51 protein-coding genes (2 of these 51 only partly in view) are annotated in these 56,447 nt (G+C 72.4%); 16 read left to right on the top strand and 35 right to left on the bottom strand.

Going from position 1 to position 56,447, the window contains the following annotated elements:
* The 3 genes from AB0411_RS03500 to AB0411_RS03510 all read left to right on the top strand — a co-directional run.
* A protein-coding gene (locus AB0411_RS03500) for a peptidase inhibitor family I36 protein (RefSeq protein ID WP_366415500.1) crosses the window boundary here: on the top strand, positions 1-161 show its end. The gene continues 217 nt to the left of window position 1, outside the view; 161 of the gene's 378 nt are visible here — the last part of the coding sequence; its start codon lies off the left edge, out of view; its stop codon occupies positions 159-161.
* Positions 162-276: 115 nt separating this feature from the next.
* A complete protein-coding gene (locus tag AB0411_RS03505; RefSeq protein WP_366415501.1) occupies positions 277-1,146 on the top strand; it encodes a hypothetical protein in 870 nt (289 codons plus the stop codon).
* Between the two features lie 14 nt (positions 1,147-1,160).
* Positions 1,161-1,526, top strand: a complete 366-nt coding sequence (locus AB0411_RS03510; protein WP_366415502.1) for a beta/gamma crystallin-related protein — start codon at positions 1,161-1,163, stop codon at positions 1,524-1,526.
* 132 nt (positions 1,527-1,658) lie between these two features.
* Here the strand turns inward: AB0411_RS03510 and AB0411_RS03515 are convergent, their stop codons facing one another.
* Both AB0411_RS03515 and AB0411_RS03520 read right to left on the bottom strand, forming a co-directional pair.
* Positions 1,659-2,459: a VOC family protein gene (locus AB0411_RS03515; RefSeq protein ID WP_366415503.1), complete on the bottom strand. Its 801-nt coding sequence runs from the start codon at positions 2,457-2,459 to the stop codon at positions 1,659-1,661.
* A gap of 373 nt (positions 2,460-2,832) precedes the next feature.
* Positions 2,833-3,966, bottom strand: coding sequence for an acyl-CoA dehydrogenase family protein (locus tag AB0411_RS03520; protein ID WP_366415504.1), 1,134 nt, complete (start codon positions 3,964-3,966; stop codon positions 2,833-2,835).
* A gap of 227 nt (positions 3,967-4,193) precedes the next feature.
* On the opposite strand from AB0411_RS03520, the gene AB0411_RS03525 reads away from it, so the two are divergent.
* Together AB0411_RS03525 and AB0411_RS03530 are read left to right on the top strand one after the other, a co-directional pair.
* Complete coding sequence (locus AB0411_RS03525) at positions 4,194-5,801, top strand: AMP-binding protein (protein WP_366415505.1); 1,608 nt, start codon at positions 4,194-4,196, stop codon at positions 5,799-5,801.
* Between the two features lie 4 nt (positions 5,802-5,805).
* Complete coding sequence (locus AB0411_RS03530) at positions 5,806-6,657, top strand: PaaX family transcriptional regulator (RefSeq protein WP_366415506.1); 852 nt, start codon at positions 5,806-5,808, stop codon at positions 6,655-6,657.
* A 12-nt stretch (positions 6,658-6,669) separates the two neighbouring features.
* On the opposite strand, the gene AB0411_RS03535 is transcribed toward AB0411_RS03530, so the two are convergent.
* Entirely contained in the window at positions 6,670-7,404 is a 735-nt protein-coding gene (locus tag AB0411_RS03535; RefSeq protein WP_366415507.1) for an HAD family hydrolase, read from the bottom strand.
* A 477-nt stretch (positions 7,405-7,881) separates the two neighbouring features.
* On the opposite strand from AB0411_RS03535, the gene AB0411_RS03540 reads away from it, so the two are divergent.
* A complete protein-coding gene (locus AB0411_RS03540) occupies positions 7,882-8,517 on the top strand; it encodes a TetR/AcrR family transcriptional regulator (RefSeq protein WP_366415508.1) in 636 nt (211 codons plus the stop codon).
* A gap of 47 nt (positions 8,518-8,564) precedes the next feature.
* Here the strand turns inward: AB0411_RS03540 and AB0411_RS03545 are convergent, their stop codons facing one another.
* Positions 8,565-9,596: an MDR family NADP-dependent oxidoreductase gene (locus tag AB0411_RS03545; protein WP_366415509.1), complete on the bottom strand. Its 1,032-nt coding sequence runs from the start codon at positions 9,594-9,596 to the stop codon at positions 8,565-8,567.
* Between the two features lie 226 nt (positions 9,597-9,822).
* Here AB0411_RS03545 and AB0411_RS03550 point away from each other — a divergent pair, with 226 nt between their 5' ends.
* Positions 9,823-10,419, top strand: a complete 597-nt coding sequence (locus AB0411_RS03550; protein WP_366415510.1) for a ScbR family autoregulator-binding transcription factor — start codon at positions 9,823-9,825, stop codon at positions 10,417-10,419.
* Positions 10,420-10,568: 149 nt separating this feature from the next.
* Positions 10,569-11,543, top strand: coding sequence for a ScbA/BarX family gamma-butyrolactone biosynthesis protein (locus AB0411_RS03555; protein WP_366415511.1), 975 nt, complete (start codon positions 10,569-10,571; stop codon positions 11,541-11,543).
* Between the two features lie 201 nt (positions 11,544-11,744).
* Here AB0411_RS03555 and AB0411_RS03560 read toward each other — a convergent pair whose 3' ends face one another.
* Both AB0411_RS03560 and AB0411_RS03565 read right to left on the bottom strand, forming a co-directional pair.
* Positions 11,745-14,105 carry an oxidoreductase gene (locus tag AB0411_RS03560; protein ID WP_366415641.1) on the bottom strand — a complete coding sequence of 787 codons (2,361 nt, stop codon included), beginning with the start codon at positions 14,103-14,105 and terminating at the stop codon, positions 11,745-11,747.
* A 2-nt stretch (positions 14,106-14,107) separates the two neighbouring features.
* Positions 14,108-14,935 carry an enoyl-CoA hydratase family protein gene (locus AB0411_RS03565; protein WP_366415512.1) on the bottom strand — a complete coding sequence of 276 codons (828 nt, stop codon included), beginning with the start codon at positions 14,933-14,935 and terminating at the stop codon, positions 14,108-14,110.
* 432 nt (positions 14,936-15,367) lie between these two features.
* Here AB0411_RS03565 and AB0411_RS38055 point away from each other — a divergent pair, with 432 nt between their 5' ends.
* On the top strand, positions 15,368-16,261 hold the full coding sequence (locus AB0411_RS38055; protein ID WP_437041227.1) for a hypothetical protein: 894 nt from the start codon (positions 15,368-15,370) through the stop codon (positions 16,259-16,261).
* 16 nt (positions 16,262-16,277) lie between these two features.
* Here the strand turns inward: AB0411_RS38055 and argF are convergent, their stop codons facing one another.
* From argF to AB0411_RS03620, 9 genes are all read right to left on the bottom strand, one after another.
* Positions 16,278-17,282 (bottom strand): ornithine carbamoyltransferase, encoded by a 1,005-nt coding sequence (gene argF, locus AB0411_RS03580; protein ID WP_366415513.1) that lies wholly within the window; start codon positions 17,280-17,282, stop codon positions 16,278-16,280.
* Between the two features lie 253 nt (positions 17,283-17,535).
* Positions 17,536-18,771 (bottom strand): arginine deiminase, encoded by a 1,236-nt coding sequence (locus AB0411_RS03585; protein ID WP_366415514.1) that lies wholly within the window; start codon positions 18,769-18,771, stop codon positions 17,536-17,538.
* Between the two features lie 124 nt (positions 18,772-18,895).
* The gene (locus tag AB0411_RS03590; protein ID WP_366415515.1) at positions 18,896-22,111 is read right to left on the bottom strand and encodes a polynucleotide kinase-phosphatase; all 3,216 of its coding nucleotides are present in this window, start codon (positions 22,109-22,111) and stop codon (positions 18,896-18,898) included.
* Positions 22,108-23,679 (bottom strand): 3' terminal RNA ribose 2'-O-methyltransferase Hen1, encoded by a 1,572-nt coding sequence (locus AB0411_RS03595; RefSeq protein WP_366415516.1) that lies wholly within the window; start codon positions 23,677-23,679, stop codon positions 22,108-22,110. Before AB0411_RS03595 ends, AB0411_RS03590 begins: the two co-directional genes overlap by 4 nt.
* Before the next feature lie 190 nt (positions 23,680-23,869).
* Positions 23,870-24,793, bottom strand: coding sequence for an LLM class F420-dependent oxidoreductase (locus AB0411_RS03600; protein WP_366415517.1), 924 nt, complete (start codon positions 24,791-24,793; stop codon positions 23,870-23,872).
* 400 nt (positions 24,794-25,193) lie between these two features.
* A complete protein-coding gene (locus tag AB0411_RS03605) occupies positions 25,194-25,649 on the bottom strand; it encodes a DUF6099 family protein (protein ID WP_366415518.1) in 456 nt (151 codons plus the stop codon).
* A gap of 543 nt (positions 25,650-26,192) precedes the next feature.
* Positions 26,193-26,552: a nucleotide pyrophosphohydrolase gene (locus AB0411_RS03610; protein WP_366415519.1), complete on the bottom strand. Its 360-nt coding sequence runs from the start codon at positions 26,550-26,552 to the stop codon at positions 26,193-26,195.
* Positions 26,549-28,018: a biotin transporter BioY gene (locus AB0411_RS03615; protein WP_366415520.1), complete on the bottom strand. Its 1,470-nt coding sequence runs from the start codon at positions 28,016-28,018 to the stop codon at positions 26,549-26,551. Before AB0411_RS03615 ends, AB0411_RS03610 begins: the two co-directional genes overlap by 4 nt.
* A gap of 58 nt (positions 28,019-28,076) precedes the next feature.
* Positions 28,077-28,463 (bottom strand): cell division protein SepF, encoded by a 387-nt coding sequence (locus tag AB0411_RS03620; protein WP_366415521.1) that lies wholly within the window; start codon positions 28,461-28,463, stop codon positions 28,077-28,079.
* 218 nt (positions 28,464-28,681) lie between these two features.
* On the opposite strand from AB0411_RS03620, the gene AB0411_RS03625 reads away from it, so the two are divergent.
* Positions 28,682-29,839 carry a magnesium and cobalt transport protein CorA gene (locus tag AB0411_RS03625; RefSeq protein ID WP_366415522.1) on the top strand — a complete coding sequence of 386 codons (1,158 nt, stop codon included), beginning with the start codon at positions 28,682-28,684 and terminating at the stop codon, positions 29,837-29,839.
* Positions 29,840-30,319: 480 nt separating this feature from the next.
* Here the strand turns inward: AB0411_RS03625 and AB0411_RS03630 are convergent, their stop codons facing one another.
* On the bottom strand, positions 30,320-30,625 hold the full coding sequence (locus AB0411_RS03630; protein ID WP_366415523.1) for a hypothetical protein: 306 nt from the start codon (positions 30,623-30,625) through the stop codon (positions 30,320-30,322).
* A 508-nt stretch (positions 30,626-31,133) separates the two neighbouring features.
* Between AB0411_RS03630 and AB0411_RS03635 the strand changes: the two genes are divergently transcribed.
* The gene (locus AB0411_RS03635; RefSeq protein WP_366415524.1) at positions 31,134-31,523 is read left to right on the top strand and encodes a VOC family protein; all 390 of its coding nucleotides are present in this window, start codon (positions 31,134-31,136) and stop codon (positions 31,521-31,523) included.
* A gap of 183 nt (positions 31,524-31,706) precedes the next feature.
* On the opposite strand, the gene AB0411_RS03640 is transcribed toward AB0411_RS03635, so the two are convergent.
* The 5 genes from AB0411_RS03640 to AB0411_RS03660 form a co-directional block, all read right to left on the bottom strand.
* A complete protein-coding gene (locus AB0411_RS03640; RefSeq protein WP_366415525.1) occupies positions 31,707-33,104 on the bottom strand; it encodes a DUF2079 domain-containing protein in 1,398 nt (465 codons plus the stop codon).
* A gap of 378 nt (positions 33,105-33,482) precedes the next feature.
* Positions 33,483-34,346, bottom strand: coding sequence for an ABC transporter permease (locus AB0411_RS03645; protein WP_366415526.1), 864 nt, complete (start codon positions 34,344-34,346; stop codon positions 33,483-33,485).
* Positions 34,306-35,253 carry an ATP-binding cassette domain-containing protein gene (locus AB0411_RS03650; RefSeq protein ID WP_366415642.1) on the bottom strand — a complete coding sequence of 316 codons (948 nt, stop codon included), beginning with the start codon at positions 35,251-35,253 and terminating at the stop codon, positions 34,306-34,308. Before AB0411_RS03650 ends, AB0411_RS03645 begins: the two co-directional genes overlap by 41 nt.
* A 695-nt stretch (positions 35,254-35,948) precedes the next feature.
* Entirely contained in the window at positions 35,949-37,511 is a 1,563-nt protein-coding gene (locus AB0411_RS03655) for a PTS ascorbate transporter subunit IIC (protein WP_366415527.1), read from the bottom strand.
* Between the two features lie 101 nt (positions 37,512-37,612).
* A complete protein-coding gene (locus tag AB0411_RS03660) occupies positions 37,613-38,494 on the bottom strand; it encodes a PTS sugar transporter subunit IIA (protein WP_366415528.1) in 882 nt (293 codons plus the stop codon).
* Positions 38,495-38,674: 180 nt separating this feature from the next.
* On the opposite strand from AB0411_RS03660, the gene AB0411_RS03665 reads away from it, so the two are divergent.
* On the top strand, positions 38,675-39,835 hold the full coding sequence (locus tag AB0411_RS03665) for a hypothetical protein (RefSeq protein WP_366415529.1): 1,161 nt from the start codon (positions 38,675-38,677) through the stop codon (positions 39,833-39,835).
* 49 nt (positions 39,836-39,884) lie between these two features.
* The gene (locus tag AB0411_RS03670) at positions 39,885-40,418 is read left to right on the top strand and encodes a hypothetical protein (protein ID WP_366415530.1); all 534 of its coding nucleotides are present in this window, start codon (positions 39,885-39,887) and stop codon (positions 40,416-40,418) included.
* Positions 40,419-40,491: 73 nt separating this feature from the next.
* Here the strand turns inward: AB0411_RS03670 and AB0411_RS03675 are convergent, their stop codons facing one another.
* The 4 genes from AB0411_RS03675 to AB0411_RS03690 all read right to left on the bottom strand — a co-directional run bounded on the left by AB0411_RS03675 (position 40,492) and on the right by AB0411_RS03690 (position 44,377).
* The gene (locus AB0411_RS03675) at positions 40,492-41,715 is read right to left on the bottom strand and encodes a PP2C family protein-serine/threonine phosphatase (protein ID WP_366415531.1); all 1,224 of its coding nucleotides are present in this window, start codon (positions 41,713-41,715) and stop codon (positions 40,492-40,494) included.
* Positions 41,716-41,850: 135 nt separating this feature from the next.
* Entirely contained in the window at positions 41,851-42,621 is a 771-nt protein-coding gene (gene gntA, locus AB0411_RS03680; protein WP_366415532.1) for a guanitoxin biosynthesis heme-dependent pre-guanitoxin N-hydroxylase GntA, read from the bottom strand.
* A 327-nt stretch (positions 42,622-42,948) separates the two neighbouring features.
* Positions 42,949-43,623, bottom strand: a complete 675-nt coding sequence (locus AB0411_RS03685; protein WP_366415533.1) for an HAD family hydrolase — start codon at positions 43,621-43,623, stop codon at positions 42,949-42,951.
* Between the two features lie 52 nt (positions 43,624-43,675).
* Positions 43,676-44,377 (bottom strand): class I SAM-dependent methyltransferase, encoded by a 702-nt coding sequence (locus AB0411_RS03690; protein WP_366415534.1) that lies wholly within the window; start codon positions 44,375-44,377, stop codon positions 43,676-43,678.
* A 343-nt stretch (positions 44,378-44,720) separates the two neighbouring features.
* Between AB0411_RS03690 and AB0411_RS03695 the strand changes: the two genes are divergently transcribed.
* Entirely contained in the window at positions 44,721-46,040 is a 1,320-nt protein-coding gene (locus AB0411_RS03695) for a sensor histidine kinase (RefSeq protein ID WP_366415535.1), read from the top strand.
* A 52-nt stretch (positions 46,041-46,092) separates the two neighbouring features.
* On the opposite strand, the gene AB0411_RS03700 is transcribed toward AB0411_RS03695, so the two are convergent.
* Both AB0411_RS03700 and AB0411_RS03705 read right to left on the bottom strand, forming a co-directional pair.
* The gene (locus tag AB0411_RS03700; protein WP_366415536.1) at positions 46,093-46,320 is read right to left on the bottom strand and encodes a DUF5133 domain-containing protein; all 228 of its coding nucleotides are present in this window, start codon (positions 46,318-46,320) and stop codon (positions 46,093-46,095) included.
* Between the two features lie 233 nt (positions 46,321-46,553).
* Entirely contained in the window at positions 46,554-47,414 is an 861-nt protein-coding gene (locus AB0411_RS03705; protein ID WP_366415537.1) for an RNA polymerase sigma factor SigF, read from the bottom strand.
* Between the two features lie 324 nt (positions 47,415-47,738).
* Between AB0411_RS03705 and AB0411_RS03710 the strand changes: the two genes are divergently transcribed.
* Positions 47,739-47,912, top strand: coding sequence for a CsbD family protein (locus tag AB0411_RS03710; RefSeq protein WP_159469106.1), 174 nt, complete (start codon positions 47,739-47,741; stop codon positions 47,910-47,912).
* A 111-nt stretch (positions 47,913-48,023) separates the two neighbouring features.
* On the opposite strand, the gene AB0411_RS03715 is transcribed toward AB0411_RS03710, so the two are convergent.
* Positions 48,024-48,917, bottom strand: coding sequence for a SigB/SigF/SigG family RNA polymerase sigma factor (locus AB0411_RS03715; protein WP_403145235.1), 894 nt, complete (start codon positions 48,915-48,917; stop codon positions 48,024-48,026).
* Between the two features lie 371 nt (positions 48,918-49,288).
* Here AB0411_RS03715 and AB0411_RS03720 point away from each other — a divergent pair, with 371 nt between their 5' ends.
* Positions 49,289-49,618, top strand: a complete 330-nt coding sequence (locus AB0411_RS03720; protein WP_366415538.1) for an STAS domain-containing protein — start codon at positions 49,289-49,291, stop codon at positions 49,616-49,618.
* A gap of 110 nt (positions 49,619-49,728) precedes the next feature.
* On the opposite strand, the gene AB0411_RS03725 is transcribed toward AB0411_RS03720, so the two are convergent.
* The 7 genes from AB0411_RS03725 to AB0411_RS03755 form a co-directional block, all read right to left on the bottom strand.
* Positions 49,729-50,277, bottom strand: a complete 549-nt coding sequence (locus AB0411_RS03725) for a ferritin-like domain-containing protein (RefSeq protein WP_366415539.1) — start codon at positions 50,275-50,277, stop codon at positions 49,729-49,731.
* A gap of 334 nt (positions 50,278-50,611) precedes the next feature.
* Positions 50,612-52,504 carry a glycoside hydrolase family 15 protein gene (locus AB0411_RS03730; RefSeq protein ID WP_366415540.1) on the bottom strand — a complete coding sequence of 631 codons (1,893 nt, stop codon included), beginning with the start codon at positions 52,502-52,504 and terminating at the stop codon, positions 50,612-50,614.
* A 146-nt stretch (positions 52,505-52,650) separates the two neighbouring features.
* A complete protein-coding gene (locus tag AB0411_RS03735; protein ID WP_086720076.1) occupies positions 52,651-52,878 on the bottom strand; it encodes a DUF6458 family protein in 228 nt (75 codons plus the stop codon).
* Positions 52,879-53,049: 171 nt separating this feature from the next.
* Positions 53,050-53,574: a hypothetical protein gene (locus AB0411_RS03740; RefSeq protein WP_366415541.1), complete on the bottom strand. Its 525-nt coding sequence runs from the start codon at positions 53,572-53,574 to the stop codon at positions 53,050-53,052.
* A 93-nt stretch (positions 53,575-53,667) separates the two neighbouring features.
* On the bottom strand, positions 53,668-54,030 hold the full coding sequence (locus tag AB0411_RS03745) for an STAS domain-containing protein (RefSeq protein WP_366415542.1): 363 nt from the start codon (positions 54,028-54,030) through the stop codon (positions 53,668-53,670).
* Positions 54,027-55,121 carry a cobalamin B12-binding domain-containing protein gene (locus tag AB0411_RS03750; RefSeq protein ID WP_366415544.1) on the bottom strand — a complete coding sequence of 365 codons (1,095 nt, stop codon included), beginning with the start codon at positions 55,119-55,121 and terminating at the stop codon, positions 54,027-54,029. The genes AB0411_RS03745 and AB0411_RS03750 overlap by 4 nt, the downstream gene beginning before the upstream one ends.
* On the bottom strand, positions 55,118-56,447 hold the 3' portion of the coding sequence (locus AB0411_RS03755; RefSeq protein ID WP_366415545.1) for a PP2C family protein-serine/threonine phosphatase. The gene runs 308 nt beyond the window's last position; only the last 1,330 of its 1,638 coding nucleotides appear in the window; the start codon falls outside the window, past its right edge — the gene reads right to left on this strand; its stop codon occupies positions 55,118-55,120. Before AB0411_RS03755 ends, AB0411_RS03750 begins: the two co-directional genes overlap by 4 nt.

The following is a 56,447-nucleotide window of genomic DNA, read 5'->3' on the forward strand; positions in this document are numbered from 1 at the left end:
TCAGCTCCGCCAGGAACCTCGGCACGTGCACGGTCACGTTCTACCAGCACAAGAACTACGAGGGCGCCCGCTTCTCCCTGGCCAAGGGCGAGCGGGAGCCCCACTTCGGCGACCACCCCCACATGAGCGACGCGACGAGCTCCGTCAAGTTCCGCTGCTGACAGCGGGCTGCATCGGCAAGGCACCGCTGACGGGCGGGGTGCGGCGAACGGGGGGCGCCGCACCCCGCCGCCCTGCCCCCCACGCGCCCCGCGCTCTGCACGACGAGAGGCCACCATGCCGCCCTTCCCCGCCCGCACCACCACCGCGCTCGCTCTTCTGCTCCTGGCCACCACCGCCTGCACAGCCGCCGAGCACGAACCCCCGCGCGCCCCGCACTCCCTGCCGGTGTCCCGGCAGGCCGGACTGCTCCGACTCCCCCTGGACGCCTATGCGTCGACGGTGGCCGAGACCCACCTCGTGGAAGACGCCCAGGACATCCTCATGCGCCGGTGCATGAAGGACCGGGGCATGGAGTGGAAGACCCTGCCCCTGGTGGACGCCCAGGACACCGAGCCGCCGAACCTCCGACGGTACGGAGCCGACGAGGTGGAGGCCCTCCGCTACGCATATCACCCGCGCCCCGAACCGCCGTCGGTGGTCCGGCGCAGCCGTGCCTGGGACGAGCGCGAGGCGCTCCCGGCCGACGTGCGGCGCGCGGCCTACGGCCCCTCCGGCAAGGGCGGCTGCCTCGCGGCCACCGACCGCCAACTCGTCGGCGACACCGCTCCACCCGACCACCACGCCTTCAACCAGCTGACCGGAACCGCCCTGGAAACCTCCCGGCGCACCCCCGAAGTACGCGACGCCCTGCGCCGATGGCACACCTGCATGGCCGAGGCGGGCTACGACTACCCGGACCCCTACGCCGCCGCCGGCAGCGAGCGCTGGGAGACGACCGGGCCCACACCGGCCGAACGCGCCACCGCCCGCGCCGACGTGGCCTGCCAGAAGTCCGCGAAGCTGGTGACGGTGTGGGCAGCGGCCGAGACCCGGGTCCAGCAGCGTCTGATCCGGCAGAACGCCGGCCGCCTGCACGAGGCGAAGGCCCGCAAGGACCGCTGGCTGGCAGCCGCCCGCCGCGTCCTGAAGCGTGCGGGCGGCTGAGGCAGGGCCACCTCGTGTCCTCCCAGGAGGCCGCCGGCACGTCCAAGCCCCGCAAGGCGAAGGTCCAGCTCTACGAACAGCCCAAGTGCAAGGGCAGGTACGCGGTCTTCACCCACAGCGTGGCAGATCTGAGGGCGAACGGCTGGGAGCACAGCGGTTCCGCCAGGAACCCCGGCAAGCGCATCACCTGCTACGAGCGCATCAACTACGGGGGCGCCCGCTTCTCCCTGGCACCGGGCGAGTCGGAGAGCGCCGTGGTCTGCCGGGTCACCGAGAGCGCCGGACCCCCGCGACCCACCGGCCGGCCGCTGTCGCACCTGCGGAAGCCCGCACCGGCGCTCGCGGCCCGGTCATCAAGGGTTCCGGTCTCGCCGGCGTGATTCCCTCGGGGTCCCAGCGGTTCCCCGTTGGTGCTGGGGCGTTTCGGCGGCCGGGGTGCGGCGGCGCGTGGGAGCGGCGTCCGGTCGCCCAACCGTAGGCAAGTGCCGCCGCCCGGCCCCCAGATGGAGCCGTCAGAGCGTCCCCTCCGGCGTGAGTACCACGAATTCGGCGCCGAACGGGTCCGTGCAGACGGCGAGGCGGCCGACGCCCTCGGCGGTCTCCGGGCCCATGGAGAGGGTGCCGCCGTTGCCGGTCACCATGCCGACGGTGGCATCGCAGTCCCGGGAGGCGAACACCGGGTGCCAGTACGGCCTTCCGCCGGGTCCGAGCAGGTCGGCCGGGACTTCCATGAGGCCGCCGTGCATCCGTTCCTCGCCGCAGTCGGCAGGGGTGAGCAGGGTGTAGATGCCGCCCCCGCCGGGGAGCGGCGTGTCCTGGGTGCTCCAGCCGAAGACCGTCTGGTAGAAGGTCCGGGCGGCAGCCGCGTCGGTGGTGTACAGCTCGGTCCAGCACAGGTTTCCCGGGCCGTCCGCGGCTTCGACGCCCGGGTAGCGCATCGGCTGCCAGACGGCGAACTCCGCGCCCTGCGGGTCCGTGAGCCGGGCGAACCGGCCGTCGTCCGCACCGACCAGGGTGGGGGCGGAGCGGACCGCGCCGCCGGCCTGCTCCACCGCCGCGGCGGTCGCGTCCGCGTCGGGGGTGTGGAAGTAGAGCGTCCAGGCCGGGCGGGCGCCGTCCCCGGGGAGCGGACCGACGGCGCCGACGGCCTTGCCGTCGAGCCGGAAGAGCGTGTATCCACCCGCGCCCTGGTCACCGTACGGTTCGGCCCGCCAGCCGAACACGGCCCGGCAGAAGGCCGCCGCGACCTCGACATCGGGGGAACCGAGGTCGAGCCAGCACGGGGAGCCGGGGACGAAGTCAGTAGTGATCATGACGACTCCCTTCGCGGGTCCTCTCGCCTCAGCGTGCCATCCGGCACCGGCCACCGCCCGTCGGCCGGGATGTCGCGGCTGCCCCTCGGCTTGCCGAACCGACGCGGACCCGGCTGGTCAGGACCAGCGGCGCACGGCGGACGGCAGACGGCAGACAGCAGACAGCAGACAGCAGACAGCAGACAGCAGACAGCAGACAGCAGACAGCAGACAGCAGACAGCGCGGCGTACCGGGTACGGGGCACGCATCGCCAATCGGTCGCCCGTATGGATATGGGTGTGCGTGCGCAGCACGCCGTACACGGGGATGGCCGCCGCCGGCGCCAGAACCACCCCCGCCACCAGGACCGCGTCCACCCAGGACCGCCCCCGCTCAGGACCTCCCCCGGTACAGCTCCTTGGCGATGATCGAGCGCTGTACCTCCGTGGCGCCTTCGTAGATGCGGGGCGCGCGGACCTCGCGGTAGAGGTGTTCCAGCAGGTGGCCTCGCTGGAGTGCGCGGGCGCCGTGGATCTGGACGGCGGCGTCGACGACGTACTGGGCGGTCTCGGTCGCGAGCAGCTTGGCCATCGCCGAGCGGCGGGCGATGTCGGGGGCCCCGGTGTCGTACGCGGAGGCGGCCGCGTACACCAGGAGGCGGGCCGCTTCGACGCGGGTGGCCATCTCGGCGAGCTGGTGGCCGACGGACTGCAGGTCCTTGAGGGGGCCGCCGAACGCGGTGCGCGCGCCGGCGTGCGTCAGCGCCGCGTCCAGTGCGGCCTGGGCCATGCCGACCGCGAAGGCGCCGACGCTCGGCCGGAAGAGGTTCAGGGTGGCCATCGCGACGGCAAAGCCGCCGTCCACCTCACCCAGGACATCCGCCCTGGTCACGGGCGTGCCGTCGAACTCCAGCGTCCCGATGGGGTGCGGGCTGAGCATGTCCAGGTGGGCGCCGGTCAGGCCCGGCCGGTCGGCGGGCACGAGGAAGGCGGTCACGCCGCGCGCGCCCGCCCCGCCGTTGGTACGGGCGAAGACGGTGGCGAAGTCCGCCTCGGGGGCGTTGGAGATCCAGCATTTCTCGCCGGTGAGCCGCCAGCCGTCCGGGCCGTCCGGTTCGGCGGCCAGGGACAGCGCGGCGGCGTCCGAGCCCGCGCCCGGCTCGCTGAGCGCGAAGGACGCGACCGCGCGCCCCGCGGCCACCTCCGGCAGCCAGCGGGCGCGCTGGGCCTCGGTCCCGGACTGCACGATCGGATAGCTCCCCAGGCCCTGGAGGGCCAGTGCGGTCTCCGCCTCCGTGCACTCCTGGGCGAGGGATTCCCGCAACAGGCACAGGTCCAGGGCGCGCAGGGCGCCGCCGTCGGGGAACAGGCGGCGCAGCAGGCCGAGTTCGCCGAGGGCGGCGACCAGCGGGCGGTTGACCCGGCCCTCCGCCCCCTTCTCGGCCAGCGGGCTCAGCCGTTCGGCCGTCAGCGCGCGCAGTTCGGCGCACCATTCCTGCTCGTCCGGCCCCAGTACGCATACGGTCACGAAGCGGCTCCCCTGGTAACGGTGCTCTATCGCGGTCTGTTGACTGCCGTCACGAACACGTTACGCTGACGGCGGATCCGAACGGCAGTACCCGGCCCGTCGCACGAGCAGCCCCGCGCGCCCTCCCGACCGGTCACCGCACCGCCCGCCCCGCCCCCGGCCGCTCGTCGGCCACGCCCACGCGAGCCCGCCATGATCCGTACATCACGCCCTAGGGGGCATACGCCATGGAGCTACGGCCCTCGGCCCACGCCGACACCTTCGCGCGCGACCGCCTGCCGCCCCACGACCAGTGGCCGCACCTCACCGACCTGGGCTATCCCGACCGGCTGAACTGCGGCGCCGAGCTGCTGGACGGCACCATCGCGCGGTTCGGCGCCGACCGGCCCGCGGTCCGTGACGCGAGCGGCCCGGTCTGGACGTACGGGGAACTGCGGGCGCAGGTCGACGCGATCGCCCATGCGCTGACCGGCCCGCTGGGGGTGGTGCCGGGCAACCGCGTCCTGCTGCGCGGGCCCACCACGCCCTGGCTGGCGGCCTGCTGGCTCGCCGTGATGAAGGCAGGGGCGGTCGCGGTGACCGTGCTGGCCGCGCAGCGCCCGGAGGAGCTCGCCACGATCGCGGGGATCGCGCAGGTGCGCCATGCGCTGTGCGACGTCCGCTCGGTCGACGACCTCGTCAAGGCCGAGATCCCGGGGCTGCGGATCACCACGTTCGGCGGGGACGGGCCGGGCGATCTGCGGCAGCTGGCCCCGCCCGGCGGCGCGCCGTACCCGGCCGTGGAGACCTCCGCCGACGATGTCGCGCTGATCGCCTTCACCTCCGGCACCACCGGCCGCCCCAAGGGCTGTATGCACTTCCACCGTGATGTGCTGGCCATCGCGGACACCTTCTCGGCGCAGGTGCTGCGCCCGGAGCCGGACGACGTGTTCGCGGGCAGCCCGCCGCTCGGATTCACCTTCGGTCTCGGCGGGCTGGTGATCTTCCCGCTGCGGGCCGGCGCCTCGACCTACCTCGCCGACTGGGGCGGCCCGGAGCAGTTGCTCGGCGACATCGCGGCGCACCGCATCTCGGTGCTGTTCACCGCGCCGACCGCCTACCGCGCGATGCTGCCCAAGCTCCCCGGGCACGACGTCTCCTCGCTGCGCCGGTGCGTGTCGGCCGGTGAGAACCTGCCCGCCGCGACCTGGCAGTCCTGGCACGAGGCGACCGGCCTGCGGATCATCAACGGCATCGGCGCCACGGAACTGCTGCACATCTTCATCTCCGCCGCCGACGGCGCGGTCCGCCCCGGTACGACGGGGCTGCCGGTGCCCGGATTCGAGGCGCGGGTGGTGGGCGCGGACGGCGCCCCGCTGCCGGACGGCGAACCGGGGCTGCTGGCCGTCCGCGGACCGACCGGCTGCCGCTATCTCGCCGACCCCCGGCAGACGGAGTACGTACGCGACGGGTGGAACCTCACCGGCGACGCCTATGTCCGCGAACCGGACGGCTACTTCCGCTATGTGGCCCGCGCGGACGACATGATCATCTCGGCCGGCTACAACATCGCGGGCCCCGAGGTGGAGGACGCGCTGCTGCGGCATCCCGACGTGTCCGAGGCGGCGGTGGTCGGACGGGCCGACGAGGACCGCGGGCAGGTGGTGGTCGCCCATGTCGTGCTGCGGCCCGGCGTTTCCCCGGGAGAGGACACCGTCGCCGCGCTCCGCGCCTTCACCAAGACCCGGATCGCGCCCTACAAATGCCCGCGTGAGATCGTCTTCCACACCTCTCTGCCGCGCACCCCGACCGGGAAGCTGCAGCGCTTCCGCCTGCGGGGACCCCATCTAGAGTGACCCGGTGAACGACCAGCAAACGCAGCGCACCCCACGGTCCCTGATCGTCACGTTCTACGGCGCCTACGGACGCGACGGGACCGGCTCGGCGGGCGGTACCGCCGAGCCGGTGCCGGTCGCCGCCCTGATCCGGCTGCTCGGTGCGCTCGGGGTGGACCCGCCGTCGGTGCGCTCCGCGGTCTCCCGGCTCAAGCGGCGCGGGCTGCTGGTCGCCGGGCGCACGGCCACGGGGGCGGCCGCGTACGGCCTGTCCGACGCGGCCCGCCAGCTCCTGGAGGACGGCGACCGGCGGATCTTCGGCCGCCCGGCCGCGCGGCTGTCCGACGGCTGGGTACTGGCCGTCTTCTCCGTCCCCGAGGAGGAGCGGCACAAGCGGCACCTGCTGCGCTCCCGGCTGGCGCGGCTCGGCTTCGGCACCGCGGCGCCGGGTGTGTGGATCGCCCCCGCACAGCTCTACGAGGAGACCCGGCACACCCTGGAGCGGCTGCAACTCGCCCCGTACGTCGACCTGTTCACCGGCGACCACGCCGGGTTCGCCCCCACGGCCGACGCGGTGGCGCGCTGGTGGGACCTGGACGCCCTCGCCGCGCGGCACCGCGCCTTCCTCGACGAGCAGGAGCCCGTCCTCGCACGGTGGTCGCGGCGCCGCTCGGTGCCCCCCGAAGCGGCCTACCGCGACTATCTCCTGGCGCTGGACGCCTGGCGCCAGCTGCCCTACGCGGATCCCGGACTGCCCTCTCCCCTCCTGCCGGAGGACTGGCCGGGAGGCCGCGCGGCCGAGGTGTTCGGCCGGCTGCACACCGCGCTGCACACCGCCGGGGCCCGTTACGCGCACGAGGTGACGAGCGGGGCCTAGGCCGCGCCCGCCTCAGCGGCGGCGCTGCTGGGCCCCCACCGCGGCGACGCCGGACCGCGGCCTGGCAGCGGCGATCACGGAGACCACGTCCTTGAACGAGCTGCACATCCGGGTGCCGGCAACCGCGGCGAGCTCGCCGAACGTGCCGACGCCGTAGGTCACCGCGACCGGCTCCATGCGCGCGGTGACCGCCATCCTCATGTCCCCCACCGTGTCCCCCACATACGCGCTCTGCCAGGCCGCGACGCCGAGCCTGCCCGCCGCCCGCAGCACCATCTCCGGGTGCGGCTTGCCCCGCCGGACCATGTCCTGGCCGATGACCGGACCGACCAGGTCGCGGATGCCCATGACGTCGAGCAGCGCCTCGGCGCTGCGGGTGGTCTTGGACGTGGCGACGGCCAGCTCCACGCCGTGGGCGCGCAGCGCGGACAGACCCGCGGTCACGCCGGGGAAGAGCAGCTGCGGTCCCTGGCACAGGACTTCGTAGGCGAACAGTTCACGGTAGCGGGAGATGGCCGCCTGCACCCGGCCGTCGTCCTCGGGCCTGCCCAGCAGCCGGCCGAAGGCCGGGCCGGGCGGCTTGCCGATGGCGGCCGCCGCCTGCCGGGCGGTCACCGAACACCCCTGCTCCGAGGCCACCTTGACCAGCAGTTTGCTGATCGGGGGGAGCGTGTTGGCGAGGGTGCCGTCCAGATCGAAGACGGCGGCCCTGATCGTCTCGCCGCCGGCACCCCGCACACCTCTCACGGGACGTTCGACTTCCGTTGCTACGCGCATGGGTGGAGACCTTTCCGGATTCCGATGGGGGTGCAGGGGCTCGGGTGACGTTGCCGGCTCGGCTGGTTGCGCGGCCTGCGGTCGAGGGCTGGTGAGGGCAGAGGCGGTCTCGCCATGGCGCACGGCCGTCCCGGGCGGTACGCGACCGTCAAGGCGGCTGCAACGGAAGGGACCTTCCCGTTTACCGCCTTCCGAGATTTAAAAACCGTCTGCGCTGTTTGTCAATGGACCTTTGTCGCTTCTGACGGGTCGACAACACCCTTGCGGCGGGCGAAACTGGGGGAGAGCGCTCCAAAAGTCCCCGGGGCCCTTCCGGCGGCCGATCGCCGTCTTCGCGTCAGGGCGTACCAGTTCCGGCCAATCCCTTCAAGCATACAGAACCGCATGGTTGGTTTTCTATGTAGACTGCAGTGAGCTCGCAGCCGTACTAGAGACGGGACGGACACCGTGCCCACCCAGCATCGCGCCATCCAGAGCCGCCAGGCACTCATCCGCTCGGCCGCAGAGACCTTCCTGGAGAAGGGGGTACCCGCAGCGGGCATGGTCGAGATCAGCCGACGGGCCCGGCTGAGCAAGGGGGCTCTCTACTTCCACTTCACGTCCAAGGACGACCTCACGCTCGCGGTACGCGACGCCGCGCTCGCGACCCTCAAGGAGATCGAGGACGCCTTCACCCGGTCCCCGGAGCCACTGGCGAGCGCCGTCAGGAACTTCACCGTGGAGCTGTTCGACCGGGTCGAGTCGGACGCCGTGCTGCGCGCCGGACTGCGGCTGCGCCCGGAGACCGCGCCGGGGCTCGGCATCTACGCCCTGGAGCAGCGCTGGTACGCCCTCTTCCTCGACAAGGCGGTCACCTGCGGGACGGGCGGACCGGCCGGGCCGCACGCCTCGGACACCGAACCGCGGCGCACGGCCCAGCTGTTGACCTCGCTCGTGGTGGGCCTGCTCCATCTGGGCAGCGAGGACCGGACGTGGTGGGACAGGGAGGCCGTCGTCGGACTCTGGGAGCTGCTGCCGGCCGCGGCGGGACAGGTCTGTGCCCTCGGCGTCCCGGCGCCTGCGCAGCTCCCGGCGGCGGGCTGACCGGACCGGCCCGCACGGCCTCCCCGACGCCTCCTAGGGGCGCGGCCTCACAACTCGACCAGTACGGCCCCGATATGACGCCCCTGCGTGAGTTCGCACAGCGCCCGCGGCGCCTGCTCGATGCCCTTCAGCAGGGCGTGCGGGAAGACCAGGGAGCCCTCCCGCAGGCCCTGCCCGAACTCCTTGGTCCACTCCTGCGGCAGATCCGGGTGCGCATGGAGGCCGAAGCCGCGCAGGACCACCCGGCGCGTGATGACCAGCGCCGTGTCCAGCTCCACCGGGGCGCCGCTGACGCCGCCGCTCCCGCCGAGCTGGCTGGAGAGCGCGCCGACCAGCGCGAACCGCGCATCGGGCCGGGCCAGTGCGAGCGCCGCCGTGAGCTGCTCGCCGCCCACGGTGTCCAGCAGCACGTCGACGCCGCCCGGCGCCGCCCGGCGCAGCTGGCGTTCGATCGGCCCGGCGCCGCGCACGATCGTGTCGTCGTACCCCAACTCGGCGCGCAGCCGGGCCGCCTTGCGCTCCGAGCCGGTGCTGCCGACGACCCGGCCGGCGCCCAGCCGCCGCGCCAGCAGGCCGGCCAGGCTGCCCACCCCGCCGGCCGCTCCGGTGACGAAAACGGTGTCCCCCGGTCGGATCTCGGCGGCCAGGCGCAGCGCCCCCCAGGCCGTCGCCCCCTGCGACAGGTGTGCGGCGGGGCTCGGCAGCTCCGCCGGGTCCAGCCGTCGTATGCGCGCCTCCTCGACGGCCGCGAACTCGCGCCAGCCGTAGGGGTGATGGACCAGTTCGCCGGGTGTGAAGCCACCGTCCGGAGCCGCCACCACCTCGCCGACCGCGGAGCCCCACAGCGCCTCGCCCGGCGCAAATGAGGCCATTGGCAGGCGCATTCCGGCCATCTGCGTCCGCATCGCCGCGGTCACCGCCATCACACGGGTACGCACCAGCACCTGTCCCGGACCCGGTTCCGGCACCGGTACCTCGGCGATGGTGAAATGACCTTCCGTCAGTTCACCATCGCCCCGGTGGGCGAGCCGGACTTCACGGTGGAGGGCGGGTATGGCGGGGACGACGGTGGGGGGCATCGGACTGCTCCTCGCGCTCGTAGTGCTCGCCGGCGCCGTACCGTTTCACGGCGCCGGATCGTGCCGATCGGGCTCTCCGCCGGGGTCCGCAGAATTCAATACCGCATGGTTGGCTTCTTTATGATGCGGAAATAGACTGCGCGGCCACGTGCGGCGGGTCGCACTCAGGCACAACAACTCCAAGAGAGCATACGGAGGATGATCGGTGGTCAAGCAGGAACGCGCAGTGCGCACCCGACGCGCCGTCCTCGAAGCAGCGGCTCATGTCATCGGCACCCGCGGGTACCAGGCCGCCACGATGGCCGAGATCATCCAGCGCGCGGGGGTCACCAAGGGAGCCGTGTACTTCCACTTCACGTCCAAGGACGCGCTGGCTCGCGCGGTGATAACGGAGCAGACGGATCCGTTCCTTCCCCAAGTCAGCGAGTCCCGGCTGCAGGACGCCATCGACTTCACCCACCAGGTGGCGCTGGCTCTGCGCAGCGACCCGTTGCTGCAGGCCGGCACCCGGATCGCGGTCGAGACGACGTTCAGTGAGGACCCGCTCGTGCCGTACCAGGCCTGGACCGACATCATCACCACGATGTTCACCGAGGCCCGGGACAACGGCGAGCTGCTGGCCGGCGTGGCACCGGAGCGGGCTGCCGAGTTCTTCGTCGCCGCCTACATGGGAGTGCAGTTGTTCTCGCGGGCCGCGACCAACCGTGCCGACCTCCCGGAGCGCGTCACGACCCTGTGGAAGCACACGCTTCCGGGGCTCGCGGCGCCCGGCGCGCTGGGCCATCTGGACCCGCAGGGCCGCGCCGTGAAGATGTCGGTCTGACCCCTTCCCCGGCAGGGCCCTGGCCCGCCCAGGAGCGCAAAACAAACCACATGGACCGTATTTTTATGGGTCCATCAGCAAGGCTCGCCCCGCACTCAAGGCTCGACCCGCAAGGGCACCGGGAGCCGCACCACGGAAAGGAAGAACCTATGACCGGCGCCACGCTCACGCCGTACTCGCGCGCTGAGCGCCACGACCTCGGAGGCGGGTTCGCCGACACGCACCGACCGTCCGAGCTCACCACGACCGTGCCGCGCGAGTACGTCCACCGCGTCGCGCTGTCCGAGGTCTTCCTGACCAACTGGCGTCGTGGCGACGACGGCTGGGTGGTCAGCGCCCAGTGGCCGCGCGCCCACAGCTTCTACGGTCCCCTCCACGGGCTGCACGACCCGATACTGGTGATAGAGACCATCCGGCAGGCCGGGATATTACTCAGCCATGTCGCGCACGGTGTGCCGCTCGACCACCCGATCATCTGGCAGCGGGTCCGCTACGACCTCGCGCCGCAGGCGCTGCGCGCCGCGGACCGGCCGGCCGAGGTCGTCCTGCACGTCACCGACCACGACACGGTCCGCCGCGGGACCCGGCTGGTCAGCATCCGGCAGGAGTTCCGGATCCTGTGCGACGGCGCCGACCTGGCGTCCGCGACGCTCGTCTACTCCTGTCACAGCCCGGGCGTCTACCGCAGGCTGCGCGGCGACTACGGCGATGTGGTCCTCGCCAACTCCCGGAAGGTGCCGCTGCCCGAGGCCGTCGCCCCGCAGTTGGTCGCCCGCGAGCGCGACCGCGATGTGGTGCTCTCCCCCACCGACCGCGCCGACCGCTGGCAGCTGCGGGTGGACACCTCGCACCCGGTGCTCTTCGACCACCCCGTGGATCACACCCCCGGCATGCTGATGGTCGAGGCCGCCCGGCAGGCCGCCCAGGCGACGACGCCCGGTTTCACCGTGCCGGCGTCGATGGACTGCTCCTTCGAGCGCTACGCCGAATTCGACGCGCCGTCCTGGGTGCAGGCGCGGACCTCGGGCCGTACCGACGGCGACCGCCGACAGGTCGAGGTCACCGTCGAGCAGCACGGCAATCCGGTGGTCACGGCGCAGATCGCCTGCGTTCCGACCTCCTGACCGGCCCCGTCACCGGCCACCTCGCCCCTCCCCCGCCCGTCGGCTCCCCGACCGGCCGGCCGCCGCACCGGACCCGCACCACGGACGCCCGGACCGCCGCCTCATGCACGGTTCCGCCCCCGGCGGAGCGCTTGGCCGTCCCGCCCCGCCTGCCGGACGGCCCCCGCAACGGCCCCGCCTCACGCTGCCCGTGCCTCCCCGTCACCGCAGCGTGAGGCGGGGCTTCGGCGCATCGGTGCGTCCGGTCGGCGGAGTGCGGCTACCCGCCTGGTAGGGCAGCGGCCAGGGAGCGCCGGGGCCCGCGTACCCCTGTTCCGCGGCGGCGTGCAGCGTCCAGTGCGGGTCGTACAGGTGCGGTCTGGCCAGTGCGCACAGGTCCGCGCGCCCCGCCAGCACCAGGGAGTTGACGTCGTCCCAGGAGGAGATGGCGCCGACCGCGATGACCGGCACGCCGAGGGTGTTGCGGATGCGGTCGGCGAACGGGGTCTGGTACGAGCGGCCGTAGTCGGGGCGTTCGTCGGGGACGACCTGCCCGGTGGACACATCGATGGCATCGGCGCCGTGCTCGGCGAAGGCCCGCGCGATGGCGACCGCGTCGTCCGCGGTGGTACCGCCCTCCGCCCAGTCGGTCGCGGAGATCCGGACCGTCATCGGGCGCCCGGCCGGCCACACGGCGCGGACCGCGTCGAAGACCTCCAGCGGGAACCGCAGCCGGGCGGTGAGATCGCCGCCGTAGGCGTCGGTGCGGTGGTTGGTGAGCGGCGAGAGGAAGCCGGAGAGCAGGTAGCCGTGGGCGCAGTGGAGTTCGAGGAGGTCGAAGCCCGCGCGGGCGGCGGACTCGGCGGAGCGGACGAACTGCTCGCGTACGGTGTCCAGTTCGGCCCGGGTCAGCGCATGCGGGACCTGGTTGACGCCGGCGCGGTAGGGGAGTGCGGAGGGGGCCACGACCGGCCAGTTGCCGTCCTGGAGCGGCTGGTCGATGCCGTCCCACATCAGCCGGGTCGAGCCCTTGCGGCCGGAGTGGCCGAGCTGGACGCCGATGGCGGTGCCGGGGGCGGAGGTGTGGACGAAGTCGGTGACCCGGCGCCAGGCCGTCTCGTGCTCCGGCGCGTAGAGCCCCGTACAGCCCGGGGTGATCCGGCCCTCGGGGCTGACGCACACCATCTCCGTCATCACCAGCCCGGCGCCGCCCAGCGCGCGGGCGCCGAGGTGGACGAGGTGGAAGTCGCCCGGTGTGCCGTCGCCGTCCGCGGCGGAGTACATGTCCATCGGGGAGACCACGACCCGGTTGCGCAGCGTCAGCTCCCCCAGCCGGAACGGCGTGAACATGGGGGGCGTGGCCGCCGGGGTGCCCGCCTCGTGCTCGACGGCGGCGACGAATCCGGCATCGCGCAGCCGCAGGTTGTCGTGGGTGACGCGGCGGCTGCGGGTGAGGAGGTTGAAGGCGAACTGGTGGGGCGGCTGGTCCAGGTAGGTGCCCAGCTCCTCGAACCAGGCGAGGCTGGCGCGGGCGGCGCGCTGGGTGGAGGCGACGACCGGACGGCGCTCCTCCTCGTACGCGGCCAGGGCTTGGGCGGTGTCGGGCTGCTCTTCGAGGCAGGCCGCCAGCGCGAGCGCGTCCTCGACGGCGAGCTTGGTGCCGGAGCCGATGGAGAAGTGCGCGGTGTGCGCGGCGTCGCCGAGCAGCACCGTGTTGCCGTGCGACCAGCGGTCGTTGACGACCGTGCGGAAGGCGATCCAGCTGGAGTTGTTGGAGCGCAGCGACCGTCCGCGCAGCGCGTCGGTGAAGACCTTGGCGCACCACTCCGCCGACTCGCGCTCGTCGCAGCGGTCGAGTCCGGCCGCCCGCCAGACCTCCTCGCGCATCTCGACGATGACCGTGCTGGCCCCGAGCGCGCCGTCGTCCGTGCCCGAGGAGGGCGCCGCGGTGGCGGGCGCCCCGGTGGAGCGCGCCCCGGGGTGCGGGGCGGGCGACGGGCCGGCGAAGGGGTAGGCGTGGAGCTGTACGACCCCGTGCTCGGTCTCGGCGATCTCGAAGCGGAAGGCGTCGAAGGCGAAGTCCGCGGCGAGCCAGATGTAGCGGCAGCGGTGGGTGGTCAGCCGCGGGCGGAAGGCGTCGGCATGGGCGGCGCGGGTCGCGCTGTGCACCCCGTCGGCGGCGATCACCAGGTCGTACCCGCGCGCCAGTTCGGCGGCAGGCGGGGCCTCGGTACGAAAGCGCAGGTCGACGCCGAGCTCGCGGCAGCGCCGGTGGAGCACGGCCAGCAGCCGGCGCCGCCCCAGCGCCGCGAAGCCGTGGCCGCCGGAGGTCAGGGTGCGGCCGCGGTGCACGATGTCGATGTCGTCCCAGCGGACGAACTCCGCCTGGAGGGCGCGGTAGACCTCCGGGTCGGCGTGCTCGATACCGCCGAGGGTCTCGTCGGAGAGCACCACACCGAAGCCGAAGGTGTCGTCGGGCGCATTGCGCTCCCAGACGGTGATCTCGCGGGTGGGGTCGAGGCGCTTGAGGAGGACCGCGGCGTACAGCCCGCCCGGTCCCCCGCCGATGACGGCGACCCGCATGGTTATTTCCCCTGCCACTTGGGCGTCCGCTTCTCGGTGAAAGCGGCGTGGAACTCGGCGTAGTCGGCGCTGTTCATCAGCAGCGCCTGGGTGGCGGCGTCCATCTCGACGGCGGCGGCCAGCGGCATGTCGAGCTCCGCGGTGAGCAGCGCCTTGGTCTGGGCGTGCGCCAGCGCGGGCCCCTCGGCGAGCCGTCGGGCGAGCGCCGCGGCCGCCTCGTCGGCCCGGCCCTCGTCGGCCAGCTCGCTGATCAGACCGAGCCGTTCGGCCTCCGGCGCCCGTACGGCGTCGCCGAGCATCAGCAGCCGGGTGGCGTGGCCGAGGCCGATCACCCGCGGCAGCAGGTAGGCCGCGCCCATGTCACCGCCGGAGAGGCCGACCTTGGTGAACAGGAAGGCGAAGCGGGCCGACGGGTCGGCGACGCGGAAGTCCGCGGCCAGCGCGAGCACCGCGCCCGCTCCGGCGGCGACCCCGTGCACCGCTGCGATCACCGGGAACGGGCACTCCCGCACCGCCCTGACGACCTGCCCGGTCATCCGGTTGAAGTCCAGGAGCTGCCCGGTGTCCATGTCCAGGGTGGCGCCGATGATCTCCTCGACATCCCCGCCGGAGCAGAAGCCGCGCCCCTCCCCCGCGAGCACCAGGGCCCGCACCGAGCGCTCCCGGGAGAGTTCCGCGAGCAGGTCACGGAGGTCGGCGTAGGCCTCGAAGGTGAGCGCATTGAGTTTGTCCGGGCGCGCCAGCGTGACGGTGACGATCCCGTCCTTCCTGGTCACGCGGAGGTGTTGCCAGGCGTCTGTGCTGCGGGCTGATCCTGCGAACGGGCTCATCGGGCTGCCTGCCCCCTTTGGCCGACCGGCCGGGTGGATGGTGTTCCGGATGCCCTGCCGAAGTTATCACCGATTCATGACCGTCGTCACGAGGACGCGATAGCGGCGTGGTGGGGGGCGGGGGCCGGGAACACGGGCCGAGGGCGCGGGAGCCGGGAACGCGGATCGAGGGGGCGTGGGCCGAGCGGGCGGGGGCCGGGCGAGCGGGGGCCGGGAATGCGGACCGAGGGGCGCGGGCCGAGGTGGCGCGGCGCGAGGGCGCGGGCGCGGGCGCGGGCGCGGGCGGGTCGAAGGTCCCGGCCGTCGTATGACCTAGGTCTTGCCCATCCTGGCCGCACGCCCCTGATTCAACCGGTCCCGTGCTTCCTACCGTGTACGTATCCCGCCGCCTCAGGTATCCGACCTGGTCTTCTGTGAACGGAACGCACAGGCATGCTGGAACCGCCCGCCACCCCGACCTGGCGCATCACCCTCCCGCGCAGCCCCACCGCCGTCCCCATCGCCCGTGCGATGGTCAGAACCGCGATGCAGGACCTCCGGGCCACGGCCGACCGCACGACCGCCCAGCTGCTGACCGCCGAGCTGGTCACCAACGCCCTCCGGCACACCCGCGACGCCGACCCCATCGAGCTGGTGGTGGAGCTGCACCCGGCCGGCTGCCGGATCGAGGTCCACGACGGCGACTCCTACCTCGTCCAGGGGCTCGGCAGCCCGCCTTCCACGCCGGCCCCCGGGACACCGGCACCGGCGGAGGCGCCGACCGGTCCCGGACCTGGTTCCGCGCCCTGCCGTACGGCGGAGGGGCGCGGCTCGGGGGCGGGGGACGGCCGCGGCTCCGAGGACGGCCCGGCGGAGGCTAAGGGCTCCGGGGACGACGCGGCGGAGGCTAAGGGCTCCGGGGACGACGCGGCGGAGGGACGCGGTTCGGAGGGCGGACCGGCAGGCGGTCGCTCCACCGGCGACGGCCGCCTCCCGACGCAGCGCAGGGAGTACGGCGGACGAGCCGGGCCCGGTAACGGAACGGACGACGGCGAGCAGGACAAGGAACACGACGGCAACGGGAGCGACGGGCTGGACGACGACGACCGCGACCAAGGCCCCACCCCAGCCCCCGCCCCGGACCCGCACCCCAGCCAAGGCCCCGACCAAGGCCCCGCCCCAGCCCCCGACCAAGATCCTCACCGAGCCCCCGACCGGAGCCACGACCACTGCCGTGGACTGCTGCTGGTGCGGTCCCTCAGTCGTGCCTCCGGCTGCCGGCCCACGCCGCGCGGCAAGGCGGTCTGGTTCACGCTTCCCGAGCGGCGGCGTTCGCCCGGCCGCTGAGGCCGACGGCCGGAGCCTACCGGGCGAGCGTCGCGACCAGCACGGCCTTGATCGTGTGCATCCGGTTCTCCGCCTCGTCGAAGACGACCGAGTGCGCGGACTCGAAGACCTCGTCGGTGACCTCCAGCGACGACAGCCCGTGCCGGGCGTGGATCTCCCGGCCGACCGCGGTGCCGAGGTCGTGGTACGCGGGCAGGCAGTGCAGGAACTTCACCTCCGGCTTGCCGGTCGCGCGCAGCACGTCCATCGTGACCGCGTACGGGGCGAGCAGCGCGATCCGCTCGTCCCACACCTCCTTGGGCTCCCCCATGGAGACCCAGACGTCGGTCGTCACGAAGTCCGCGCCGCGCACGCCCTCGACGAGGTCCTCGGTGAGGGTGATCCGGGCGCCGCTGGTCTCGGCGAGCGACGTCGCCTGCGCGACCACCGCCTCCTCGGGCCAGAGCCGCCGGGGCGCGACGATCCGTACGTCCATGCCGAGCAGGGCGCCGGTGACGAGGTAGGAGTTGCCCATGTTGTTGCGGGCGTCGCCGAGGTAGGCGAAGGCGGTCTCGGTCAGCGGGCGGCCCCCGCCGTGCTCGACCATGGTCAGCACGTCCGCGAGCATCTGGGTCGGGTGCCAGTCGTCGGTCAGCCCGTTGAAGACGGGTACTCCGGCGTGGGCCGCCAGCTCCTCCACGTCGGACTGCCGGCTCCCGCGGAACTCGATGCCGTCGAACATCCGGCCGAGGACCCGGGCGGTGTCCTTCACCGACTCCTTGTGCCCGATCTGCGAGCCGGACGGGTCCAGGTACGTGGTCGAGGCGCCCTGGTCCGCGGCCGCGACCTCGAAGGAGCAGCGGGTCCGGGTCGAGGTCTTCTCGAAGATCAGGGCGATGTTCCTGCCCCGGAGACGGGGGACCTCGGTGCCGGCGCGCTTGGCCGCTTTGAGCTCGGCCGCCAGGTCGATCAGTCGGCGGAATTCCTCGGCGCTGAAGTCCAGCTCCTTGAGGAAGTGGCGGCCCGTGAGGTCTATCGCCATGGGGTGGGCTCCTGGTTCGCGGCAGTCGGGACGGACTCAGACTCCGGAAGTGTATACGTACTCCCGTATCTCTATACGGAGCCACCGGTCCCGCACGGCCGGCGCCTCCCCTGGACGGAACCAGGCCGGCGTGCCCTGCACGAACCGGACCCGGCCCCCGTAGACGGAACCAGGCCCCGCTCCCCTGGACGGAACCGGGTCCCGTCCCGGGAAGGGTTACCCCGTCACGCCCCGGACGGATCCGGGGTCACGCTCAGGCTGCCCCGGGTACCGCGTCCCTCGCCACCGGGCAGCTCATACAGCGCGGCCCACCGCGTCCGCGCCCCAGCTCACTCCCCGGAATGGTGATCACCTCGATGCCGCGTTTGCGGAGGAAGGTGTTCGTGGTGACATTGCGCTCGTACGCCACCACCACCCCCGGCTCCACCGCCAGCACATTGCAGCCGTCGTCCCACTGCTCACGCTCGGCCGAGTGCACGTCCTGGGTCGCGGTCAGCACCCGGATGTCGGACAGGCCCAGCGCGGCCGCTATGGCGCGGTGCATATGCTCCGGCGGGTGGTCGGTGACCTTGAGGTCCTGGTCGCCCGAGCCCGGCTCGATGGTGTACGAGCGGAGCATCCCCAGCCCCTCGTACTGGGTGAAGGTATCCCCGTCGATCATGGTCATGACGGTGTCGAGGTGCATGAAGGCCCGGCGCTTGGGCATGTCGAGCGCCACGATCGTGCGTGCGGACCCCGCCGCGAACAGCCCCCGCGCCAGCAGCTCCACGGCCTGCGGCGTGGTCCGTTCGCTCATCCCGATCAGCACCGCACCGCTGCCCATCACCAGGACGTCGCCGCCCTCGATGGTCGAGGGGAAGTCCGCCTGCCCCTCGGACCAGACGTGGAAGTCCTGGTCGCGGAAGAGCGGGTGGTGGCGGTAGATCGCCTCGTAGTGCACGGTCTCGCGCTGCCGGGCGGGCCAGCGCATCGAGTTGATCGAGACGCCGTCGTAGACCCAGGCGGAGGTGTCACGGGTGAAGAGGTGGTTGGGCAGCGGGCCCAGCAGGAAGTCGTCGAGATCCATCACATGGAAGCGGACCGAGGTCGGTTCGGCATGCCGCTCCAGGAACTCACGCTTGGTCATGCCGCCGACCAGCGCTTCCACCAGCTCCGGCACCGGCAGCTCGTCGAAGGCCGACCGCAGGTGGTCGGTCGCCAGCGGACCGTATTCCTTCTCGTCGAAGACCCGGTCGAGGATCAGCTTCCGCGCTGCGGGGATCTGCAGGCTCTCGGCCAGCAGGTCCCCGAAGAGATGCACCTCCACCCCCCGGTCGCGGAGCACATCCGCGAACCCGTCGTGCTCGGCCCGCGCCCGGCGCACCCACAGCACGTCGTCGAAGAGCAACGCGTCCTTGTTCGAGGGCGTGAGCCGCTTCAGCTCCAGATCGGGGCGGTGCAGGATGACCCGGCGCAGCCGCCCGGCCTCGGAGTCGACTTGGAATCCCATCCACCCATCTTGGCCGCTCGGACGGCTCGGCGGAGGGAGTCGGGGGATGTCGGGTCGCCCGGGGCGGCGGCGTGACGGGCCGGGGGCACTGCTCCCCCGCGGCCCGTACGCCACTTCGGCCCCACTACAACCGCGGGTCCACCGGCTCCGACTCCAGCGCGAGCACCGCGAAGACCGCCTCGTGGACCCGCCACAGCGGTTCGCCCTCCGCCAGCCGGTCCAGCGCCTCCAGGCCCAGTGCGTACTCCCGCAGGGCCAGCGAGCGCTTGTGGCCCAGATGCCGGCTCCGCAGGCGTTCGAGGTTCTCCGGGCGGGTGTACTCCGGTCCGTAGACGATCCGCAGGTACTCGCGGCCACGGCACTTGACGCCCGGCTGGACGAGCCGCCCGTCGCCCTGCCGGATCAGCGCCCGGACCGGTTTGACCACCATGCCCTCGCCACCGTCGCCGGTCAGCTCCAGCCACCAGGCGGTGCCCGCGGCGACCGACGACGGGTCCTCGGTGTCGACGACGATCCGCCGGGTCGTGGCGAGCAGGCCGGGCCGGCCCGGGCCGCCGCCGTCCCCCGCGCCGCCCCGGGCCGTCATCACCGCGCCCTCCGCCGCGATGAGCCGGTCGATCAGGGCCAGCTGGTCGGTGTGCGCCAGCCCGGCGAGGCTGCGGCCCTGCACCGCGAGAATCTGGAACGGCGCGAGCCGGACCCCGTCCAGGTCGCCGAGCCCGTCCAGGTCGCCGAGCCCGTCCGGTTCACCGGGACCGGCGCATTCACCGGGTCCGTCCAGTTCGCCGGGCCCGGCAGGCCGCTCCGATGCCGCGGGGGCGGCCCGGGTGTCCGCGGCATGCCGGGCATCTGGCGTGTGCGGGACGTCCGCGGTGTGCGGGGCGCCCGCCGCGTACGGGGCACCCGCCGTGCGCGACGCACCTGCCGCGTGCGGGGCATCCGCCGCCCCCACGCGCCAGCAGTAGCGCCGGTACGCCGCCGTGAAGGCGGCGGCGTCCGCGGCCCGGTCCCGCTGCCTGGCGAGCAGCGGCGACACCTCGACCCCACGGGCGGCCGCCGCCTCCAGCGCACCGAGCACACCCGGGAACGCCGCCCCGGCCGCCGCACCCACGGCCGCGTACTGCCGGCGCAACAGCCCCGTCGCCTTCAGCGACCACGGCATCAACTCGGCGTCCAGCAGCAGCCAGTCGGTCTCCAGCTCGGCCCACAGACCGGCCTCTTCGGCGCACTCCCTCACCCGCCGCAGGATCCGCTCGGTCGTCGCCGGGTCGTCGAAGAACGGCCGGCCGGTGCGGGTGTACAGGGCGCCCGACGCCCCCTTCGGCACCCCGAAGGGGGTACCTCCCCCGCCGTCAGGGCGAGGGGAGAGCTCCTCGGCCACCGCCTCGTCACGGCACACCAGGACCACGGCACGCGACCCCATGTGCTTCTCCTCGCACACCACTTCCCGCACACCGTCCGCCCGGTACCCGGCGAACGCCTCCGCCGGGTGCTCCAGGTAGCCGTCCTCCGCCGAGGTCGCACAGGGCGCCATCGTCGGCGGGAGGTACGGCAGCAGCCGCGGGTCGATCGCGAAGCGGCTCATCACCTCCAGTGCGGCCGCGGCGTTCTCCTCCTTGACCGCGAGCCGGCCCATGTAGCGGGTTTCCACGATCCGCCGCCCGGCCACATCGTCCAGGTCGAGCGGACGACCGTCCGCGCCGCCGGGTGCCTCCGTGGCGAGCGGTTTGGCGGGCTCGTACCAGACCCGCTCCGCCGGTACGTCCACCAGCTCGCGCTCCGGCCAGCGCAGGGCGGTCATCGCTCCGCCGAAGACGCAGCCGGTGTCCAGGCAGAGGGTGTTGTTGAGCCAGTTGGCGCGCGGGGTGGGGGTGTGGCCGTAGACGACGGCGGCACGGCCGCGGTAGTCCTCGGCCCACGGGTAGCGCACCGGCAGGCCGAACTCGTCGGTCTCGCCGGTCGTGTCGCCGTACAGCGCGAAGGACCGCACCCTGCCGGACGTCCGGCCGTGGTACTTCTCCGGCAACCCGGCGTGGCAGACCACGAGTCCGCCGCCGTCCAGGACGTAGTGGCTGACCAGGCCGCGGATGAACGCCCCGGCCTCCGCACGGAAGGCGGCGTCCTCCTTCTCCAGCTGCTCGACGGTCTCGGCGAGCCCATGGGTGTGCTGGACCTTGCGGCCCTGGAGGTAGCGGCCGAGCTTGTTCTCGTGGTTGCCCGGCACGCACAGCGCATGCCCGGCCCCGACCATGCCCATCACCAGCCGCAGCACTCCGGGGCTGTCCGGCCCGCGGTCGACGAGGTCGCCGACGAAGACCGCGGTACGGCCCTCGGGGTGCGCGGCGTCCACCGGCCGGCCGAGCTCGTCGCGCACCAGCGCATAGCCCAGCCTGCCGAGCAGGGTCTCCAGCTCGGAACGGCAGCCGTGGATGTCGCCGATGATGTCGAACGGGCCGGTGAGATGCCGCAGATCGTTGAAGCGCCGCTCCGTGACGACCTCTGCCGACTCCGCCTCCTCCGCCCCTCGCAGGAGGTGCACCTTGCGGAAGCCCTCCCGCTCCAAGTGCCGCAGGGAACGGCGCAGTTCGCGCTGGTGGCGCTGGATCACCCGGCGGGGCAGCCCGGCCCGGTCGGCGCGCGCCGCGTTACGGGCTGCGCAGACCTGCTCGGGCACGTCCAGGACGATCGCCACGGGGAGCACATCGTGCTCGCGGGCCAGCCGCACCAGCTGGGCTCGCGCCTCGGCCTGCACATTGGTCGCGTCCACGACCGTCAGCCGCCCGGCGGCCAGCCGCTTGGCCGCGATGAAGTGCAGCACTTCGAACGCGTCGCCGCTGGCGCTCTGGTCGTTCTCGTCATCGCTGACCAGCCCCCGGCAGACGTCGGAGGAGAGCACCTCGGTCGGCCGGAAGTGCCGGGCGGCGAAGGTGGACTTGCCGGATCCGGTGGCCCCGATCAGCACCACCAGCGAGAGGTCGGGCACGGCAAGGGTGCGCCGCGCCGGCGCGGGCTGCGGCTGGGGCTGGTCCTGCGAACCGGGCTGGGACTGCGGTTCGGGCCGGGGGTGGGGCTGCGGCCGGGGCTCGGGATCGGGCCCGGGCCGAGACTGCGGCTCAGGCCGGAGCCGGGGCCGCGGCCCGGGCACACGCTCCTGCTGAGTGCTGTCCTCCGGCCGGCCTTCCCGCCCCTGCCGGCTCTCGCTCTCTTGCGGGCTTTCGCCCCCGTGCCGGCTCTCGTCCCCGTGCCGGCTCTCGTCCCCGTGCCGGCTCTCGTCCCCGTGCCGGCTCTCGTCCCCGTGCCGGCTCTCGTCCCCGTACTCCGTACGGCCGTCATCCGTCATGCCGTGACCTCCTTCCCGGTCGTCGAATTGCCGCCGCCCACACGGCGGTTGCCGTCCTCACCATGACCGCCGCGTTCACGGGGCCTGCCGCCTCCGCGATGACTGCGGCCTTCGCCCCGGCCCCCGCCCTTGTCCGTCATACGGAAGTGCGCCAGCTGGGTGGGCGGGCCGACCTCGGGATCGTCCGGTCCCACCGGGGCGAAGCTCACCTCGTAGCCGTGCCGCCCGGCGACCTCCCGGGCCCAGCGCCGGAACTCCTCCCGCGTCCACTCGAAACGGTGATCCGCATGCCGCACCTGGCCGGCCGGCAGCGACTCCCAGCGCACGTTGTACTCGACGTTCGGCGTCGTCACCACGACGGTCCGCGGCCTGGCCGACCCGAACACCGCATACTCCAGCGCCGGCAGCCTCGGCGGATCGACATGCTCGACGACCTCGCTGAGCACCGCCGCGTCATACCCCTTCAGCCTGCTGTCGGTGTACGCCAGCGACCCCTGCATGAGGCGTACGCGCTCCGACTGCCGCTCGGACATCCGGTCCAGCCGCAGCCGGCGCCGCGCCTCGTGCAGCGCACGCATCGACACATCCACCGCGACGATCTCGGTGAACTGCACTTCCTTCAGCAGCGCGCCGACCAGCTGGCCCTGCCCGCAGCCCAGGTCGAGCACCCGCGCCGCCCCGGCCGAGCGCAGCACGCCGAGGATCGCCTCCCGCCGCTGGACGGCGAGCGGCACCGGCTTCTCCTCGGTGTCCGCCTCCTCGTCCACCGCGTTGTCGAGCTCCTCGGCGGCCGCGTCGTCCGACTCGGCCAGCCGCTCCAACTCCAGCCGTTCCATGGCCCGGCGCGTGAGCGACCACTGCCGCGCGAGATAGCGGCCGACGATCACCCGCTGCTCCGGGTGGTCCTCCAGCCAGCCCTCGCCGGCCCGCAGCAGCTTGTCGACCTCGTCCGGGGCGACCCAGTAGTGCTTGGCGTCGTCCAGTACCGGCAGCAGCACATACAGATGCCGCAACGCCTCGGCGAGACGGCACTCCCCTTCCAGGACGAGCCGTACGTAGCGCGAATCCCCCCACTCCGGGAACGTCTCGTCCAGCGGGAGCGGCTCGGCGAGCACCGTCCAGCCCAGCGGCTCGAACAGCTTGCGCACCAGCGCCGCGCCGCCCCGCGCGGGCAGCACCGGCACCTCGATCCGCAGCGGCATCGTCCGGGTCGCCAGTTCGGGCCGCGCCGTGCACTGCCCCTTCATCGCGCTGGCGAACACGCTCCTCAGCGCCACCGCCAGCAGTGACGACGCGGCGTACGGCCGGTCGTTGACGTACTGCGCCAGCGCCGAATCCGGAGCGCCGCCCCGGCCCTTCCCGCGGCCCCGGCGCACCAGGGCGATGGGATCGACCTCCAACAGCAGCGCGGCCGTGCACCGCTGAGCGTCGGCCTCGGGATAGAGGATGTGCGCGGTGCCGTGCGACGTCGAGAACTGCTGCACCTTGTCAGGGTGCTTGTGCAACAGAAACCCGAGGTCGGTCGCGGGGCGGTCGGTGCTGCCGGTGGTGGATATCGTCAGGAACACCCGTCCGAGTATTGCCGTGGTACGCCCCGATCCCCACCGGTTTTCCCGCAGCACCGCCCGCCATCGGCTCGGACTTCAGCTCATCTCAGCCCACCGCACCCCCCTCCCTGCCCGGCTCAGCTCGTCTCTGCCCACGCTGCTCGCCTCTGCCCACGCTGCTCGTCTCTGCTCAGCCCTGCCCCTCTCCAACTCAGCTCAGCTGCGACTGCACCTGCGCGGAGATCAACTCGAGGTGGTCGAGATCGTCCAGGTCCAGCATCTGCAGGTAGACACGGGACGCACCGATCGCGGCGTAGCGTCCGATCTTGTCGACGACCTCGGCGGGTGAGCCGGCAAGGCCGTTGGCCTTCAGCTCGTCCACGTTCCGCCCTATGGCCGCGGCCCGTCGCGCCACCTCGGCATCGTCCCTGCCGACACAGGCGACGAGCGCATTGGAGTACACCAGCTCATCGCCCTTGCGCCCGGCGACTTCGGCGGCCGCCCGCACCCGCCCGAACTGGCGCTCGCTGTCTTCGAGCGAGGCAAAGGGGATGTTGAACTCGTCGGCGTACTGCGCCGCCAGCCGCGGTGTACGCGTCGCACCGTGGCCGCCGACCAGCACCGGCACCTTTCCCTGCGCGGGCTTGGGCAGCGCAGGCGAATTCTCCAGGCGGTAGTAGGTCCCGTCGTAGCTGAACTCCTGTCCTGTCTCGGTGGCCCACAGCCCGGTGACGATCGCCAGCTGCTCCTCGAGCCGTGCGAACTTCTCCTTGGGGAACGGAATGCCGTAGGCCTTGTGCTCCTCCTCGAACCAGCCGGCACCGAGGCCGAGTTCGATGCGGCCGCCGGACATCTGGTCGACCTGGGCCACCTGGATGGCCAGCACGCCCGGCAGCCGGAAGGTGCCCGCCGTCATGAGCGTCCCGAGGCGGATGCGCCGGGTCTCGCGCGCCAGGCCCGCCAGGGTGATCCAGGCGTCGGTCGGTCCGGGCAGCCCGTCGACATTACCCATCCGCAGATAGTGGTCCGATCGGAAGAACGCGTCGAAGCCGAGGTCCTCGGTAGCTTTGGCGACTTTCAGAAGAGTGTCGTAGGAAGCCCCTTGCTGGGGCTCGGTGAAAATGCGTAGCTCCATACCTCCATCCTGCGCTCCGAGCGGCGAACCAACCGTCGGAGGCGTGTCGAGCACCGGGTCGGGTCAAGCCGGAGCAGATCAGCCCAGGTCAGGGCAGATCGGGGTAGGTCAGGCCAGTGAAGGTGGTATGACCTGGTCAGATCGGGTCACTTCTTGCCTGCGGGGGCCACGACGGCAAGGAGAAAGAGGTGGCGGCGAGGTCGATGAGACGGGCGACGGGGACGGCGTGGGCGCGCGTCGAGGTGGCAAGTGCGAGGCCGGGTGCGGGTGCCGGGGGCCAGATGCGGGTGCCGTGGCGGGGATGCGGGCGTCGGGCGTGAGCGCTCCCCGGCCCTCGGTCGGTGAGACACCGCTCGGGACGTACGTACCGCGCGGGCGCGGAGGGTTCAGTGCTGTTTACTCAGGCAGGGTTCCGGTCGCGCACCTCCAGCTTTTCCAGTATCCCGGCCACCCGGTCCCTCGCTTCGTCGACCGTGTCCATGGCCTCGACGCAGGTCCAGTACATCCCCTCCTCATCGGCGAGCAGCACCACGCTCACCAGCGCTTCGCACACTTCGCTCAGCAGTCGGCACAGGCCGGCTAAAGCCTCCTTGACGTCCCGCACTTCGGACAGCTGAGCCGCCCGCAGCCCGCCGGTGACCGATGCCGGGCACAGCAGTCCCCCGCTGAACCGCCCGCCCGCGTCGCCCAGCCCTCGCGCTCTGGACCGCACTTCGTACGGCCCGAATATCGCGAGATGGCTGCCGACCGCCTCCGCCAAGGCCTGCGCCTGCCACGCCTCGGCGATCACTCCCTGCACCGTGTTCGCCTCGGCAAGACCGCGCCGGCTTGCCGCGATGATCCGCACCGCGTCCATCCGCTCCCTCCTCTCCTTGTCATTCGCATGCACCCTGCACTCTTTCCACTACCCAGAGTGAGGGTGAACACCCAAAAAAGCCAGAGGAATTCGCAAATCTGTGGACAACCAAGGCGATGTGGAAAGATCCATGACTCCGAAGAGTGACGACGGACGACGCCGGGCGCGCTCCCACCCCTTACGCCACAGCTCCCCCACCTTTCACGCGCCCTGCACATGTCACGCGAAACGCCCCGAAGAGGGCACCACGGGAGGCCTCCGGCGGAAGAAGAGGCCGGATGGCGGCCAGGAGGTGGATCGGGGAGCCGGACCGGGAGGCGGGGCGGGGAGCCGGACCGGGAGACGCGACGGGGAGCCGGACCGGGAGTCGCAGCGGGAAGGCGGGCCGGACAAGCCGGAAGCCCCCCGAGAGGGCACCCCCTACCCGACGACGGGGCGGAGACCACCGCCCCCGCCCCGCCAACCCCCGCCAACCCCCGCCGGCCGCGCCTTACGCGCCCTACGCGCCCCCGTGCCTACACCCCGCCCCTACTCCCCCACCCGCTACTCCTCCCCCTCCCGCGGGCGGTCCGGCCGTGCCGAGCGGACTGCCGGGAAGCGCGACTCATTGCGCTCGATCTTCGCGGCGAGCGCCGCCAGCGCGTCGATCCCCAGCGCCTCGCAGAACTGCAGCAGGTACGCCAGCACGTCCGCGACCTCGTCCTCGACCCGGCCGGCCTTCCGCGGATCCGCCATCACCTTCGCCGACTCGTCCGGTGTCAACCACTGGAAGATCTCGACGAGTTCAGCCGCCTCCACGCTCAGCGCCGCGGCCAGGTTCTTGGGCGTGTGGTATTGCTGCCAGTCCCGTGCCGCCGCGAACTCGGCCAGGCGTCGCTGCAGCGCATGAAGATCCTCGCTCATGCCTCCAGGTGTAGCACCTGTACGCCGGACAGCCCGTCGGCGACCGAGGGGTCCCGTACCGTCCCCAGCAGCCGCACATGTCCGCGCTCGGTCATCCGCACGGCCAGCGACACCAGCTCACGCGCCTGCCGGTGGTCCAGGCAGCGGTCCATCCCGTCCGCCATCACCGTCATCTGCTGATGGGCCGACGGGACCTCCCCGACCGGGTCCATGGCCAGCACGTCCGGCCCGGTGAGCAGCACCAGCGCCAGGGCGAGGAACCGCAGCTCGCCATCGCCGAGCTGCTCGACGGGCAGCTCGCCCAGTTCGCCCCGGTCGAGGACGGCACGCACGCCTGCCGCGCCAACGGCCCCGGGCGCGCCGTGCGTCCCCGCTGCCCCACCGCGTTCCACCGCCGCAGGCGCGTCGGCGGCCCCGTCTCCCGCCGCGCCCGGCTGCCGCGGCACCGCACGCAGCCCCTCGACGGGACCGGCGCACGCCTCCCGTACCGCCGCGACCAGCGCCGCATGCCGCCGCGCACACTCCAGGCTCGTACGGTGCAACACCGTGGGCAGGTTGTCGCAGGCCGACCGCAGCCGCCTCTCGTCGCGCGGCTCCCCCGCCTCGCGGCCCCAGCCGCCCGCCTCGCCGCCGCCCGTCTTGCGGCCCCGCGTACCCCAGGCCACTCCGGCCCCTGCGGCACCACCCGCCCCGCCTGATCCTCGCGCCGTCCCGGACCCGACCGCCGATTTCCCGCGCCCGGCCCCCGGTCCGCCACCGCGGCCGCCCCCGCGCGCGCCGGCGGCACGCCCCGCGCCGCCCCCGGCGTCACCGGCCGCCCCCGTACCGCGCACCCCCGCGCCCCGCATGACCTCCGGCCGCGGATCGCACACGAACGCCGACCGCAGGGCGACCACCACCTGTTCCGCCGCGGCCAGCACCAGCCGCTGCCCCGCCGTCTTGCCCGCGACCCGCAACGGCAGCAGCGAGGTACCGAGCCGGTCGTCGGGCAGCGGGGCGCGGGTCACGGGGGACGCACCGGCGGTGTGCCAGGCGGCCTGGACCGCGGGGCGGGTGGGGTCGGTGAGGGCGGTGGTCAGCAGCGTCTCGCCGCAACCGGTCAACCGTTCGCCGACGATACGGAGTTCGGGCTCGGCCTGGACGGCGAGGTCGAGGCTGACGCGGCCGACCGGGCCGTCGACCGTGCAGCCGATGCGGAACCCGCGCCGCCCCTGTTCATCGGGGCGCGCCCCGGCCGGCACACAGGCCGCCGGGCTGCCCGCCACCTCCCCCACCGCCCGCGCCAGCGACTCCCCGCTGCCGAGCCGGGCGAGGATCTCGTACGCCTGCAGCGCACTGGACTTGCCGCTTCCGCTCCCCCCGCTCAACAGGGTCAGCGGACCGAGCGGCAGGGTGACGCCGCGATGGGACTTGAAGGCGGACAGCCGTAACTCGGTGACCGCCGGCCGCACACTGTCGGAATTCATGCAGGGACGCTATGCAGCGCCCCGGCCGGAGAACCGTTACGCCCAACAGCTCTTCCTACTAACGGGGGACAGTTCCTGCCGCCTCCTCTGCGACCTCGGTGCCGAGCGGCGCCAACAGGAAGACGTTGGTGTCGACGCGGTGCATGCCGCTGCCGAGCCCGAAGACGACGCCGCTGGAGAAGTCCAGGATGCGCTTGGCGACATCGCCGTCGGCGCTGCTGAGGTCCAGCAGGACCGGGATCTGCGCCATCAGGTACTCGGCGACCTCGCGGGCATCCGCGAAGGTCTGGACGCGGATGACGATGAACCGCCGCGCCTCCTGCGCCGGCTCCTCCTCGGGGAGAGCACGGTGATCGGGCCAGGAAGGCCATTCACTGCTGCCACGGAGCGGGACGACCTCGGCCAGCCCTTCCCACTGCTCGTCGGTGGCATCGGGGCCGTTCACCGAATCACCTCACCTGGGAGAGCGCTGGCTGTCTGGGGTATCTGCATCGCACAATTCTAGAGATAAACATACAAACCTCGGCGGACGCGACACACACCGCGCCACGCCCCGATCCATCCTGCACCATGCCCGCTGACCTGTTCCGACTTCCGCGGCAGATATCCTCCGTCGAGATTCTGTGTGCCTGTTCATCCCCAGTGACGGAGGTGGGTGCTGTCGTGGGCTCTGAGCCTCCCGGCCGGCGGCCGCGCGGTCTGCGCGGCCTGCGCAAGCCCGCCAAGAAGCGGCCCGCAGGGCCGACGCCCGCCGCGCCCCCGGACGAGTCCGGCACGACCGAGCGGCCGGCCGAAAGCACCAGCAGCGTCATCAACGCGGTCCTCTACCGCGACGGACGCCGGGTCAGCACCCATGACACGCTCGCCGAGGCGTTCCGGCAGCAGCGCGCCACCTCCGGCACCCTCGCCTGGATCGGCCTGCACCGCCCCAGCCGCGACGAACTCCTCACCCTGGCCTCGGAGTTCGACCTGCACCCGCTTTCCGTCGAGGACGCGCTGGAGGCCCACCAGCGCCCCAAGCTGGAGCGCTACGGCGGCACCCTCTTCGTCGTCCTGCGGGCCGCGCGCTACCTCGACGACCCCGAGGAGGTCGACTTCGGGGAGCTGCACGTCTTCGTCGGCCGCGACTTCGTGCTCACCGTGCGGCACGGCGGCGCCCCCGACCTCTCGGCCGTACGCGCACGCATGGAGGACACCCCCGAGCTCCTCAAGCGCGGCCCCGAGGCCGTTCTCTACGCCATCCTCGACGCCGTCGTCGACGGCTACGCGCCCGTCGTCGCCGGCGTCCAGAACGACATCGACGAGATCGAGACCGAGGTCTTCGGCGGTGACCCCCGGGTCTCCCGGCGCATCTACGAACTCTCCCGCGAGGTGGTGGAGTTCCAGCGCGCCACCCGCCCGCTGAACGGCATGCTGGAGAGCCTGACCGCGGGCTTCGAGAAGTACGCCATCGACGAAGAGCTGCGCCGCTATCTGCGCGACGTGGCCGACCACGCCCTGCACACCACCGACCGCGTGGACGGCTTCCGGCAGGCCCTGCAGGACATCCTCGCCGTCAACGCGACCCTGGTGAACCAGCAGCAGAACGCCGAGATGCGGGCCCTGGCCGAGGCCGGCTTCGAACAGAACGAGGAGATCAAGAAGATCTCCTCCTGGGCAGCCATCCTCTTCGCCCCGACCCTGGTCGGCACCATCTACGGCATGAACTTCGACCACATGCCGGAGCTGCACTGGGTGTTCGGGTACCCCTTCGCCATCGTGCTGATGGCGATCGTCTGCACCAGCCTGTACGTCATCTTCAAGCGGCGGGACTGGCTCTGAGCCGTCGTCGCGAGGGGCGCTCGTCGGTGATCAGGGGGTGCGGGGCCGGACCGTCCCTTCGCTTCTCCCGCAGCCGAGGCCGGTTTCGGCCGGGGCGAAAAGTCCTAGCCGCGTGTGGCACGGGCCAGCGAGTCGGACACCCGGGCGGGCCGGGACGGCGAGCCGCGGCAGGGGCCCGAGGGCGCGTCCGCACCGGCCCGTTGGGTCGCCCTTGGGCGCCACGCCCTGGCCACCCCGGACCGCGCCTTCACCGCCCCGCACAGTCGTTGCCTCGTCGCGCCGGGGCTGCCGCTGCGCCACAGGGACGGCAGCAACTACCGGACGGTGCACCGTCACAGGGGCCAAAGAGCATCGGTCCGGCCCGTTCCCCGCGACGCAGAGGCCGGAGGCCGCCCCCCGGGAAGGGCGCGGCCTCCGTCTAGGGCATCACGCCGTCAGTGCGCTCTGTGCTCTGCGCCCTCGTGCCGGCGGGGCGCCGCGTCAGACGTCCTCCGCGCCGGAGGCGAGACGCCGGGCCAGGCGGCGGCCCTCGTAGCGCTCCTTGCGGTTGCTGGTCCTGGCCATCTCCTGCCGTTCCCTCACACAGCCGCGGGCCTGGCAGCCCGCGCAGCACGTGCCGCCGAACAGCAGGGCGCCGGGGTCCTCCCAGCGGCAGCGGGTGCCGGTGGCCTCCCGCGTCGGGTGGGGCGGCAGGTCACAGCCGCCGTAGCGGTGGTCGTGGACCTGCCGGGGGTTGTGCTCGGCGTGGCGCACCCACAGCGGCTTGGTCCGGTCCGTACGGGACATCTCGTTCCTTCCGGAACCGCCGCCCGTGCTCCCGGACCGTCCGGGCGGGCGGCCGGGTTCGCCACTTCACGGCGACCACGCACTCCTTCCTGCTCATGCGACACGCTCCTTCCTGCGCCCGCGAGGGGACGCGAAGCCGGGGGCACGCCCCGGACGAGGCGCCTTCCGCGGATGCGGAAAGCCTTCCAGGCTATGGGGAGCTGCGAGGAGCCACAAGAACTCACCCGGCATGCAGGCGAATTGGCCGGCGGGGCGCTCCGCTGACTGTGGCGTTCAGGCGACGGTCACGAAGGCGGGACCGCCCAAGAACGCGGCCCGGGAGGCGGTGTCCCCGCGGCGGGTGGAGGCGGACCCCGGGTACGGGACAGCAGACGGCCGCCGCAGCTCGGTGACCGTACGGCACTGGCAGCGGAGCATCCGCGGCGATTAGGGTCTGCAGCGGCATCGCGTGTCGGTCACCGGCCGGGTGAGGCATGGAGGTGCCGGGAGATGCCCTCGGAGGCATTCCTTGTCAGTCGAGTTCAATCACACGATCGTCCATGCCCGGGACAACCGGGAGTCCGCAGAGTTCTTCGCCGGTCTGCTCGGTCTGGAGATCACGGCCGAGTGGGGCCCGTTCATCGCCGTCGGCCTGAGCAACGGCGTCACCCTGGATTTCGCCACGATCCCGGCGGAGCGGATCGCCCCGCAGCACTACGCCTTCCTGATCTCCGAGGCGGAGTTCGACGCGGCGTACGCGCAGATCAGGCAGCGTGGCATCGAGCACTGGGCCGACCCCCACCAGCAGCAGCCCGGCACGATCAACCACAACGACGGCGGCCGCGGCGTCTACTTCTTGGAGCCGGCGGGCCACGCCATGGAACTGATCACCGTGCCGTACGGCGGCTGGACCTCATAGGGGGGTGCGCCGAGGGCCGCGCACCGGCGCGGCGTGCGGCCCTCGGCTGCCGAGCGTGCGCGGGCCGGTCGCCGAAGGCCCTGCACGACATTCCTCGTCGGCGAGGCGCAAGCCGATTCGGATGCGGCCCATTCCATGCCGTGGGGCTGCAGAGCGGCCAGGTCTCTGCGGTGGCCACGGACGTCACCCCCTCCGCAGCAAGGTGATGCCGTCCTCCTCGGCGACCTGAACGTAGCCGTGGGTGCGGTAGAGGCGCAGCATGCGGTGGGTCTGTGCCACGGGGCAGGGGGTTTTGACGGTCGGGTCGTGCCGGTCGGAGACGACCCAGTCGGGCGGGGCGGCGGGGAGGGCGGTGGGGGCGGCGGGGTCGGGGCCGGTGCCGAAGCAGACCAGGCTGACGGTGGTGCGGCCGGTCAGCAGCGGGGCCAGTCGGTTCGAGGAGGCGACGGTGGCGCCGTCGGGGATGCGCGCCAACAGCCGTTTCGCCGTGCGGACATGGGCGGGGGTCCGCCAGGCCGAAGGGAGGACCAGGTCGTGGAGCGGATAGACCGCGACGGTGACGGCGGTGAAGGCGGCGGAGAAGGCAAGGGCCTTGCGGCGCCTGCGGGGTGGCACGATAGCGGGCCGTCGGTGGAGCACATCGATGAGGCCGGCGAAGACGAGTGGCATCAGGATGGCGTTGTAGTGGAAATTCGGTTGCCAGTAGTGCTCGTTGCCGGCCAGTAGCCGCCAGGCGAGAGTGGGGACGCACAGCAGGGTCAGAGGGGAACGCAGGCCGAGGAACGCGGTGGGTGCGGCCAGCATGAACAGCAGCAGCCATTTCATCGGCGGCCAGAACAGGTGCAGTCCGAGGGACAGGAGGCCGGCGGGGCCGCCGGCGGAGGATGTCCGGCCCGGCATCTGCTGCCAGTAGTCGAAGCCGCCGCGGGGATTCACGGCGGGCAGGAGGACGAGTATCTCCACCGCCGTGCCGGCCACTCCGATCAGGGCGACGGCGGCGCCGAGGAGGAGGGGGAAGCGTCGTTTTCCGGCCGGCTGTGCTTGCCGCTCGCGCGGGCCCTGCCAGGCGATGTAGCCGCCGATCGCGGCGAGGGTGAGTCCGAGGTCCTCTTTCACCAGGAGCAGGGGGAGCGCCCATGCCGCCGCCGCCCACCAGCGCCGTTGCCCGAGCGCGGTGACGCTGAAGGCGAGCAGCGGGACCGCGAAGCAGATTTCGTGGAAGTCCTTGGTGACTCCCGCGACCAGGCCCCATGAGGCGCCCAGCGCGCAGCCCACCGCCAGGCCGGTGGCCGGGCCGACGGCGCGGTGGGCCCAGCGGGTGAGCGGAAGGCAGGCCAGTGCCATCAGCGCGGCCTGCACCACGAGGAGGGTGACGGCGCTGGGGAAGAGGCGGTAAAGGGGGGCGATGAGGGCCAGAACGGGGTGGAAATGGTCGCCGAGGAGATTGAATCCCGGTCCCTTGAGTTCCACGACGGGTGCCTCGCCGTGCGCATAGGCGCGGATTGCCTGCTCGAATATCCCCAGGTCGTAGCCGGCGTTGAGCAGGCGATCGTTCCGGAGGACCGATACCAGGGTGTACACCGCGAAAAACAGTGCGGTGACGGTCCACGCCATCGCCCGCGGGCCGGGCAGGCGCCGTCGCCATGTGGTTCCGGGACAAGGGACTTGGCGGTCCGAGGATATTCGGGTGAACCACGCTCCCCTGGTCCGCTCCGCCGTATCCACCATCGCACCCACCGTCGTCGGCTCGGGAAAAGGAACACGGTGTACCGCCCCGGTGAGAGCGGGAGCGCGGACGCGGCAGGCAGCATTGTCGGCGGCGGCTCAGTGGCTCCCGTCCCTGCCCGGCCGGACGGCGGTACGACCGCAGGAAGGCATTCCGCGTGAGTGTAACGCCGTGTGCGCGGGGCGAGTTCGGGCCGCCGGGGGATCGCTGCGACGCGGCGGCGTGACGCCGCGTCAGCGGGCCAGGCGGCCCAGGAGCGAGGCGGCCGCGGCGATGCCCGCCGCGGCGGCGGCCACCAGCACGGCGTAGTCCAGGGCCAGATGGGCGTGGCTGCCCAGGAGGAGGCCGCGCAGGGCGTCGACCTGGTAGCTCAGGGGGTTGATCCTGCTGACCGTCTGGAGCCAGCCGGGCATGATCGCCACCGGGTAGAGGGCGTTGGAGGCGAAGAAGAGCGGCATGGTGATGGCCTGGCCGATGCCCATCAGGCGGTCACGGGTGAGCACGATCCCGGCGATCGTCATGGACAGGCAGGAGAAGAAGGCCGAGCCGAGCACCACCGCGACGGCGACGCCGAGGAGCCGCAGCGGGTTCCCGGTCAGGGCCACGCCGAGCAGCGCGGCGATGACGATCACCACGACGGCCTGGATCAGCGCCTTCACCCCGGCGGCGAAGGCCTTTCCGGCGATCAGGGCGGCGCGCGGAGTGGGCGTGACCAGCAGCTTGGTGAGGATGCCGGCGTCCCGTTCCCAGATGATCATGATGCCGTAGAAGATCGCGATGAACATCGCGGACTGGGCGATGATGCCGGGCGCCAGATAGTCGATGTACGGCACGCCGCCGGTCGGGATGGCCTTGATACGGGTGAAGGTCTCGCCGAAGACCAGCAGCCACAGGGCGGGCTGGACGGCACGGGTGTAGAGCTCGGTCCGGTCGTGGCGCAGCTTCTGCAGTTCGACCACGCACATCGCGAGGACTCTGGCGGGCACCACCCGCCAGCCGGTACGGGCCCGCGGCGGGACCAGCAGCAGGTCCAGCGGGCCGGGGCCGGCGGCCGGTTCAGCCGACCCGGTGTGCGGTGCGGCGGGTGCTCCGGACATCGCGGAAGTCTCCTGACTGCTCGTCGAGGCCGCTGCCGGCGACGTCCCGGAAGACGTCCTCCAGGGTCGGGACGGCGTCGGACGAGCGCGATGGGGCCGACGAGGAAGAGGAGGCGGCGGCCACCGAGGCGGACGAGGCCGGTGCGGGGTTGGCGGCCGGTGCGGGGGCGGCGGTGGCCGAGGGGTGCGGTGCGGTGCCGGCGGTGGGCGAGGCCGCGGCCGCGCGACGGCGGGCGTGCAGGGCGGACCGGAGCTCATCGGGGGTACCGAGGGCGCGGATGCGGCCGCGGTGCATCAGGGCGAGGCGGTCGCAGTACTGGTCGGCCTCGTCCATGTAGTGCGTGGTCACCAGGACGGTCATGCCGGTGGCGGCGCGTACGGCGTTGATGTGCTCCCAGACGCTGGTGCGGGCGATGGGGTCGAGGCCGATGGTCGGCTCGTCGAGCATCAGCAGGCGCGGCGCGCTGACCAGGGCCTGGGCGAGTTCGAGGCGGCGGATCATGCCGCCGGAGTACGTCTTGGCCAGCCGGTCGGCCGCGTCCGTGAGGCCGACGGCCTCCAGTGCCTGGGCGATGCGTGCGGCGCGCTCGCGGCGGGAGACGTCGAAGACCCGGGCGAACAGCGCGACGTTCTCGCGGCCGGTCAGCCCGGCGTCCGCGGACAGCTGCTGCGGTACGTACCCCAGCAGCCGGCGCACCGCCATCCGCTCCTTCGCCGCGTCGTGCCCGAAGACCCGCACCATGCCGGCCGGGACGGGCAGGAGGGTGGTGATACAGCGGATCGCCGTGGTCTTGCCCGCCCCGTTGGGGCCGAGCAGGCCGAAGACCTCACCGGGACGGACCGAGAGGTCGACGCCGTCCACGGCCCTGGTCTCACCGAAGGCGTAGCGCAGGGCCCGGCAGGTCACGGCGTCGGGGGCGGTCGCTTCGGGGCCACGGGCTGCCGCTCCGGGGCCCTCGGTGGTCGCGTCGGGGTCCTCGGCGGTCGTGGCCGGACCGGGGGTGGTCGCGTACGGGCCGGGAACGGTCCCGTCCACGCCGGGAGCGGTCCCGTCCGGGCCGCCGGCGGTCGCGGCCGGTCCCACGGGCCCGGGGGTGTGCGGCGCGCCGGGTGGTACCGCAGGTCCGGGCGTCGGCCCCGGCCTGTCTTCGTCGTCGCAGGTCATATGCGCTCCGCTTCGTCGTGCCGACGGTGGGCGCGCCGGTGCGGGACCGGCAGGGCCGCCGTCGGCGACGCTCGGCCGGTGTCGGGCAGGCGCGCGCCCGCGCCCGGGCCGCGGGGGCGGGAAACCACAGGGCCGGACGGTGGTCGGACCGGCCGGGAACCGGCGGCCGATGAGCCGCTGGACGCCGGCCGGCACGTCGCCCGGCGAGCCGGGGAACTCCCCCGCAGCCATGCTCCGGATTTTATCTCCGCGCAGGAGGACACGGGCCGGACGCGCGCGGCACGGGCATCGAACGGCCCAGCGGAGAACCGGGCCGGTCCGTGCCCTGCGCCCTGCGCCCGGCACACGGCACACGGCACACGGCACACGGCACACGGCACACGGGATCCTGTGCCGGTGAGGCCGGCGGGCGGGCGCCGGCCCCGGTGCGTCCCGGCTCAGCTCCCCTCGGGCGGCGGTGGCGGGGTCGGTGCCCCCGCCGGCGGCGCGAGCTTCGCGTGGACCCGGGCCGGCGCCGTGGCCGGGCCGGACGCCGCGGGGGCCGGGCGCGGCAGGACGGCGTCGCGGCGGGCGCCCGGGTCCCAGCCGGTGTCCACGACACGCTTCTGGAAGAGGACCGCCGCGCCCAGGAGTACGGCGCCGAGCGCCAGCATCAGGAACGTGCCGCCCGTGGCGCCCGCCTTGGCGGCGTTGCCGAGCAGGGTGCCGAACCAGCCGAAGTCGGCATCGCCGAAGGTCGTGTTCTCCTTGCCGAACGCCCCGAGCACCTTGAGCAGCAGCGCGGGCAGGAACGTGATCAGCACGCCGTTCAGGAAGGCGCCGACGACCGCACCGCGGCGGCCACCGGTGGCATTGCCGTAGACGCCGGCCGCGCCCCCCGTGAAGAAGTGCGGTACCAGCCCCGGCAGGACCAGCGCGAGGCCGAGCGCCGGATGGCCCACCCAGGTCAGCAGGGCGAGGCTGACCAGGCCGCCGACGAAGCTGGCGAGAAAGCCGATGAGCACCGCGTTCTGCGCGTACGGGAAGACGATCGGGGCGTCGAGGGACGGCACCGCGCCCGGCACCAGCTTGCCCGCGATGCCCTGGAACGCCGGGACCAGTTCGCCCAGGATCGTCCGGACGCCGAAGAGGATCACCGCGACCGCGATCCCGAACTGCAGGCCCTGCATGACGGACTGCATGACGTAGTTGCCGAGGTCGCCGGCCGGGCTGCCGCCGCCCGCCGCGAACGCCTTGAACGCCGTCGCCCGGCCCACGCGCGCCAGATAGGCCAGCGACATGATGACGTAGATCAGCACCATGGACAGCGCCGTGGCGACCATCGAGTCCCGCAGGAAGCGCAGGCCCTCGGGCAGCTTCATGTCCTCCGTGCTGCGGCTCCGCTTGCCGACGAGTTGTCCGGCGGCGCCCGCGACGATGTAGCCGGCGGTGCCGAAGTGGCCGATGGCGATGCTGTTGTTGCCGGTGATGCGCTTGGTCCAGGGGTGCGCGAAGGCCGGCATGGCCACCAGCAGGATGCCCAGCAGCAGGCCGCCGACGACCACCACACTCACCGAGGAGCGTCCCGAGGTCGCCAGGACCATGGTCAGCAGGGTGGCCATGAAGAGCATGTGATGTCCGGTCAGGAACACGTACCGCAGCGGGGTGAAGCGGGCCAGCAGCAGGGCGACGGCGAAGCCGAGGATCATCAGCCAGGCGACGCGCGCGCCGAACTGTGCCTGGGCGATGCCGACGATCGCCTCGTTGGTCGGGATCACGCCGTGCGCCCCGGTCGCGCCCTGGATCATGCCGCCCAGCGGGCCGAGGGAGCTGACCACCAACTGCGCCCCGGCGCCGATCAGCAGAAAGCCGAGCGTCGCCTTGAGGGCACCGCCGGCGACTTGGCCCGCGGTCTTCTTCAGTGCGAGCAGACCGGCCGCCGTGATCAGGCCGATCAGATACGCGGGTTGGCTGAGGATCTCGTTCACGAGAAACGTGGCGAGGGATATGAGCCAGTCCATGGTGGCCGTCCGTCCTCCCGGCTGGTGGTCGAGGGGGTGTCGTGTGTCAGGTGTCAGGTGTCAGGCGTGCGGGTGGGGCGTTGCAGGTCGGGCCCGAACACTCACACGTCGTAGGTGTCGCGGAGGACGCGGTCGACCTCGGGGCCGCTGGTGAAGTCCTCGACGACCTGCACCGGTACGCCGACGTCCCCCAGGGTCCTGGCGATCTCCCGGGAGGTGAGGATCGCGACGGCCTCGGACGCCTTGCCCTTGGCCGAGATGGTGTCGGTCGCCTCCACCGTCACATGGCGGGACCAGCCCCAGCGGTCGAGCACCTGCTCCAGCGTGTTCTTCAGGAAGAGACTGGTGCCCACGCCGTTGCCGCACACGGTCAGGATCTTGTGGACGGCCCGGGCGCCGCCGGACTGCTCGGGTACGGCCGGGCCGGACACCGCAGGGGCCCGGCCCGGTGCGGCCGGGTCGGGTGCGGCCCCGCCCGTTGCGGCCCGCTCGCCCTCGGCGCCCTCGTCCCCCGGCCGGTCGTCGCGCTCCCCCTCCGTCCCGGCGAGCACCGTGTGCAGCGCCTCCGGATCGGCCGCGTCCTGCAAAGCCCGCGCCGTCTCCGGGTCGGCGAGCAGTTGCGCGAGCGCGGCCATCGCCGCCGTGTGCGCCCCGGAGTCCTCGGCGGCCAGGCCCACCACCAGGTGCACCGGGTCGTTCGCCTCATGGCCGAACTCGACCGGCGTTTCCAGGCGGACCCAGCACATCCCGGTCCGGAGCACGGCGGGCGAGGGACGGGCGTGGACGAACGCGAAGCCGGGCGCGATGACGAGGTAGGGACCGTTCTCCTCGACATTGCGGATCATCTCCGCGGTGTAGATCTCGGTGGTGGCACCCGTCTCCACCAGCAGCCCGCCCGCCGTACGTATCGCGTCCCGCCAGTCCGCCACCCGGACGTCGAGGCGTACGGCCGCCGTGGGGAGAAGATCATTGAGCGCTGCCATGGCAGGGGACTCTACATACGCCCAGGTGGCCCGCACACCCATCCGGAAGCAGGAATTCCGCGGGATTTCCGCGGAACTGCCGCCCCGGCCAACGGCCTTGACAGTCGCTTCTGGGCGCAGAAGCCTGGTTCTTTCGGCAGTTGCCGGATGTCGGGTGATACCGGGGGAATCGGGGGACTCATGGTGAGGTACGCCTCTGCGCGCGCGGCGAACAGGAGAACGGCGGCGACGGGCGGACGGACGGACGCGCCCGGGGACGCGGACACGCACCCGAAGCCGGATACGTCCTCCCACACGGACGCGGCACGACCGGACGGCGGACCCCGCACCGCCACCACCACCGCCACCGCCGTCCTCCCCCACCCGGCGCGTCCGCCCCGGCGCCCGCGCGGCCAGAACCGCGCCACCGCCCTCTGCGCGGCAGCCCTCGCCCTCGCCCTGCCCCTGGCGGCCTGCTCCGCGGACGGGGGAGACAGCGACCGGGCGGGTGGCTCCAGCAGCCCGGCGGCCGGGTCGGTGCCGTCCCCCGGCCCGGCCACGACCCCGACCGCCGACCCCGCCGCCTACCGCCGTGCCCTGACCGGCGCCCTCGGGCCGCTCGACGGCGCCCTGCGTGCGGTGGACGACGCCCGCGACGGCGGGCCGCTCGGCAAGGCGCTCGACCGGGCGGCGGCCAGGGCGGACACCGCCGCCGATGCCCTGCAGTCGGCCGCCGCACCGGACGACGCCCTCGCCGGGAACGGTCAACTCGTCACCGCCCTGCGCGCGTTGGGGCAGGACCTGCGGAGCGCCCGCGGCAACGGCGGCCGCTGCGCCACCGCACCTCGCGTCGAACTCCGCACGGCCCGCAGCCCGCAGAGCATCAAGGAGGCCGGCCGCGCCCTCGCCGCCCTCGGCTACGACGTCACGCTGCGCCTGCCGCGCACGGAGCGGGCCAAGCACCGGCGGCTCGCGAACGGCGCCTTGGTCCGTGACGGCAGCCGGGGCGGTCTGGGGCGGCTGACCGTCAAGAACGGCACCGCGGGCGATGCGGTGGTGACGCTGACCCGCGGGGGCCGGACGGCGTTCTCCCTGTACGTGCGCAAGGGCTCCGAGGCGACCGTGGGCAGCGTCAACAGCGGCTCGTACACGGTGTACTTCACCACCGGCGAGGACTGGAACGGCGCGAAGAGCTCCTTCACCCGCGGGTGCAGCTTCGAGAAGTTCGACGACAGCGCGGCCTTCCGGACGGTGCGGGTGGCGGGCGGAACCCAGTACACCGTGCTGACCTTCACCCTGAACAAGGTGATCGGCGGCAATGCCCGGACGAGCACGGTGCCGCCGGAGGAGTTCCCGTCGTAGCGGCGGCCGGGGCGGGGTTGCGCCGCGGCGGCTCGGTAGGGTGCGCCGGATGGGCGACAGTACGTGGTGGACTCTGGCGATCGCGGCGGTGACCGGTGGCACGGCGGTGCTCTCCAGTTGGGTCACCAGCCGGGGCAGCGCCCGCGCCGCCAGGCTCCAGGCCGAGATCGGCGCGCGCTCGCAGCGCGCCGAGCGGCTGCGGGAGAGCCGGCGCACCGCCTACCTGGACCTGATCGAACAGGCCCACCGGATGGGCGAGTTGTTCTGGGAGATCTCCGCGACGCTGCGGATGCCGGACTCCGAGTCCCGTACTGCCGCGCTCGACGCGTTGCGGGACCGTGAGGTCGCCGAATACGCGAGGATCCGCCGCTGCGCGCGGGTCGTCGAACTGGAGGGGCCGTCCTCGGCCGCGGCGGCCGCGCTCGCCCTCCAGAAGGCGACCGGACCCTTCTACGAGGCCCTCGCGGGCGATCCGCCCGGCGGCACCGATCCCCGCGAGACCTTCGACGCCGCCTACCGCCCCTTCTGGGCGACGCTGGAGGACTTCGTGGACGCGGCGCGCGCGGCCCATCAGACGGACTGAGCCGTCCGCACGGGGTTCCGGGGACGTCCCAGCGCGGCCCCGCCGGACGGGCCCGGGCGTCGGACTGCTCCCGCTACGGCTCGCCGTCCCCGCAGGGTGCGAGGGCGAGGAGGGCGACATCGTCGTGGAAGCGACGGGTGTGGCGGGGCAGGTCGGTGTTGAGGAAGTTGATGACGTCGTCGGGAGCGGGGGCGGGCCTGCCGGTGAAGCGGTGACGGAGGCGGTCGAGGAGGGGATAGAAGGCGCCGGCGTGGTCGCGGGCCTCGATGAGGCCGTCGGTGCAGAGGAGCAGGACGTCGCCCCGGTGGAAGCGGTGGGTGTAGGCGACGGGGTCCTCGCCGGCCAGGGCGCCGAGGCCGAGCGGGAGGGCGGGCGGACCGGTGAGGGCCGTCACCTCGCCGCCGGAGATCAGGACCGGCTCGATGTGCCCCTGGTTGACGATGGTGACGCGGTGGGCCGGGGCGTCGTACTCGACGAGCACGGCGGTGACGAACAGCTCGTCGTCGGGGAGCTCTTCGGCCTCGCGCCTCAGGCGCCGTTCCATACGGGCGGCCACGGCCGGCAGGTCCCCGGGGTCGTGGACGGCCTCGCGGAAGCTGCCGAGGATGTCGGCGACCGTGCGCACGGCCTGGAGCCCCTTGCCCCGGACGTCACCGATGATGGCGCGCTCGCCCCACTGCGTGGCACGGATGTCGTAGAGGTCGCCACCGACCATGGAGCCGACCTCGCCGGACCGGTAGAGACCGGCGGCGAGCACCCGTCCGACCCGGTGCGGCACCGGGCGCAGCAGGGTACGCATCAGCGCCTCGGCCACCGAGTTGGCCCGCACCAGGTGCTGTTCCTGGCGTCGGCGGTGGGCCGCCAGGGCCACGCCGAGGAGGCCGACGAGGCCGGTGGCGACATAGGCGGCGACATGGTGGGTCTCCCACTGCTGGTGGAGGTTGTGGCCGGTGCAGCAGGGGGTGCCGGCCACCACGCCTTCCAGCACGACGGCCACGACCGTGTACGCCGCGACGCCGACCGGGCCGAGGGCGTACGCGGCGATCACCGGCAGGGCGATGAGCAGGAAACTCACGGCCCACGGGGTGGGGCTGGCGGCCTCCAGCAGCATGACGAACGCGATGTAGCCGGCGGGCAGCCAGCGCATCCATGCCGGGGGCCGGGGCACGGCGAGACCGCTGTGGTCCGCGATCTCGGCGCGCCGCCGGCCCCCGCGTGCCGCACCCGGCGGGCGGTCCGGTCCCCTGCCGTCCCCACGACCGTTCCGCTGGAAGATCCGCTCACCCCACCTGTCCACCCGGGCTCCCGACGCGGCCGCGATCAAGACAGCACAGCCTGACGCGGCCGGAGGGCCCGGCCCGGCCATTACGCCGTCTGCGGCATGTCCCGGGCGGGGGGCGGGACGGGTGCGGCGGAGCGAGGCGGGACGCGCTCACCGGTGGTGCGGGAGAAGCCCCTGGGTGTAGTCCTCGGTAGCCGGTTCGTGCCGCGAGACGTAGGGGCACTGCCAGTCCTCTTCGGTGTACCGCCCCGAGTAGTGCCGCGCGGGCTGCTCGTACTCGTACTCCGTGAAACTCGGATTGACGGAACCGTTGTTCTTGACCTCGCGCCTGCGAATCGCGCCCTGCATCGAGTAGAAGTTCTCGCCGAGGAGCGTGAACTGTGTGAGGGAATTGAAGGCGATCGCCGCCGTCGTGAAACGGCGGCTCGCCCGGGACGAGCCGGGGTGCATGCCGACGACGAAGAAGGCGTGGCCGCCGGCGTGGAATCCGAAATTGGCCTGCTCGGGGTCGGAGGACGTTCCCGTGTCCAGGCCGAAGGTGCGGCTGTCGAGGTCGTGCATGCGTTGCAGATGCCGCCAGAGAAGCTCCTCATAGGCGTGCTCGTCGATCGGGCCGGGCGCGTCGAACGTCGCGACGAAGGTGCGGAAGCTCTGGTCGGACAGCAGGGGACGGACGGCGTCGACATACGCCACGAGGTCGCGGAGGTTCTCCTCCGCCGACGCCTCGTCGCCCAGTCTTCGGTAATGCCGGTGGGTGAGACTGCGGCGTTTCAGTGCGGCGCGGGCACCCAGGCAGCTGAACTCCCGGGTCTGGATGAAGCGTTCCAGTGCGGTGCGTACGGCATCGGTGCGTATCGCGTCGGTGCGTACGACGTCCGCGCGCAGGGGGTCGGTGGATATCGCGGTGCTGTGTTCATTCATCGTGAGACCTTGGCCGGATCCGGTGGTTGACCCCATGACAGTGCGGGGCGCGGGGGCGGTCGGCAAGGCATTAATCGGACGAAGGGCGACAAGTCAAGCAGTCTCCCCCTCCGGGGGAAACGGCACCGCAAAGCGGCCGGTCGCGCCCGGAGGGAAACCAGGGTCCGGCGGCCTCTTGCCGGAGCCGGCGGGTGACGTGGCGAAGAAGGTCCGGCGTCTCCCTGTCCCCGGCCCGGCGATCCTCCCTGCCCTCACCGGTCCGGGAGCCGGCTCCGAACGAGACGGCTCAAGGGCTTCGGGCGGCCCCTCAGGGCAGCGTGAAGGTGATCATCGGGTCGCGGACGGTCCAGGACCCCGGCGCCGGGCGAAGGCGAGGATGTCGGGGACCGCTTCGCGCAGGCTCGCGAAGTGGCGGTGCACGCCTGCCACGGCGGCCGCGCTGTTGACGCCCCACACGGTCATGCCGGCCCGCAGACCCGCTTCGACTCCGGAGGGGGCGTCCTCCACGACCAGGCAGTCCTCGGGCCGGGCACCGAGCTGCTCGGCGGCCCGCAGGTACGGCACGGGCGAGGGCTTGCCCTCTTCCACCGCGGCCGCGTCCACGACGACGTCCGGGACCGGCAGGCCGGTGCGGGCAAACCGCCCGCGCACCCGGTGCTCATAGTTGGAGGTCACCAGCGCCCACGCCCCCGACGGCAGAGCCCCCAGCAGCTCCGATGCACCGTCGAAGGCCCCGTAGACGCCGGACCGGACGTCCTCGTCCTCCAACGCGTGCAGCGCCGCCAGACACTCCTGCGGGTCCTGGTCCGGAACCACTCTCGCGAAGGTCTCCAACGGCCGCGTCCGCAGCGCCACCTGGTGGACCTCGTCCGCGTCCACGCCGTATCGCCCCGCCCACGTCGCCCAGACCCGGCGCTGGTTGTCCACGGCGTCGATCAATGTGCCGTCGACGTCGAAGAGCACGCACATCCTGGGTTCGGGCCGCACTCGTTCACTGGTCATGCCGTGAATCCTGCCAGGTGGACCCCGGGGATCACTTACGGTCCGCCGCCGCTCAGGGCAGCGTGAAGAAGATCATCGGGTTGTGGTCGCTGTCCCTGACCGGCTCGTCCAGGCCCACGTCCTTCTTCACCAGGGCCAGTTGCTGAGTCACCTGGGGTGCCTTCGCGGTGGACGGGGTGAGGAATTCGATGTTCTGGTCGGCCAGCCACTTCACGATGACCGCCCCTTCGCCGAACGGCTTGGGGCGCCGGCCGTGGAAGACATCGTGGACGCTGGTGGGCGTCCGCGGCGGGACGGCGGGGAAGAGGTTCTCGATGTACCAGTGGGCGAAGCGCGCACCGTGGTCCGCGTCGATGAAGAGGTAGTCGGTCTGCTCGGCGGGGATCTTCTCCGGGTGTTGCTGGATGTCGCCCTGGGTGAACGTCCAGCGGTCGGCGGAGAGTTCGCGCGGCACGTTGCGCACCACGTTGTCGACGATGTCGAACGAGTGCAGATGCCCGGTCCCGTTGTCGCGGAGCGCGCTCAGGATCCACATCGTCGACCAGCCGTAGAACGTCCCGATCTCCACGACGACTTCGGGGCGCAGGTCGCGGAGGAGCAGATAGGTGATCTCCGCCTCGTAGTCGTCGAGCTGCGCCTTCATCGCCTTGCCCCGGTCGCGGAGGAACGTGCGCTGGGCGTCACGCACCGCCCGCAGGTCGTCCTGGTACTTCGCGTACAGGCTGCTGATGTGGTCGACGGTTATGGGTTCCACTTTTCCTCCACCGGGTGGGGCGTCTTGATGCGAACGGGCGCTGTACTCGGGGGAACGGCGCGCACGCGCGGACCAGGGCTCCCCGTGGCATGCGCGCATGCCCCTCCCCCGCCCTTCGCCGCGTGCGCAGCCGCCGTTCCCCCGTCCCCCGTTCCTCCCCCGACAAGCGACAACGTTAGATTTCGGAGGCGGGAGCGACATCACGCTCAAGAGCCAATTGATGCGTAGCTCCGAGGTATCCGGCGGCTGGCTCTCAGGTATGACCGAGCGCACCGGTCCGGGCCGCCGGCGCCCGCCGTCCGTTCGCCGGCCGCGCGCCACGGTGCCTCCGTACGATGGCCGCGTGACTCCGGACAACCTCACCGCCTCGTCGCGGTCGGGGCGGCGCCCGTTCAGCGCGCGGCCTCTCCTTGCCTTCGCACAGGCGCTGAGCCGCGACCTCTCCCCGTTCCGTCACGAGGCGGCGGCTCCCGCGGCCCGGCCCAAGGGGCGGGTACGGCGCCATCTGCCGCTCGTCCTCGCCGCGCTGGTCGCGGTGGATCTGGGCATCTCGGGCACCCTGATCACCGAGGGGCAACCCGGCACGGTGCGGGCGCTGTCGGCGCTCACCGCCTGGGCCCAGGCCCCCGCCTTGGTACTGGCCCGCTACCGGCCGGTGGCCGCGTGGTGGCTGTCGCTGACCGCGGCACTGCCGTACGCGGTGGGCGGGGCCCTCATGGGGGCCGCGCTGGACAGCGCGGGGCCGTGGCCGTGGACGGCCCCGGGGCTGATGGCGCACCTCGTCGTCACCCTGATCGTCGCCTGCCGGCTCCGGCCGCGGGTGTACTTCGCGCAATGGGCGCTCACCCTGCTCGTGGGCGGGGCGCTGACCGTCGGGCTGTCGCCCCGGGTCGAGATCAACGGCCTGTTGCCGTGGGGGCTGCTGTCGGCGTTCGGGCTGGTGGTCGTCACGGCCGTCCGCGGGCGCCTGGACAGCCGGCGGGAGCTGCGGAAGCAGGAGGCGCTGACCGAGTTCGAACGCTCCCGCCGGGCCCTGCTGGAGGAGCGCACCCGCATCGCCCGCGAACTGCACGACGTCGTCGCCCATCACATGTCCGTGGTTGCCGTGCAGGCGGAGGCCGCGCCCTACCGGGTGGCCGAGCCTCCCCAGGAGCTCAGCGACAGTTTCGGCAGTATCCGGGAGAACGCGCTGGCCGCCCTGACCGAGCTACGGCACATCCTGGGCATGCTGCGGTCGGAGGAAGAGATCCCGGACAACCGGTACACGCCCCAGCCCACCCTCGACAACGTCGGGGAGCTGGTGGCCAACGTCCGCGGGGCGGGCCTGCGGATCGACTGGTCCGTCGACGGCACGCCCCGGCCGGTGCCGCAGCGCGTCGAGCTGTCGGCCTTCCGGATCGTGCAGGAGGCCCTGAGCAACGCGTTGCGGCATGCCCCGGGCTGCCGGGTCGAGCTGGAGATCGCCCACCGCCCGTCCGGCCTCGGCATACGCGTCGCCAACAGCCCGGTGGTCACGGAGGTGCGGCGGGGGCCTGGCACGGGCCACGGGCTGCTGGGGATGCGGGAGCGGGCGTCCTCGCTGGGCGGCAGCGTGCAGGCCGGGCCGCGCGCGGACGGCTGGTACGAAGTGCGGGCCTCGCTCCCCACCCACCTGCCGGACTGAGCGGCCTCCGGGGCCTGGGCCCGCATCGCACTCCCCCGGGGCGAGCGACCGGTCAGCCCGCGAGGAGCGAACCGTCCCGCACCCCGGCGCCCGGCAGCCGGTGACGGGCGGCGGCCAGCGCCGCGTCCACGTCGCGGGTGCCGGTGGAGACGCACAGGGTGTAGGCGAGGTCCTCCATCCTGCGGCGCACCTCGGCCTTGCCCTGGCGGGCGTGCAGCAGCTCCAACGCCTCGTACTCCTCGACGAGTTCCAGCAGCACCGCAGGGTGGGCCATCAGCATCGTCCGGTTCCTTTCCGCAGGTGAAGCGATTCAACGCTGCGGATGCCCGCCGGCCGCCTCCCTACACACCGATGGCGTGAATTCGTCCCGCGGGCGGCGGGCGACGGTCCGGGCAACCGAACGCCGGTGCCGTCACCAGCGAAAACTGCTGGTGACGGCACCGGCGGGGGAAGCGCGGGGGCTGCTGAGGACGACTGCAGCGGCACCGTCCGGCACCGCTGCGGGCGGCGGTCTCAGCGGTCGGTGAGCATGCCGGCCCGGAGCTTGGACAACGTACGGGTCAGCAGCCGGGAGACGTGCATCTGGGAGACGCCGAGCTCGGCACCGATCTGCGACTGGGTCATCTCCTGGCCGAAACGCAGCTCGATCAGGCGGCGTTCGCGCGCGTCGAGCGTGTCCAGCAGCGGAGCCAGCACATGCAGGTCCTCGACGGCCTCCAGGGCCGGGTCGTTCTCGCCCAGGACGTCGACGAGGGTGCGCCGCTGCTCCGAGGGGTCCGGGTCGGCGGGGGTGTCGAGCGAGCCGGCGGTGTAGCCGTTGGCGGCGACGATGCCCTCGATGACCTCTTCCTCCGAGAGGTTGAGGTGGCCGGCCAGTTCCCGGACGGTGGGGTCGCGGTCGAGGGAGGCGGCGAGGTGCTCCTTGGCCTTGGCCAGGTCGCTGCGCAGCTCCTGGAGGCGGCGGGGCACATGGACGGCCCAGCCGGTGTCACGGAAGAACCGCTTGATCTCCCCGAGGATGTAGGGGACGGCGAAGGTGGAGAACTCCACCTCGCGCGAGAGCTCGAAGCGGTCGATGGCCTTGATCAGACCGATCGTGCCCACCTGGATGACGTCTTCCATGTCGTCGCCGCGGTTGCGGTAGCGGCGGGCGACATAGCGCACCATCGACATGTTCATCTCGATGAGGGTGTTGCGCGCGTACTGGTACTCGTGCGTGCCCTCTTCGAGGACCTGGAGCCGCTCGAAGAACTGCTTGGAAAGCTCCTTCGCGTCGCGCGGGGCCACCTTCTGCGGCTGCGTCACCTCCGGCAGTACGGAGTCCGTGTCGGCGTACCGCTGCTCGGTCGTGGTCTCGCTCACGATGGTGATCATCTCGCCTTCCCGCGCGCCCGGCACCCGCGGACGCTGCAGCGGCCGCCTACCCCGATCCCACACCACCATGCCTGCGAACCGGAAACGAATTTGAAGCCGTCGGCGAAACCGCCCGGGACGGGACGGAGCGGGCATCAGCGGCACGTCCAGGGGCACACGTCGCAGCACGGCCCGGGGCGTGCACCGCCTCGCAAGGGACTCACCTCCAGCGCGGTGTGCGCTCCGGGCCGCTTTGCTCTCCCCTGTAATTCCTCTCCTTTCCCCGTCGTTTGAGGGCGCGGGGCGGGGGCACCCGGAAAGTGCCGCCAACGGAAGGACCGCACCATGAGTGCCAGCGAAAAGGTCAAGGCCATCGCCGAGCAGACCATCGGAAAGGTCAAGAAGGAAGCGGGCCGAGCGGTCGGCAATGAGAGCGCCACCGCCGAGGGCTCCGCAAAGGAATCCAAGGGAGATCTCCGCGGGGCGAAGGAGAAGGCCAAGGACGCTTTCAAGGAGTGACCGGCGCACGCATGCGGGAGGGGCCACAGCGCAGAAGCTGTGGCCCCTCCCGCATGTTCCGGCCTCGCTCTCCTTTTGGCGGGGCCGGGTCGGAAGCGGCCCGCACCGGGGTCACTTCTGGCTGAGCATTCCGCTGCGGAGCTGCTTGATGATGCGGGCGAGCAGGCGCGAGACATGCATCTGGGACACGCCGAGCACCGCACCGATCTGCGCCTGCGTCAGCTCCTGGCCGAAGCGCAGCTGGATGATGAGGCGGTCGCGGTCGCTGAGCAGCTTCAGGAGCGAGGCCAGGGTGCACCGGTCCTCGATGCGCTCGGTGGCGGGGTCGGTGGCGGCGAGGACATCGGCGAAGGTCGGCCCGTCGCCCGGCGCCGCATCGCTGTCGCACGCCACGTTCAAGGAGACGGCCGAGTAGCCGTTGGCGGCCACGAGGCCCTCGATGACCTCCTCCTCGGTGAGCTGCATGTGCTCGGCGAGCTCTTTGACGGTGGGCTGCCGGTCCAGGAGCATGGACAGCTGTTCCGTGGCCAGGGCCAGGTCGGCGCGGAGTTCCTGCAGCCGCCGGGGGACGTGGACCGCCCAGCTGGTGTCGCGGAAGAACCGCTTGATCTCCCCCAGGATGTGGGGGATGGCGAAGGCGGCGAACTCCGTCCGGCGGGAGCGGTCGAACCGGTCGATGGCCTTGATCAGACCGATCGTGCCGACCTGGACGATGTCCTCCATCTGGTCACCGTGACTTCGGTACCGGGAGGCCACGTACCGCACCAGGGACAGATTCATCTCGATGAGCGTGTTGCGTGCGTACTGGTACTCGGCGGTGCCTTCGTCGAGTTCCCCGAGCCGCTCGAAGAACAGCGGCGACAGGGCCTTGGCGTCTCGGGGAGCCACACTCCCGGCATCCTCGATACGAGGAAGCGTGGTGGAAGATTCTCCGGCGCGCGGTGACGGCCCGTCATGGGCCCCCTGCAGTTTTGCGTCCGATACGTCCTCGAAAACCGCGTTCATGGTTCACCTCCGGAATTCAGGTCGTGTGAGCACGCCCATTGCCCGGCCCCGTGACGGTTATGCGGCACAGCGCAACAATCACCCCGCCGAGTGGCGCAATCGGTGTACCGGAGGGAGCCATCCGCGCATATCCGGGTCATTCGTCCGGCGCATGACCGGCACCGCATCGGATGTTTCGTGGAAGGTTCCGGCATGGCGCAGAGGGAGGGATTCCGAGAGCGGCGGCGCGCACCGTTCGGGGACGGCTTCGGGTGTCCTGCGACGGCCTTCGGCGGCCTCGGCGTCCCTCGATTGGCCGAACAGGAGACTGCCTAGAACCCGTGCCCGAAACTCATGGCATGCTGGCGGCCATGTACGTTCATACACCGGCTGTGGTGACTCATGCTGTCGAGGACGAGGTCTTCGTCGTCCGTGTCAGCGGGTCCCTCGATCACGACAGCGCGCCTCTCCTGGAAGAGGCCTGCGCGCTGGCGAAGGACTCCGGCGCTCCGCGTACCGTCATCGACCTGTCGCTCACCGACTTCGCCGACTCCACTGTGCTGCATGTACTGCTCGCCGCCCAGCGGGCCCACCACCGGCAGGACCGCAGGATGATCGTCGCCGGGCCGTTCCACGACGTCGTCCGCCGGCTCTTCGATGTCACCGGCACCGCCGGATACTTCACGCTCGCCGACAACGTGCCGGGCGCCCTGGAGGGCTGAACACCCCCGCCACCGTGCCGGCGCAGTGCGACGGCGGTCGACGGCGGCACCCCTTGTCCCCGGGGTGCCGCCGTCGAGCGCCGTCATCAGGCCAACTGCCGTGGCCCGCGTCAACCGCGCTTCTTCTCCTGCGGAATGCGCTCCAGCAGCCCTCGCAGGTCGTCCGCGTGCTCCTCCTCCTGCGCCAGGAGTTCTTCGAAGACGCGGCGGGTGGTCGGATCGCCGTCGCCCAGCCACTTCGCGATTTCGGTGTACGAGGCGATGGCCACGCGTTCGGCGACCAGATCTTCCTTGATCATGTCGATGAGGTCGGAACTGGCGTCGTATTCGGCGTGCGCACGCGAGGTGAGCGTGTCCGGGTTGAAGTCGGGCTCCCCGCCGAGCTGGACGATGCGTTGTGCCAGCTTGTCGGCGTGCTGCTGTTCCTCCGCGGCATGCTCCAGGAACTCCGCGGCGACCGGTTCCGAATAGAGACCGGAGGCGGTGTAGTAATGCCGCTTGTACCGCAGGGTGCACACGATTTCTGTGGCCAGTGCCTCGTTGAGCACCTGCAGGACGCGGGTCACATCGGCCCCGTACGCTTCGGTGACCGGCCCCTTGTCCATCTCGCGGCGTGCGCGCTCGCGGAGCGTTTTGAGGTCGGTGAGAAATTCAGCCACAGTATTCCTGCCCTTCGGTTCTCGTAGGCTGGACAGCGCTTCACTGGGGGGTGTGCCGGTAAATTCCGAGCTGTTCAGGAGTGACACATCAAGACCGGGAACGGCTCCCGAGGCGACGACAGCCAGTATGCCCATATCGGAGCCGGCGGTCGGCATTGTCCCGCCGGCAGCGAGGTGTTTCCTGTTCCGGCACGATTTCCTGTTCCTTCGTGACACCGCGCGTGCCCTGGATTCCGGCGGGCATTCCCGTAGGGCCATGGCCGGAAGTGAGGGGCATTGCCTCCTTGCCGCCCCTGCCGGAATGCGGGTACGGGCCCGGGGCGCGAAGGGCCGCTCAGCCCATGAAGCCGTCCAGGCTGGTGGCCGCGCTGATCAGTGCGAGGTGGGTGAAGGCCTGCGGGAAATTCCCCAGATGGTCGCCCGTCATCCCTATCTGCTCGGCATACAGGCCGAGGTGGTTGGCGTAGGTGAACATCTTCTCCAGCGCCACCCTGGCCTCGTCGATCTGCCCCGTGCGCGCGAGTGCCTCGACCCACCAGAACGAGCAGATCGAGAAGGTCCCCTCGGTACCGTCCAGGCCGTCGGGAGACACCTTCGGGTCATAGCGGAACACCAGGCTGTCCGTGACGAGTCCCTCGCCGATCGCCCGCACGGTGGCACGGAACCGCGGGTCCTTGGGCGACAGGAACTTCACCATCGGCAGCACCAGGAGCGAGGCGTCCAGAATGCTCTCCGGCGGCTGCTCCGGGTCCCCGCTGAGGCGTTGGACAAAGGTCTGGTCCTCCGCGCTCCAGCCCTGCTCCATGATCTGGTGGTAGATCTTGTCGCGTTCCGTCATCCAGCGCCCCAGGTCACCCGGCAGGCCGCGCTGCCGGGCCATTCTGATCATGCGCTCCACCGCCACCCAGCACATCACCCGCGAATAGGTGTGGCGCTGCCGGCCGGCCCGGGTCTCCCAGATGCCCGCGTCGGGGCCGTCCCAGTGCTCCAGGAGCCAGTCGAGGAGGGAGCACAGGTCGGTCCAGCTCTCGTGCGAGATGCCGTCGCCGTGCTTGTTGAACAGGTAGACGGCGTCGAACAGTTCGCCGTAGATGTCCAGCTGGAGCTGGCCGGCGGCACCGTTGCCCACCCGGACGGGGGCCGAGCCCCGGTAGCCCTCCCAGTGGTCGAGGACCTGTTCGGGCAGCTCCGCGTGGCCGTCGATGGAGTACAGCACGCGCAGCGGCACCTGGTCGTCGTCACGGGCCCCGCGCAGGCAGTTGGTCAGCCAGCCGATGAAGGCCTCTGCCTCGCGGGTGAAGCCCAGGCGCAGCAGGGCGTGGAGGGAGAAGGCCGCGTCGCGGATCCAGACGTAGCGGTAGTCCCAGTTCCGTTCGCCACCGACCTGTTCGGGGAGTCCGAGGGTCGGTGCGGCGACGATGGCGCCCGTCGGCTCGTGGGTCAGGAGTTTGAGGGTCAGCGCGGAGCGGTGCACCATCTCGCGCCAGCGGCCGGTGTAGGTGGACTGGCTCAGCCACCGGCGCCAGAACCGTACGGTGGAGCGGAACAGCTCCTCGGCGGCCGGTGCGTCGACCAGGTCGACGGCCGGCTCGGCGGGGGCGGGCCCGGTGGTCTCCAGGACGAAGAGCGCCGACTGGCCCTCCGTCAGGTCGAATTCACCGACCGCGTCCTCGTTCTCGGCGCGGAGGGTGACGCTCGCCTGGAGCGAGACGTCCAGCGCCTCGCTCGTGAAGCGCACGCCGTGCGGCTGGGGCTCGGCCTTGTGCGGGTCCCGGCCGTAGTTCATCCGTGGTGCGACGACCGTGCGGATCCGTGCGCTGCCCCGGACGGCGACCACCCGCCGCACCAGACGCTGCCGGTGGCCCTGGTCCCCCTCCGCCCGTATGGGCATGAAGTCCTGTATCTCGACGATGCCGTTCCCGGTCAGCATCCGCGTCATCAGGATGTTGGTGTCGGGGAAGTAGTACTGCTGCCGTTTGGCCACGTCGCCCACGGGGCTGAGGTGCCAGTGGCCGCCGTTGCGGGCGTCGAGCAGCGAGCCGAAGATGCTGGGCGAGTCGAAGCGCGGGGCGCAGAACCAGTTGATCCGGCCGTCGGTTCCGACCAGCGCGGCCGTGCGCAGGTCGCCGATCAGCCCGTGTTCGGCGATGGGAAGGTAGTCCTCGCCCGCCGCGCCGATCGCTCCCCTCGGGAGGGAAGCCGCGTCCGCCGTGCGGTGGTCTGTCATCAACTGCCTCTCCCGGCAATGCGGTTGTCCGCCCGTGCGCTGTACGTCGGCTCGTCAGGGGTCACCACGGGACCGGAGGTGCCGGCGGCGCGGGAGCGGCAGGAGGCGTTCCCGAGGCGCCCGGCCCGAACCCACCGGCCCGTCCTTCACCGGTAGGTACGCGTCTCCTCGACGTCGACCACCGGAGCCCCGGGAGACGGCGGCTGGACGCGCCGCCGCTTGAGGATGCTCACATAGGCCGCCAGGCCGATCACCCCCACGGCCATCATGATGAGCCCGACCAGGTCGAGGTTGACGCTGGACAGGTGCCAGTCCACGGCGAACGTGAGAATGGCACCCACTGCGATCAGACCGATGCATCCGCCGATGCCCATGATGGTCTCTCCCTCCGGTAGGCAAATACTGCTGACCTCGCGTATGCCCCGGGGAAGCACATTCAAAGGCCCCGCGGCACAAACGCCCCGGGGCGGGCGTCCGTTGCCGGGTCGCATCCTTCGACGCAGGCCTCCCGAGCGCCGCAACGGGAAGGCCGGCGGGCGTTCCGCTCAGCCCGTGATCAGCCGCCGGTAGGGCGTGCCCTCCGGCGTGTACACCAGCACGACGTCCTTGCCCGCCCCGGTGGCCACCTCGCGCAGGCGGGCCAGGACGTCGGCCTCGGAGGGAAGGGCAAGACCGAGGGCCGCGGCCGCACGGTCGCGCCGGTCCGCCAAGTCGGGCATGTCTTCCAGGTGGTCGGCGGCCGCCTCGGCGCTCTCCTCCGCGGTGAGGGCGGGGCAGTCCCGCCACCAGGGCGCGACCAGGAGGAGCCGCAGCAGCTCCGGCAGGCCGATCGCGACCAGCGCCGCGCCGCCCTCGGAGTCCGCGTACAGGACCGGGTGTTCCTCGCCGCCCTCGCCGCAGAAGAAGTACGTGCCGCCGGCGCCGTCGCCCGCGAAGCCCTCCAGCGCCGCGCCCGACGCGAGGTGGACCTCCTCGACGTGGTCCCCCCGGTCGAGTGCGAAGTCGCCCGGCCAGGCCAGGAAGTCGGCGGTCTCGTCGTGTGCGGCGAGGGCGGTGATCAGCGGGTGCATGCGCCGCACCATAGCGGCGGGCTACGACAGGCGGGCCCGTCGCCCGCCGGCCAGCCCCTCCTTGCCCATGGCGGAGGAACCGCCCCTGCTGCGTCAGCCCGTCGGGACGGTGCCCTGCTGTCCCGGCGGGGAGGTGAGGTGCGTGAGGGTGCCGGTGACCGTCAGGAGGCGGTCCAGGGCGGGCGGCCGGTCGTCGAGGTGGAGGTGGATGCCGGCGGCGCTGGTGCGGCGGTGCAGCGCCAGCAGGAGGGAGAGTCCCATCGGGTCGCAGGCCCGGACGTGCGCGCAGTCGAGGTGGAGGTCGCGCAGGTGCGGCTGGGCGGCGATCTGCCGGAGGGCGCGGGCGAGCACCTCCTCCGCGGTGGTGTGGTCGAGGTCCCCGGAGAGGTGGAGGTGCGCGGTGTGGCGGTCCGGGGTGGTGGCGGTGAGGCCGTCGCCGGGTGGGTGAGTGGTCATGCAGCAGTTCCGGAGTCGGGGTCGCTGTCGAGGGCCCGGCGGGCGTGGGCCAGGATGCGCCGGGCCCGCGGGAAGTCCTTGAGCTGTTCGCCGAGGGCGTCCAGCGCCGGGTGCAGGGAGTGCGCGGGAACCCCGCGGGTGGTGAGGATCGAGCCGGTCCACACCAGGAACCGGCTGAACAGCTCGTCGTCATCGGTGTAGAGGGCGGTGGCGAGGAAGTCGGTGATGTGCGCGAGGTCCTCCGCGGTGTGCTGCCGCTGCTGGACGGAGTAGTCGCGCATGGCCGGGAAGCGCTCTTCCAGCCGCACCAGGGTCTCCTTGACGAGCTGCGGCCCGGTCCGTGCCACCAGGGAGTACTCCTGGTCGGACAGGTGCGGCAGGTCGTCGACGGGCTGGTGCCCGAGCGCCGGGGGCGTGGTGGCCGGCATCCCCTCGGCGAGGAAGTCGGCGGCGGTACGGGCGTCCGGCGCCCAGGCGTCGGCGCCGAGGAGCCGGGCGTAGCGGCCGTCGGGCCCGAAGGCGGCGCCGCCGACCACGACGGGGACACCCACGGCCTGGCAGGCGGTGATCGCCGCGTGGGCGGTGGGCAGCCGGGTGGCGATCGAGCTGGACAGGGCGACCGCCTGCGGCCCGGTCCGGTGCAGATGCGCGATCAGGTGCGGGGCGGGCACTTGCGCGCCGAGGAAGTCCACCTGCCAGCCGCGCAACCGCAGCACCTCGGCGAGGAGACGCGCGGGCAGCGCATGCCACTCGCCGTCCACGCAGGCCACCGTGATGCGCCCGCGCCGCGCCGCCGCGTCGGCCGGCCGGTGGTGGGCGAGGGCCGCGACGACCCGGTCGTTGATAGCCGTTGCGGCGTGCTCCTGCGCCACGGTCATCCGGTTCGCTGCCCAGTGCTCGCCGACCCGGTGCTGGACGGGCGCGATGACGTCGAGCAGCACCTCCTCCGGCGGGACGCCGGCATCGACCGCGTCGAGCGCCTGGCGCACGGCCGCGTACTCGTCCACGGACACGACGGCGTCCCACAGGGCGTCGACGTAGGAGGTCAGGCGTTGCGCCGGGGAAAGCGGCGCGGCGGGAGAGGGCGTCATGACGCACACCTGCCCCGGGTGCCGCCGTCCACCGCGCCGGGGTGCGCATGGCGGGGTGCGGTGATGGCGACCACGGCCATGTCGTCGTGCCGTCCGTTCCCCACCCACTGGGCGGCGAGCATCCGGATCCGCTCGACGACGGCCTCGGCCGGCATCCCCGCGCACTCGCTCAGCGCCGACCGCAGCCGTTCGTCGCCGAAGAACTCGTCGCCCAGGGGCCCGCCGGAGGCTTCGGTGATCCCGTCGGTGTACAGCAGGCACGACTCCCCGGGAGCGAGGTCGACGTCGGCGGTCCGGGAGGTCACCTCCGGCAGCGCGCCGACGAGGGACCCGCGGGTGTCGGCCTCCTCCACCCGGCCGTCCGCCCGGACGATGAGCGGGGCGGGGTGCCCGGCGCTGGTCACCCGCAGTCGGACGGTGCCGCCGCGCCGGGCCACCGAGGCGAGGACCAGGGTCGCGAAGCGGGTGTGGTGGGAGTCGAGCAGCGCACCGTTGAGGAGGTGCAGCACCCGCTGGTGATCGGTGGCCAGCGGCAGCAGGGCGTGCAGCGTGTTGCGGATCTTCCCGGTCTGCACGGCGGCCTCCAGGCCCTTGCCGCACACGTCCCCGAGGACGACCAGCGACTCCTCGTCGGGACCGGCGCCCGCGTGCACGTCGTAGAAGTCGCCGCCCACGCGGTCGGTGTCGTTCGAGGCCCGGTAGCCGCCGGCGAACTCCACCCCGCTCACCTGCCGCAGCCGGGGCGGCAGCAGGTCCCGCATCAACGTCCGGGTGATCGCGGCCTGTTCCGCGTACAGCCGCGCGGCGGACATCGCCGCCCCGGCGCGCGCGGCGAACAGCCGGGCGAAGGTCTCCTCGCGCTCGTGGAACGCGGCCTGGTCGGAACGCCGCAGCAGGATCAGCGCGCCGGCCGCCACACCATGGCCGGGGAGCGGGGTGACGGCCACCGAGCCGATGGCGCCGAGCGCGGGCGGCCGCACCCACTCCGGCACCGCCGCGGGGTCTATCCAGCGCGACGGGACGGGCGGAAACCCCTGCAGGGCTTCGACCAGCCCCGGTACGGAGGCGGGGTCCGCGAGGACCTTGTCGCGCACCACCTCCCCGTCCGGCCCGCAGTAGCTCACGGACAGCCGCCGTCCGGAGGGCGGCGCGATCACGACGGCCGCGTCGGCCAGATGCTGGGCGGCGAGCCGGGCGGTGACCTCCGTGCACCGGTCGGCGTTCAGGGAGGCGAGGAGTTCCGTCGAGGCCTGGGCGAGAAACGCGGTGCGCTCCCGCTCCGCCCGCAGGGCGTCCTCCGCCGACCGGCGGGCGGTGTCGTCGACC

It is taken from the genome of Streptomyces angustmyceticus (genome assembly GCF_040701845.1).
Taxonomy (GTDB): domain Bacteria; phylum Actinomycetota; class Actinomycetes; order Streptomycetales; family Streptomycetaceae; genus Streptomyces; species Streptomyces angustmyceticus_A.

Excerpts from the sequence above, each read along its gene's own strand:
- AB0411_RS03505 (WP_366415501.1), top strand. The coding sequence starts at position 277 with ATGCCGCCCTTCCCCGCCCGCACCACCACCGCGCTCGCTCTTCTGCTC.
- AB0411_RS03515 (WP_366415503.1), bottom strand. The coding sequence starts at position 2,459 with ATGATCACTACTGACTTCGTCCCCGGCTCCCCGTGCTGGCTCGACCTC.
- AB0411_RS03525 (WP_366415505.1), top strand. The coding sequence starts at position 4,194 with ATGGAGCTACGGCCCTCGGCCCACGCCGACACCTTCGCGCGCGACCGC.
- AB0411_RS03545 (WP_366415509.1), bottom strand. The coding sequence starts at position 9,596 with ATGCCCCCCACCGTCGTCCCCGCCATACCCGCCCTCCACCGTGAAGTC.
- AB0411_RS03555 (WP_366415511.1), top strand. The coding sequence starts at position 10,569 with ATGACCGGCGCCACGCTCACGCCGTACTCGCGCGCTGAGCGCCACGAC.
- AB0411_RS03560 (WP_366415641.1), bottom strand. The coding sequence starts at position 14,105 with ATGCGGGTCGCCGTCATCGGCGGGGGACCGGGCGGGCTGTACGCCGCG.
- AB0411_RS03565 (WP_366415512.1), bottom strand. The coding sequence starts at position 14,935 with ATGAGCCCGTTCGCAGGATCAGCCCGCAGCACAGACGCCTGGCAACAC.
- AB0411_RS38055 (WP_437041227.1), top strand. The coding sequence starts at position 15,368 with ATGCTGGAACCGCCCGCCACCCCGACCTGGCGCATCACCCTCCCGCGC.
- argF (WP_366415513.1), bottom strand. The coding sequence starts at position 17,282 with ATGGCGATAGACCTCACGGGCCGCCACTTCCTCAAGGAGCTGGACTTC.
- AB0411_RS03585 (WP_366415514.1), bottom strand. The coding sequence starts at position 18,771 with ATGGGATTCCAAGTCGACTCCGAGGCCGGGCGGCTGCGCCGGGTCATC.
- AB0411_RS03590 (WP_366415515.1), bottom strand. The coding sequence starts at position 22,111 with ATGACGGATGACGGCCGTACGGAGTACGGGGACGAGAGCCGGCACGGG.
- AB0411_RS03600 (WP_366415517.1), bottom strand. The coding sequence starts at position 24,793 with ATGGAGCTACGCATTTTCACCGAGCCCCAGCAAGGGGCTTCCTACGAC.
- AB0411_RS03605 (WP_366415518.1), bottom strand. The coding sequence starts at position 25,649 with ATGGACGCGGTGCGGATCATCGCGGCAAGCCGGCGCGGTCTTGCCGAG.
- AB0411_RS03610 (WP_366415519.1), bottom strand. The coding sequence starts at position 26,552 with ATGAGCGAGGATCTTCATGCGCTGCAGCGACGCCTGGCCGAGTTCGCG.
- AB0411_RS03615 (WP_366415520.1), bottom strand. The coding sequence starts at position 28,018 with ATGAATTCCGACAGTGTGCGGCCGGCGGTCACCGAGTTACGGCTGTCC.
- AB0411_RS03630 (WP_366415523.1), bottom strand. The coding sequence starts at position 30,625 with ATGTCCCGTACGGACCGGACCAAGCCGCTGTGGGTGCGCCACGCCGAG.
- AB0411_RS03645 (WP_366415526.1), bottom strand. The coding sequence starts at position 34,346 with ATGTCCGGAGCACCCGCCGCACCGCACACCGGGTCGGCTGAACCGGCC.
- AB0411_RS03655 (WP_366415527.1), bottom strand. The coding sequence starts at position 37,511 with ATGGACTGGCTCATATCCCTCGCCACGTTTCTCGTGAACGAGATCCTC.
- AB0411_RS03660 (WP_366415528.1), bottom strand. The coding sequence starts at position 38,494 with ATGGCAGCGCTCAATGATCTTCTCCCCACGGCGGCCGTACGCCTCGAC.
- AB0411_RS03665 (WP_366415529.1), top strand. The coding sequence starts at position 38,675 with ATGGTGAGGTACGCCTCTGCGCGCGCGGCGAACAGGAGAACGGCGGCG.
- AB0411_RS03670 (WP_366415530.1), top strand. The coding sequence starts at position 39,885 with ATGGGCGACAGTACGTGGTGGACTCTGGCGATCGCGGCGGTGACCGGT.
- gntA (WP_366415532.1), bottom strand. The coding sequence starts at position 42,621 with ATGAATGAACACAGCACCGCGATATCCACCGACCCCCTGCGCGCGGAC.
- AB0411_RS03685 (WP_366415533.1), bottom strand. The coding sequence starts at position 43,623 with ATGACCAGTGAACGAGTGCGGCCCGAACCCAGGATGTGCGTGCTCTTC.
- AB0411_RS03700 (WP_366415536.1), bottom strand. The coding sequence starts at position 46,320 with ATGCTGATGGCCCACCCTGCGGTGCTGCTGGAACTCGTCGAGGAGTAC.
- AB0411_RS03705 (WP_366415537.1), bottom strand. The coding sequence starts at position 47,414 with ATGATCACCATCGTGAGCGAGACCACGACCGAGCAGCGGTACGCCGAC.
- AB0411_RS03710 (WP_159469106.1), top strand. The coding sequence starts at position 47,739 with ATGAGTGCCAGCGAAAAGGTCAAGGCCATCGCCGAGCAGACCATCGGA.
- AB0411_RS03715 (WP_403145235.1), bottom strand. The coding sequence starts at position 48,917 with ATGAACGCGGTTTTCGAGGACGTATCGGACGCAAAACTGCAGGGGGCC.
- AB0411_RS03730 (WP_366415540.1), bottom strand. The coding sequence starts at position 52,504 with ATGACAGACCACCGCACGGCGGACGCGGCTTCCCTCCCGAGGGGAGCG.
- AB0411_RS03735 (WP_086720076.1), bottom strand. The coding sequence starts at position 52,878 with ATGGGCATCGGCGGATGCATCGGTCTGATCGCAGTGGGTGCCATTCTC.
- AB0411_RS03740 (WP_366415541.1), bottom strand. The coding sequence starts at position 53,574 with ATGCACCCGCTGATCACCGCCCTCGCCGCACACGACGAGACCGCCGAC.
- AB0411_RS03745 (WP_366415542.1), bottom strand. The coding sequence starts at position 54,030 with ATGACCACTCACCCACCCGGCGACGGCCTCACCGCCACCACCCCGGAC.
- AB0411_RS03750 (WP_366415544.1), bottom strand. The coding sequence starts at position 55,121 with ATGACGCCCTCTCCCGCCGCGCCGCTTTCCCCGGCGCAACGCCTGACC.